The following is a 57,671-nucleotide window of genomic DNA, read 5'->3' as shown; positions in this document are numbered from 1 at the left end:
TAACTCAAAGCCTGCTCCGGAGTGACAGCTGCCACTCCTGAAGTACGCTCTATAAATATTCTGTTGCGAACAAACATTTCCTCAAACTCTGTCAGAACAGGAGGAAAGCGCTCTAAAAATTCTCTTATTTTTAAAAAGGCGACATCATTAAAATCTCTTTCAAAACCACCGATACGCCCTATGTTGGTAGTCAGTCTGGCTCCACAGATCTCCTCGAAGATCTCATATATAAATTCACGCTCCTGCATGACATACAAAAAGCCGGAAAAAGCTCCTGTATCAACACCGAGGATACCATTACATATAATATGATCTGCAATCCGAGCCAGTTCCATAACGATGACACGCATATACTGCACACGCTTAGGAATCTCTATATTCAACAGTTTTTCCACTGTCATATGCCACCCCATATTATTAATAGGTGATGAACAATAATTCAACCGGTCAGTGAGAGGTGTAATCTGATAAAATGGACGATGCTCTGCAATTTTTTCAAAAGCTCTGTGTATATAACCAATAGTAGAGACACCGCTAACGATACGTTCACCATCAATCTGCACTACATTCTGGAACACACCGTGTGTTGCCGGGTGAGTAGGACCTATATTGAGTGTTATCAGTTCATCTTGCGGATCGTTATCGGAATAAACGGGGCTATTGGGGGTTATCTTGGTTATAAAATCGCTCATCTCAAATATTTAGTTATCGGCCAAAATAAAAATCCTTCTTATCTACTCTGTTCGGATCTTCCAATGGATATTCTTTTCGCATCGGAAAGACTGTCATTTCATCCACATTCAAAATTCTTCTGAGATCAGGATGTCCTTCGAAATGGATGCCGAAGAAATCATATGTTTCGCGCTCCATCCAGTTTGCGCCGTTCCAAAGTACAGTCGCTGACGGAATCGCAGGATGCTGACCGTCAATAAAAACTTTGATCCGGATACGCACATTATGAACCAGACTATGCACATGATAAACTACAGCAAAAGCTTCTTCCTGATTAGGGTAATGTACAGCTGTAATATCCGTCAGATAGATAAACTGAAGTATAGTATCATCTTTTATAAAAGCCAGTACATCTATTATATCTGTTTTTGAAGTCTGTATGGTCAGCAGACCGTAAGACTCAGATGCATTTTTGACTTTAGTTCCAAAATGCTCTTGCAGACGCTCCCACAGTTGTATATTACTAAGTTTATCCATTATCAGTTACTATTCCGTACTTTTCTAACAATGCTTTATATTCAGGTGTATTTCTTCTGTTAAGAGATTCATTCTTTACAATCTCCTGAAGGCGCAGTACGCCATCTAAAATAGCTTCGGGTCTTGGAGGACAACCTGGCACATATACATCTACCGGGATAATCTCATCTATTCCCTGCAACACGGAGTAAGTATCAAAAATTCCCCCGCTAGAAGCACAGGCTCCGACAGCGATCACCCAACGGGGCTCTGCCATCTGTACATATACCTGCTTCAGAACGGGAGCCATCTTTTTAGCAATGGTTCCCATTACCAATAACATATCCGCTTGTCTCGGCGAAAAACTAGGTCTTTCAGCTCCGAAACGTGCCAGATCATAAGTAGATCCCATTGTCGCCATAAACTCAATACCACAGCAAGAAGTCGCAAAAGGTAATGGCCATAACGAATTAGCACGAGCCAAACCGATAGCTTTATCTAAAGTTGTCGCAAAAAATCCTGATCCTTCTACTCCCGGAGGAGCTTCAGCCAACTTGACATTACTCATAATAGTAGTTCTTATTGTTTATATTGACTCGCTTATAGTGATTACTTCCTAAAGGTACTGTAAAATATAATTTATTGTAAATCAAAAAATTATTTAGAATTATTCTAATCCCAGTCCAGAGCTCTCTTTTTAATAATGTAAATAAAGCCTAAAAGTAACAGTCCCATAAAGACAAACATTTCAATCAAACCTTGCATGCCAAACGATCTGAAATTGACCGCCCATGGGTACATAAAGATCACTTCTATATCAAAAATGACAAATAGAATTGCGACCAGAAAGTATTTAATGGAAAAAGGTTGACGGGCATTTCCTTTTACTTCAACTCCGGATTCGAAGGAAGAAAGTTTATTCTCGGTCCTTACTTTGGGACCTATCATATGGGTAATGATGATCGTTCCTACACCAAAGCTCACTGCCACAAGCAGTTGTATCAATATAGGTAAATAGTCGACGGGTGCACTGGCTAGGTTTACTGTTTCCATGTGTACATTTTTTGGTTATTTATGTTTTAAAATTAGCATTTTATACGCTAAAATCCAAGATAATAAAAAAGGTGGCCGAAAAATCGGCCACCTTTTTATGTATTGTTTAGAAGCTGAATTACAGCGCCTCCATATACGATTTAGCAAACTCATCAGCAGGATTAATAGCTAATGTAGCCTGGAAGAATTCTTTTGCTTTAGGATTGTTACCTTTTGCATAATTGAATACTCCTAAATAGTTGTTTGCATCAACTAAATAATCATTGTTTTTTGGATCTGCCGGTTTTGATTTGATCACTTCAATCAATTTTGTGAATGAAGGAACAAATAATCCTTGCATTTTCTCTGGCTCTTCTAGATTATCCAAACCTAATTGCGCAAAACCTCTGTAGTATAGAGCAGGAATTAAGTATTTGTCAACAACTTCTTGTTTAGTAGCACCGATAACAACACCGAAAGCTTTATCCGCTTTATCAAAGAATGGTTTACCATCTTCTTCAGCAGAAACTTTTTTCTGACCTAAGTTGTAGTTGATCTCTCCGATGTAGTAGTTAGCATCATAATAATACTCCGACTCAGGCATTGAACCCGGGATTTCGAAAATCTTAGCAGCAGCTACCATGTCGCGATCCTGATATCTTGCAAATGCAGTCTCAGCAATTTCAGGTAACAATTCTTCTTTATCTAATTCAACTGCTTTTTTCAGGAATTCCAATCCTTTATCTGCAGCAGCAGATGAACCACCGGTTGTATCTGCAGAAGCAACACCGATATTAGCCAAACCAGCGAACAAGTAGTCACGAGAGATTACACGCTCAGGTTTCATTTTAGTGAACAATGAATTAAGGTACTCTGCTGATTTAGCGTAATTTTTATCCTGATTGTAAGAGATATAACCTAAATAACGGTAAATTTTAGGATCGATATCCGGATTTTTAGCCAGTTCTTCAGAAACAGTTTTCAATTCTGCATACTCACGAGCATATACCAGGAAATCTGCATATCTGATTTTTGCCTCTAAAGACTTGTCACCAGTTAGTTCGATATACTTTTTATATGCATCAACACCTTGTTTATTGATCTCTTTGTATTTTGCCTCATCATCAATTTTCAGGGAAGAAAGGTGATAAGTCTCCGCCAATTCACGGTAAGTAGGAGCATAGTTAGGGAATTCCTGACTTAATGCAGTCAAAGACTCAATAGCTACATCATATGCCTGTGCTCTACGTGTGATCACAGCCTGACCAATTTTTGCACGAATCAATGCTTCATCCAGAGAAATCGCATCACGATACTGAACATAAGCCAGACTGGACTCATTCATACCTGCATAAGCATCACCCAAAGCTAAAGGTACCAATGCATCTTTTGCATTTTTAGCTTTTGCCTGAGTCAGATACTCCAATGCTTTTGCGAAATCCGGTTTAGGAGCATCGATCAAAGCACGACCTGAAAAATATAATGGTAAGTAATCCTTCTTACCTAAGTTTGAAGTTGCTGTTGTAAACTTCTGTTCAGCAGCAGAGTTATTGTTGTTTTTTAAATCAACAATACCCAGACCAACACTGTTTAACTGCGACTTAGGATCGTTAGTCAAACCATTGTTAAAGATAATAGCAGCTGAATCCACTTTATCATTTACCAGGTAAATCTGACCTAAGTAAAAGTAATTGTCTCCATCCTTTGGTTTTTTCTGAACCAAGTTCTCCAAAATACCTTTTGCCTTATCATATTGCTCGGCCTCCATTGCAGCTTGAGCATCCTTCAAGCTCTGCGCACTTGCTGTTCCTACAGCTCCTGCAAATAATAGACTTAAAAATAATTTGCTTTTTGTCATAATCTATTTGTGTTCTATTTATATTTTCTAAATAACGAATTATTCTACTTTATCCCTAATAATTATTTCTCTACCTGGCATTGTTGCAGGCACTAAATCTGCCTTTAACATAATTCGCTGACCTCTGTCTCCTGTCAGGAAAGCAGAGAAGCCTACCCCAAGTCCCATGTCCGGCTGATAGTTTAAAATATACACCGGACGACTTAATACATACAAACCCTCTGCCAAAGTTGACTGATTTGGTAGATAAAATTTATTATCTCCTTCTTTTGTTAACGAATTTTGCACGCTTAAGGTACGAATTTTATCTTTATTCTGAAAAGAACGTTTTGCATTTAGCCATTGATCATAGCTAATAATCCCTATTCCATCTGTATGTTCGGCCACATAAGAAAGGACTTCTTCTCCATTTTCCATGGCTTTCAATCCTTTTCCCGAAATTTTTTCAATTTTGCCAATATCTTTTAATTGACGTAGCGTGCTCGAATTGACATTATCCAGTATTAACGAATAATTCTGTCCGATATTTTCACCCTTTAATATTTTTACCACATTTTCAACGGTAATACTTGTATCCGCACGACCAGTATTACTAATAAAAACGACCGCATCTATAGCTATCTGAAATACTTTGGGAGATATAGATTTCTTTTTAAAATACTCTTCCTCACTTGCAGAAAGCTTTCTTGTCATTATTGCAGTCTTAGCCCGATCCTGCAACAACAGATTAATTCCTTTCACCTCCGGAGCTGAAACTAACTCGATTTTGGAGTCCTTATAAGAATTCTGAAAAACATCTACTTGCTCTTCTATAATAGGTAAAAGAGTCTCATCTACGATTACAGATAGTCTTCCATTTAAAATATCTCCATGCTTTGCCTTTTCCTCATCGGATCCATCTTTAGAACTACGACTGCTACAAGATGCAAACACAGCCAGGCTTGTAGCAACTGCCAACATAAAAATCCGAAAGCTTACCTTTTTGTTCATACAGCTATAGATTAGATAAATGCTAAAAAGATTAATTGATATGATTTTAATCCCTAAAATTATTTTGCCAAAGTCTCGCAAATCTCATGAAAGAGTAGACGATAAGCAAAATCCCGAAAAAAGTACGATAGGTAGGATTAATTTCTAACGGAAAGTTATTCCAGAAGATGATAAGAAGCCCCAGCACGAAGTAAAGGCCAAACATAAATAGTCCTAAAATGGACAGAAATCGCTTTAGAGGCGATTTCTGTCTGTAACTATTCGTACTATTGTTAAATTTGTTACTTGTCACAAATTACTGATTAATAGTGTTTAATCGAATTGGCAATGTATATGCTACACGTACCGGACGTCCGTTTTGTATACCTGGAGACCATTTTTTAGCCTTTTTCAGTAACGTTACGGCAGCCTGACCTGTACCATATTGTAAGTCACGTTGTACTTTGATGTCAGTAAGACTACCATCTTTCTCTACAACGAATGACACTTGAACCACACCATTAACACCTTGCTCTAATGCAGCTGAAGGATATTGGTAGTTATCGCCGATCCATTTCATGAAAGTTTTCATACCGCCCGGTGGCTCTGGATTCACCTCTACCGCAGTAAAGATTTCATTCGAACCTGTACCGTCAGGAGAACCTTTTTCTGTACCCGTTACAGCACCATCGACTTTCTTAGGACCAAATTCTCCTGTAGGAACGCCAGATGCACCTTTAGTACCTTTAAGCGTAATACGAGCAGGAGTTTTCTTGTCGTCTTTGAAGTCTTCCTGAGCAGCCACTTCTTCTTTCACTTGATTTTTAGGAACTACTTTAGGCTCTGGAAAACGGATAAGGTCTTCAGCAGGTGGTTCCTGAGCAATACGCTGTGGTTGTTCTTCCGCCGGAAGAGGCTCTTCTTCCTCTTTTGGCGGCTCCGGGATTTCCAAATCTTCCAGGGTCACTTCCGTGATTACTGGAGGTGGTTCTACCGGCTTATCTGGAATCAACTTGATGTTGAAAATCTTTGGAATACTCAAAAGGATAACTAACCCTATAACAGCTGCTAAACCAACGTTAGTCGCTCTTGGTGCCAGTTTACGAAGCTGGTAAGCTCCATATTCCTTATTTCTATTCGCAAAAACAACGTCTAGCCATTCCTTTTTGAATAAATCTAATTTTGAACCAAACATAATTTCTTATTTTTTTGCGTTTAAAATTTTATAAAACTAGTCGTTATACAAATTCTCACGCTTTAACACATCTATTTCTTCAGGAGTGATTTTTGAAATCATATAGCGTTTGATATCTACAATTTTCATCTCATCTAATACATCGACAAGATTACGTTGAACAGATTTCTCACTAGGTCTGATTACTACGATCAAATCCTTTCCTCCAGCAGCAGCCGGAACTCTTGCTTTCATTTCAGTAATGACTTTACGAAGACCATCCTTACCATAATCAATGGCTGTAGGAGGGGTAATCGGACTTTTTAATTGTCCGTAGTACCATAAAATCTTATTGTCAGAACCTAATAATAATGTGATAGAACGGTTATCTGCAATCTCCAGATTGTCAGTAGCGTCCATTTTATTCTTATCAGGCATTGCAACGTCCATCGCTTGAGGCTTGTTTAAAGACGTAGTTAACATGAAGAAAGTAATCAATAAGAACGCAAGATCAACCATGGCTGTCAAATCGACTTTACCACCATTTTTCTTACTTCTTACTTTGCCACCTTTCCCCTGTTTACCGGAGTCTTGATTTAATTCTGCCATTTTCTTCTATTTAATTAAAATGAGACGTTAATTATTCGTTACCTTTTAGACCTGTTACAAAACTGAATTTGTTCTGCTTTTGGTTACGAAGAGTCTCAATTACTAAATTAATTGATGGATACTTCTCGTTAGCATCTGCTTTGATTGCAATTTTCATCGGTCCCGGATCAACAAAATCCTTCTCGCTTTCTTTTTCTTTTGTAATCTCAGCTGTTGCTAATCTTGCTGACTGAACCCAATGATACAATTCGTTTGTATTATTCTCTGTACTATCAACAGGAATACCTGTTTGCACTCCCGGCTGTACACGTTGACTCACGTCAAGTGTCAAAAGCTGGCGCAAATTCTTAATCGGAACACCAAAATCCTCAGCTAATTCGAATTTTGTGTAATCCTCTTGAGAGAATTGAATATTGTACTTCGCCGACATTCTTTCTAACATCCTTTTACGAACTTCACGTTCTTTCACTCCGAAGAACACTTTTCCTTCTCCACCGATTGTGATAATACCAAGATTAGTATCCGGCAATTTATCTTTTGTGGTAGAAGCTGGTGTGTCTACAGGGAATGCTTCCGGTTGACGTGCTGTAGATGTCAATACGAAGAATGTAAGAAGCAAGAAGGATACGTCACACATGGCTGTCATGTCGATGGACGTACTCGTTCTTTTTACTTTAGCTTTTCCCATTTTTCTTTACTTCTAAAATTAATTACTCAATATACTTTGATATATGATGCATTTCGTTTTACGATTCCATAAAAGAATCGAAAAAAACATCAGATTCTTATTTGTGGTTAGCCGCGTACGTTTGTACGATTGAGAAACCAGCCTCGTCAATTGAGTAAGTTAATTTATCGATTTTTGCAGTAAGGATGTTATACATTACGATAGCGAATGTAGAAGTTGCGATACCTGTTGCTGTATTGATAAGGGCCTCAGAGATACCGTTCGCTAATTTAGCTGAATCCGGAGCACCACCTGTTGCTAATGCAGAGAAGGCCTTGATCATACCTGTTACTGTACCTAATAGACCTGTTAATGTACCGATAGAAACTAATGTTGCTATAACGTTTAAGTTTTTCTCCAACATAGGCATTTCCAATGCTGTTGTCTCTTCGATTTCTTTTTGGATAGCTAATGCTGATTTTTCTGAATCAAGACCTGGGTTAGCAGAAACGTCTTTGTATTTCAATAAACCTGCTTTGATTACGTTTGCAACAGAACCTTTTTGTTTGTCACACTCAGCGATAGCTGTGTCAATGTTACCACCGTTGATTAACGTTTGTACTTTTCTTACGAAGTTACCAACATTACCAGTACCTGAAGCTTTGTTGATAACGATCAAGCGTTCGATAGAGAAAACCCACACCATTAAGAATAAACCGATAAGGATAGGTACGATAGCACCAGCGTGGTATACCATTCCTAAGTAGTTTCCTGGAAGAGGTTGGTTTTCTGGATTATTTTCCTGGAAGTTAGAAGGTGCTCCCATTACATATTTCCATACTACGAAACCAACAATGAAACAAATGATGATTGCTAAACTTGCAAATAGGGAACCTGAATTTCCGCTCTCTTGTTTTGCAGGACTAGTTGTTTTTGGTGCGTTTGCCATTTTTACTAAATTTTAGATTTTTTACTGTTGTTTAATATAATGTTTAATTCAATTATGTGCAATCTAGATCTATATCTGTTACTCATGTGAGAAACAAATATAGCATTTTGTAATAAAAATAAAATTAATGTTGCATTAAAATACAATTTTCTAAATTTTCATTTTGATTTTCACGTTTTAAAACGAACAATACATCAGCAGAATCATTGCCCGTCATTCTTATCTTGTCAAAATCATGCTTAATGCTGTAATTTTTTACAATGAAAACCATTTTTTTTTTGATATGCAAATTAATAAATCATTAAGTGTTAAAAATAAGTAAGTGATTACTCACATGAATACTCTTGTAACTAAGTGTTTTTTAAACGTCAAATTATGAGAGTTATTGCATCAGTTCTGTTACAAAAAGTTAAGGTTCAGGTTATAAATGATGTGTAAACAACTATCCGCCAACGACTTTGACTTTATAGCTGTCCTGGTTCAACAAGTCAACTATTTTTTGTTTAAAATCGCCTTGAATCATAATTTCACCATTTTTAGATGTCCCGCCAACTCCACATTTTTGCTTCAATTTTTTTGCTAAGATTTCCAGGTCGGCATCCGAACCTATGAAACCGGTTACAATTGTAACAACTTTTCCCTTTCTCATTTTGCGGTCAATCATTACTTTCAGCAACTGCTTATTGGCTGGAAGTGTCTCTGCTTCTTCTGTAATATCGCTCTCCTGATAATCAAAATCGTCAGAAGTGGAATATACAATTCCTTCAAAACGTTGTTTTTTATGCTTATTCATAGAACTAAGTTAACAAATTATCCGAAGTGATTTTGGTAAGATTCGTATATCCAGTTTTTTGCCTAACTCAAACGGCTCCCCATCTACATGCGCTGCGCCATCCTTTTCACGTTCAATAGTGATTTCTTTGCCCGGAATGATTTCTACATACTCGGACTGATCTGCAGATTTATTAAACAGGTGAAAAACCATCATAGGCAAGGTATAAAGTGGAAACTTGTGCACAATACAAACATCCAGCACACCATCGTTAACAGATGCCTGAGGAGCGATATACGCATTATTTCCATACTGTGGAGAATTAGCGACACTGATCATGAAGGCCTCCCGCTCATACTGCACACCGTCAATGGTCAGTTTATACATGCAGGGCTTATAATTACTGAGTACATTAATAGCTGATTTGAGATACCCGATAGGACCTCTTATATTTTCATTGGCAAAGCGGTCACTTACGGATGCATCAAATCCAATACCTGCTATATTGAAAAAATTACGGTCATTGATCAGACCGGAATCTACTTCTACAGCTTCAAATCGGTTTAGCCTACGCAGTGCAGCAGCTTCATTCATCGGAATACCCAGATATAAGGCCAGCCCGTTTCCCGAACCTTCGGGAATAATCCCCAAAGGAATATCAGAGCCTACCAATGCCGAGCCCAATTCGTTGATGGTCCCGTCTCCGCCAACAGCTACAACGGCATCGTACTTTTCTTCAATTGCCAGCTTTCCAAGTTCATACGCATGATTGGGATGGTTAGTTTGTTGAAAAGTAGGATTAAATTTCTGAAGATCTAATACCTCAAGAACCTGCTTATTGAACGCAGTCTTTCGTTTTCCTCCCGAAATAGGGTTGACGACAAATAATATTCGCTTTCTCTCGGCCATAAAGGTCTTTACTTGTATTTTTTCCGGATAAAGATAGACAAAAGCCCGTATACATAATGAATGTTAATTTTAATATCATTGAATTTTCATTTTTAATTGTAGAGTATAAAATTGAATTTTATATTTCGTCAAAGAGTTGTAGCTTTGCCGAACAATTTGTGGACTGATTTGCGTTACGGGCAGAAGCTCTGTAGCAGGAGATTGCAACCACAGTAAAAAAGTGCTAAAACTATTTCATTCCGTGTTTTTCCACTTCCCTGTGTTTCTACCTTCTTATCAGCGAGCCTGTCTACATTAATTAGCAATACTTATGGCTTATTTATTTACTTCAGAATCGGTTTCGGAAGGACATCCTGACAAAGTTGCCGATCAAATTTCAGATGCATTAATAGATAATTTCCTTGCGTGGGATCAGGATGCACGTGTAGCAATCGAAACTTTAGTCACTACAGGTCAGGTTGTACTTGCCGGTGAGGTAAAATCCAAGATATATCTGGACGTACAGAAGATTGCACGTTCAGTCATTGAAAAGATTGGCTATACCAAGTCAGCTTATATGTTTGAAGCCAATTCCTGTGGCATATTATCTGCTATCCATGAACAGTCTGCCGACATCAATCAGGGTGTAGACCGTAAAACAAAACAAGAACAAGGCGCCGGTGATCAGGGAATCATGTTTGGTTATGCGACCAATGAGACAGACAATTACATGCCTTTAGCACTTGATCTTTCGCACCGTCTGCTTTACGAACTGGCAGATTTGCGTAGAGAGAATAAAGAAATCACGTATCTGCGTCCGGATGCCAAGTCTCAGGTGACTCTAGAATATGACAGCAATCACAAGCCTGTACGCATTGATACGATTGTAATCTCTACACAACATGATGATTTTGATGAAGAATCAACAATGTTGAATAAGATTACGGAAGATATTAAAGCAATCCTGATTCCTCGTGTAAAAGCTCAGCTAAAACCAGAATTACAATCCTTATTTGATGATAAGATCAAATTTCACATTAATCCGACCGGAAAATTTGTGATCGGAGGTCCTCACGGAGATACAGGATTGACAGGACGTAAAATCATTGTGGATACATACGGAGGCAAGGGTGCTCACGGCGGCGGGGCTTTCTCAGGAAAAGATCCTTCAAAAGTAGACCGTTCTGCGGCTTATGCAACACGTCACATTGCAAAAAATCTGGTAGCAGCCGGAGTTGCAGAGGAAATATTAGTACAGGTATCTTATGCTATCGGTGTTAAAGATCCGATGGGTGTATATGTAAATACTTACGGTACCAGCAAAGTAAACTTAACAGACGGACAGATTGCACAAAAGATATCGGAGTTATTTGATATGACTCCATACGGAATCGAAACCCGCCTGGGATTAAGAAACCCGATCTATTCAGAGACTGCGGCCTATGGTCACATGGGACGTACTCCAAGATCTGTAACCAAAACTTTTGAAAACAGCAATGGTGAACAAAAAACGGTAGAAGTAGATCTGTTTACCTGGGAAAAATTAGATTTTGTAGATCAGATCAAAGCTGCATTTAATATCTAACAGGCTTTGACCTTATAAAAATTTGAAAGGGCTTATCAGGATGTGATAAGCCCTTTCTGTTTTATCCGTCTATAATTATTACTATATTTAAAACGATCAAGACAAACATACTATGAAAAGAAGAAAATTTCTCCAATCTTCAGCTGCAACTATCGGAACTTCAGCATTGGCTATATCCGCTTTTGCACAGTCAAAATCCTCGTTTGCGGTTGTAGAAAACGGACAGATCATACACTCTGTATATTTTTGGCTAAAAGAAGAACTAACGGCTCAGCAGGTTAAAGATTTTACTAAGTTTTTCGAAGCCTTGAGGAAAGTGCCTAATATTAAAAGTCTACGCTATGGCCGTCCTGCAGAAACAAGTAAACGACCTGTGGTTGACAATAGCTGGACATACAATCTGATTGTTGTATTTGAAAAGATGGAATACATCAATACGTATGAGACTCATCCTATTCACCTGAAGGCAATAGAGGATTTTAGCAGTAACTGGACAAAAGTACTCGTCCATGATACGCAGTTAGATTAATCCACGGGCTTTTATTTCCAGATATTTGTTTATTGAATTGATTGTCAATTGTTCCGGCGCGGTATAAATCGTCTGTATCCCCTGCCGATTAAGTTCCTGAATAATAAGACTCTTTTCGTAAACAAATTTCTCCGCTATAATCTGATTATATATATCTATTGTATAATGAGTGTTCTCCTTTGCCATCTGTATCAATTCGGTATTCTTAAATACAACGACTACAACGATATGGGTCTTATTGATCATTTTGAGATAAGGCATCTGCCTGTTTAGGCTATCCATTGTCTCAAAATTAGTATACACAAAAATCAGAGATCTCTTATTAATATGCTTATTCGCAAATGCATATAGTTTTCCAAATTCAGACTCTTCAAACAGCGTAGTAATACTATATAATGCCTCTGACACTTTCTGCATCTGATTGTTTCTCTTCTCCGCAGGAATATGATTTGCAATCCCGTTTGAGAATGTCAGCATTCCGGCTCTGTCTTGCTTCAGTATTGCAGCATTGGACAAAACAAGTACTGAATTGATCGAATAATCCAGCAAGGTCATCTCGTTAAACGGCATGCGCATGGCACGGCCGGTATCAATAAAGGAATATATGGGCTGAGATTTCTCTTCCTGATACTGATTGACCATCAGTTTTTTATGTTTGGCAGAAGCTTTCCAGTTCATAAAGCGGTATTCATCTCCTCTCACATATTCCCGCACATGATCAAACTCTAGAGTTGAGCCGATTTTGCGGATCCGCTTGATTCCCATCTCTTTCAGTCTGTCTGTTGTCGCCATAAGCTGATATTTTCGCAACTGAATAAAGGAGGGGTAACATGGAATTTTTAAAGGTTCTTCCAAAAGAAATTTCCGTTCGAAGAAGCCCAGATTCCGAACCAGAACATGACATCTTCCGAATTCATATATACCTCTTTTAGTAGGTCTCAACTCGTACTCCACATGTTTCGGAATTAAAGACGACAGTTCTATTTCAAATTCCTTTTCACGAATCTGTAACTGCATTGGAAATTCTTCCAGGATTCTGGCTTTTACCTTCTTCGGATAGTGACTTATAAAAGCAAGCTCAAAATGATTGTCATCTCCATTGGATAATTTTTCAGGATAATGTCGCTCAATCTCCACTCTATTCTTACCAAAATGCAAAAACATAAGATCCCAAACCCAACAAATCAACAGTAGCCAGAAGACAATACCTACTACCAGAAACATTCCCTTCACAAAAAAGGAAACAGTAAACAAAAGAGCCATTCCTAATAAGGAATAGAAAAACTGATTAGTGAAATAAAGTCTTCTTATACGCCTGATCATCTTGGAATCTCTACACCGTCTACAATTTGTTTGATAATAAATTCCGTGGTGAATCCTTCCATTTCCTTTTCAGGAGTGAGTGTCACCCGGTGTCCAAGAATAGCAGGAGCAACGTACTTGACATCATCCGGCGTGATAAAATCTCGCCCAAGAAGTGCTGCAGATGCTTTTGAAGCCTCCAGAATTGCAATTGAAGCTCTCGGCGAAGCTCCTAAAGTCAGATTCGGATTAGTCCGGGTCTGTACAATAATCTGCGCTATATAGTTCAGGACATCTTCGTGCGCAAAGACCAGCTTGACCTGTGATTGAAACAATACAATCTCCTCACCAGAAACAACTTGTTGAACCAACGCTTCTTTGTTACCCGCCTTCTGTGCATGGTGTTCTTTTAATATGGTTAGCTCCTGACTGAATTCGGGATAGTTAACGACGATCTTGAACAGGAAGCGATCCAACTGTGCTTCCGGTAAGCGATATGTTCCTTCGTGCTCTATCGGATTCTGAGTTGCCAGGACAATAAAAGGGGAATCCATTGGATAGGTATTTCCATCTACTGTCACCTGACGTTCGGACATACACTCAAAAAGAGATGCCTGGGTCTTTGCAGGGGCACGGTTGATCTCATCGATGAGAATGATATTTCCAAAAATAGGGCCTCTTCTAAACTCAAATTCATTAGACTTCAGATCCAGAATAGATGAACCCGTAACATCTGAAGGCATCAGATCGGGCGTAAACTGGATACGACGAAAAGTACTGTTAATAGTTTTAGCAATCAACTTTGCAGTCAGCGTCTTGGCGACTCCGGGCAATCCTTCAATCAGGGAATGTCCGGATGAAAGAATAGACATCAATAGCATATTGATAACCTGATCCTGACCTACAATTACTTTTTTTACTTCCCTTTTCACCGACTCCATCTTATCCTGCAGCTCTGTCAGATCGAGACGGCTTTCAAAGTTGGGCATATATTTCTCTAATTCGTTCATATCATATTAGATTTAGTCTTGAATTCTTCTATTTTATTGTTTATAAACTTGAGATCGTGGGTAGACAGGTCTTTTCTATTCCTGTACCGCATTATCAAATTCATTAATTCTTCCGCTTCGGCAAGTGAAATTCCTGCTTTCAGAGACAGATTGTTGAGAAATTTTTCATCCTTCAACTGGAGCGTGTCCAGATGAAAATGATTTCTGATATCGAAAAGGAAATAATCTATTTTCTTGTCTATCATATTTCCCGGCTCACCATTTTCATAATAAAGCGTCCCTATTGTTTTAGCAAATTCTTTAGACAGATTTGGCTCAGGAGTCACTACCTCTACTGCACGTTGTTCACGTTTGCTTCGGAACAACAGAAATAGCAAAAGACCAAACAATAACAAATACCACGCTTCACGAAGTCCTTCGTAGGAAAGAATCATACGCAGAGGTGTACTTGGCTGCCCCTCCCTGTAATAGTTGTCACACCAGATGATATGCTTAGCTTTTATTAATTTCAATGCCGAAGCTGCATAATCATATTTTTGATGTTGCAGCATGTAATAATTGGTAAACATTTCCGGAGTATGATGCAAATAGAGCTTGCCTTTGCCCCAGGATACTTCCACAAAATTAGGGACAGCATGCTTGCCTGCATACGCATTACCGGCAATGGAAATATTAGTGCTATCGATAAGATCAAAGATTGATGTCTGTTCTATCTTATCGTATTTTATTCTCTTGCGACTGTTGACAAGTGAGTAGTTTATATCGCCTAATAACGAAAATCCCGAAAATTTATTCACATCCAGATAGGCTGAAGAAAGATTAAGCGTATCTAAAAGATTGCTGGAGTAATAGTTTGTCGATATGAAAACTTCTCCTCCTTCTTTTGCAAATTGCAGCAATTTCTCTGTTGCAGTGGCTCCCATAATGTCTATATAGTCACCTATAAACACAAAAGCAGTATTTTTTGCGTGCAATGAATCCTCTTCTAAGGTTTCATAAACTGACTTTTTTGTGTTTTCGATTTTGCGGTCATTCCCTAAGATATTTCCCAACTCCTGATGCAGCACATATAATCCGTAGGGTATCTTGTCCCGCTGATCAAAAGATTTTCTCCAGTCTATAGGCTTGCGACTGGTTGCATCTATTATTGCAATCAATACCAGTGCGATCAGCAACACTATAATTCCAAACTTACCCGTATTTTTCATGACCATTTAGTTTGAAATTCACGGAATAGTGTAGCGTACTGTTCATAGTTCTCCTTCGTTACCGGAAAATTACCGAACCACACATAATTAAAGACATTGGAACAAGCTTCAAACTCTTTTCTCAGTTCTGTGTTGTCCATTTCATTCATCAGTTCAATATTGGTTTTGGTATAATTCCACTTTACCAATTCTTTTTTTGCCAGCGTCTGAATATTCAGAAGATTGAGATAACGAATAGCCAGGGAATAATTCTCTTCTTTTAGTGCCTGCTCCACAAATGTATGCACATCTACCTGAAGAAGATTCCGTTCGACAAATGCCACATTCGCATCTTCGTCGTCTTCCTTTTCCTGTACAGTATAGAGTTTTTTTCCTGTAAATATTAATCTATAAAGAACATACACCAGAAGAACTACGAAAACAGCACCTATAAGTTTGTACATCCATTCCGGATTTTGAAAATAGAAATCCGGTAAAATTGAAGATAGCAGGTCATTAATCCTGTTTTTTAAGCGCTTCAAAAAATTTATGTTCTCAAGTACCTTTTCATTGTAAAGAAATTCTTCACTCTGATATTTTTTGAACATTTTATTGAATTCTGCGGAATCTACAGCCGGGATATCATGGATTCTCGGTACCTTATTATAGTATCCTTCTTCCCAATAAGGATGTTGTTTCTTCTTGGTAATAAGTTCATCCGTTGCATCTATCGGTTCATCGTAAGTAGCTGTATCAGGATCTGTATAGAGCGTGTCCTGTTCCTGAGCATAACCGAAATAACATAGTGTAATAAAGAAAATGGAAAGAATAACGGTACGAAAATTAGTGGCCATTTGCCTCCTTTCCAATATTATTTATTGTTTCGTAAATATTCTCTCCGAACCGTAATTCTTTAGCGGATTCATATATCAATCCGGAAATGAGTACAGAGAACATATAGCTGGTTATCGTTACCAGCGAGAAAATAGTTCCACCCAGCGAAACAATCAGTTTTCCGGAAAAGGTATCAAAAAAATTATCGTTGAACCCAACTGTATTATAAGCAATCAATCCCAAGATCAATGCAGGGATCAATGTCATCATCATAAGCATAACCTGAAAAATGGCGCTGACAATATAAGAGGATACACCATAATCATATACTTTTTTCTTCAGCAAATGATAGGCTTCATTAAAACAGCTGCCAAGAGAATAGTAGCCTTCTCTATACAGCATAAAAGCGCAGAAAAGCCACACACCAATCAGGGACATGAGGACTCCGGCCACTATGTTACCGACAAAAGGAATAAAAGAAGCAATAATCAGGACAAAGAAAAACGGGATGATCATGATTAACATCACCAGAATAGATGCACCGAAAAACCTAAAATACTTTCCAAAGTTTGATTTAAAATTGTTCCATACTTCCGTTGATCCGAAATCCAGATTATTCTGATTTTTCAACAGGATAAAGTATTCTATAGCTATGCCGAAAAACAGAGTAGAAAGCAACAAAAGGACACAGACTATACCGATAAAGAGACCCCATATCTGCATCATATCTCCGGCACTGAAGTCTGCATTAAAATCTACTTTAGTCGTCAGATAAAAGACCAGTAGCAACAGAATGGCAAGAGGTATAACCGCCAGCCGAAAAAGCGTTGCACAGAAATGCCGGATAACGATCTTTAGCAAATCCACAAAATCTTGCACAAATTCCCCTAATTTACGTTCCTTTTTGAACTCAAAGTTTAACTCCATTCAAATTTTCTGGCTAATTGATAAGGTCTCCAAATATAAAAATATACAATCGCAAATAAGGACGCAAAAATAATAGCCAGGCACATCGCTAAAGATGACTGATAAAAACGGGTCACAAACCCTTCTAATGTACCTGCAATAATAAAAAACGGAACGGTACTGATGAGCACCTTGCTCGCCAGCTTGGCTCCTCGTTTAAATGATTCCAGCCGTGTATATGATTTTGGGAACAGCATACTGTTTCCTAATGTGAGACCGCAGCCTCCGGCTATGATAATCACTGAAATCTCTATTGTTCCATGTATCCAAATAGCGGACATAGCCTCTTGCATCACTCCGTACTTGAAAAACATATAATGAAATGCGCCCAGCATAATTCCGTTTGAGAACAGGATATAACCGGACCCAATGCTATAGAATATCCCAAAAATAAAGGCATAAAATGCCACTCTCACATTATTAATGGTAATCGCTAATGCAGATCCGAACATACCTCCTTCATCGTAGATAGCGGCAGGATCTCCTTCTTTTATTTTTTCTGTTGTAAAGTCTACATACCCATCTCCTAATATTAGCCGGACAAACTGTTCATCGTAATGAGCAGAAAGAAAGCCAATGCCTACAGCAAGACAGAAAATCAAGAGAGAATAGAGCAGTTGTCTTCTTATTTTCCAGATCGCCTCTGGGATTTCATAATTTACAAAATGTAGAAACTGGTTATTAGATGCCCGTTGATCTTTATAAATCTTCTGATGAGCTATAAGGGACAGTTCGTTGAGATATTGCTTTGTCTTACTTTGAGGGTAAAAAGTTTGCGCATATGCCAAATCATTCGTAAGTTCGATATAATTTGAGGCTAATTCATCCGGATCAATATCAGCTTTATTTGCTAAATTGCTTTCAATAGTTGCCCATTTTTCTTTATTTCGGTCTATGAATGAAGGTTCTCGCATAATTAAAATAATCAACGCATTTACTCAAATATATGAATAAGCTCTTAATAAACACCCCTCAAAACGTAAAATTTGAATATAATTTAGCCACCTTAGGTGCCCGGATTATTGCCTTTGGGATTGATCAGCTTATTGTTATAGCTTATGTTATTCTTGCCGTCCTTATTTTAAAGTATTCCGGAGCAGGTTTTTTATCAGATTCATGGACGACAATGGGGCTCTACAGCCTGTTTATGCTTCCTGCCTTCTTCTATCCCTTTGTTATGGAAACCGTTCTTTCCGGGCAGACACTCGGAAAAAAGATAATGAAAATCAAAGTTGTCAAAATTGATGGCACAAGGGCAACTGCTTATCAGTATTTTATCCGTTGGGTATGTTCCATTGTTGACATTTTCCTTTGTATGGGGGCATTAGGCATGAGCAGTATCATATTGTCAAAAAAAGGACAACGTATCGGAGATCTGGCAGCAGATACCACGGTGATCAGCACACAGACAAATACCCAGCTCAGCCATACTTTGTTTGCAGAAATAACCGCAGAAAGAGCTATTACCTATCCACAGGTCATCAAATTGAGCGATCAGGATGCCAATACAATAAAGGATGTTTATAATAAGGGATTTAAGCGTAAAGACTATAATATTATCTGGGCCTTATCCGCCAGACTTGAACAGATATTAGGCATTCAACGGGATAGAAATCCGGAAGAGTTTATTGATATTATTATAAAAGATCATTATACGATATTCCGCAATAAATAGAAAAGTCCCATTCTTTTGAATGGGACTTTTCTATTTTATGTTATATCAATTATACTGTGGCTGCTGAAGTCGGGATCTGGCGATCTACTTTCTTCACCAATCCTTGCAACACATTGCCTGGTCCTACTTCAACAAATGCTTCTGCTCCGTCACTTAGGATATGTTGTACCGTCTGTGTCCAGCGAACAGCTCCTGTCAATTGTGCAATAAGATTTTCTTTAATGACAGCGGGGTCAGTCTGCGGATTTGCATCTACATTCTGATAGATCGGACAAACCGGACTTTTGATATCAACCGCTTCTATAGCTGCCTGAAGTTCTACACGTGCCGGTTCCATCAAAGGAGAATGAAATGCTCCTCCGACATTAAGTTTCAAAGCACGCTTCGCACCAGCTGCTAATAACAATTCACAGGCTTTATCCACTCCTGCAACCGTACCGGAGATTACGACCTGACCGGGACAGTTAAAGTTTGCTGCTACAACTGTCTCTTCTACTTGCGCACATGTTTCTTCTACAATGTTATCTTCCAGTCCCAAAATAGCAGCCATTGCTGACGGCTCGATTTCAGTGGCTTTTTGCATTGCATTAGCACGTTTTGCTACCAGTTGCAATCCGTCTTCAAAAGTCAGTGCACCTGCAGCGACCAATGCTGAAAATTCACCTAATGAGTGTCCTGCAACCATATCCGGCTTGAAATTTTCACCTAAAGCTTTTGCAAGGATTACAGAATGCAGGAAAATAGCAGGTTGTGTTACTTTGGTTTGTTTCAACTCTTCATCCGTTCCATTGAACATAATGTCGGTAATACGAAATCCTAAAATATCATTAGCCTGTTCGAACAGAGCCTTTGTTTCATCATTCAAATTATACAAATCCTGGCCCATTCCTACAAATTGAGCGCCCTGACCCGGAAACACGTAAGCTGTTTTCATATTTTATCTTGATTGTTAATGGAACAAATATACTTAAATATCCCTAATCCTCTTCCGAAGGCACAAAACTTAGAGATGTCATCTTATCCGTATCAAAGATGTCTTCTAATATTTCTTTGGCACCATCTGTTGACACCTCATCAATTTTTTGAAAAACTTCTTCCAGCGTGATTACCCGGTCATAGTCCATGATATTTTTTGCCACAGCAATAATCATACTCATTCTGTTTTCCTCTGCCAGCGCAATCTGTCCTTTAAATTTATTCTTTGCTTTTTGCAGTTGTGTAGCTGTAAGACCGTGCACTTTCAGCTTATTCAATTCTTTGAAAACAAGTGACACCGCTTTTTTTACCTTCTCCTCATCCGTTCCCAGATAAATGGAAAAAATTCCTGTATCCGAAAACATGGAATAATTTGACTCAATCGTATAAGCGATACCGTACTTTTCACGAATAGATAAATTCAGGATAGAGCTCATGCCTAATCCTCCCAACATATTATTCAATAACAATAACCCGGTTTTTCGTTCATCCCCTATACCATAGGCTTGGGTACCTAACATATAGTGCACCTGATTTATGGGCTTCTCCATCCGAATATGTTGCGGAGTATGCACCGTAACGCTGGCCCTGTCTCTCTGAATAACAGATTTCTCGATCTGCCCGAAAATACGGTTGGCCAGTTTTTCTATCTGTGTTTTTTTATAATCTCCCGTAATACCAATAACAATATCATTGGTATTATAATTTCCCTTCATAAAACGAAGGATATCATTTTTTTCCAAACCGACCAACTGATCTTCTATTCCGAGAATATTATGTCCCAGGCCGGAATCTGCAAATAAAATATCTTCAAAATCATCAATAATTGCATCTTCCGGGCTATCCAGATAGGATGCCATTTCATCTACAATTACGCTTTTTTCCTTTTCCATCTCGAGATCAGGAAAAGTAGAGTGAAATATGATGTCTTCAAACAGGTCGAGCGCCCGGTCCAGATACGGATTTAAAATAGAGGCGTGAATACAGGTATACTCTTTCGTTGTATATGCATTTAAGTCTCCACCTACGGTCTCCAGTCTGTTTAAAATCTGATTTGTATTTCTTCGTTCCGTCTGCTTAAAGAGCAGATGCTCTATAAAGTGTGCTACGCCGAATTTCCCGTTTTCTTCATCACGGGATCCGGCATTGATAAGAAGACAGGTATGTGTAATCGGAGTTTGCTGGGGATATAAAACTATCCTAATGCCATTCGATAATCGAATAATCTCATATTCCATTGTAGTCATCTAAAAATATTATGGGTGTTCAATATACTTCGTATTCCAATACCTACGATGTACGGGACTGTGCAAAACTACATAATTATAAAACAAAAACGGCTGCAGTCTTTCAGAACTACAACCGTTTGTCGATTTCACAGGTATAAAATTACATTCTGGGTGGACGTCCTCCTCCTGGAAATCTATTCTCTTCCTGTGGACCTACACCTCCTGCAAACTTGGAGAATTTGTAGGTAAACATCAGCATGAAGTAACGACCGAGTCTGTTGGTCCGGCTGTCAGAGATCTGAATATCTGAAAACGTTCTTGAAATATTCGTCTGCTCATTCAGCAGGTCAAATGCCTGTAAACGCAGCGTACCTCTGTTTTGCTTCATAAATTTTTTCTCTACATATGTATTTATAACAAATGGGTTTTCATTATAGGCATTTCCCTGATAGAATGTTTTGGACAGATCTGCTCCAAAAATAACCGAGGGCGAAATATTAACAGATCCGATCAAAGTCGGTGCATAAGACTGCATTACGACTGTAGTATTATTAAGCGTATTGTTAGTATGATTCCACGAGTACCTGAAACCCGGATTTATTTCCAGATTTTCGGAAGGGTTATATCTAAACATCACTCCTTGGTTCAGCGCCCAGTTTTTTGCAAGATTCAACTGTCCGTCTGTGTAAGATGGATTATTGTTATAGGTCAATCCTCCCATAAAGTTTATACTATAAGTCTTGCTTTTGAATGATCGTCCGTAATGATAGAAACCATTCAAACTAAATGCTCCGTCCTCATTCAGATAATTAACTTCCTGTATTATACCCAATCCCGGATCAGTTCTTCTGAAATTGTTGGATACGATTTTATCCTGAGTCAATGTTCCGTTCAGCATCACAAAGAACGTTTTTCCTTTTTGAAAATCAGATGAATTAAACCGGAATCTCAGATTGTGTCTGAATTCAGCTGCCAGATCCGGATTACCTGTTACAACGTTTGTCGGATTAGAATTATCTGTAAATGGCTGTATCTGTGTGATAGATGGCTCATTGGAATTCCCGGAATAGTTAATCTGCAAATTCTTCTGACGATTGAATTTATACTCAAATCTGGCAATTGGCACAAAATTAAACCCATTGCGGTGAATATTGATTTTGTTCCCGTCCACTATAGCATCACCATCTAATATGGAAGGCTGTACCGAAGCCCCGATCGCATATTTGATTTTATCATTATTGTAGCTGTAGTTGGCTCCTACACGATGTGTACTAAAGGAATAATCATACATCCGCTCAAAATTAAAGTCATCGTCATCCAGAACTGACCCGTCAAGATTGTAAGCTTTCTGATTGCGGTTATTATCATAGGTATTGACATTGTAGTCATACGAAACTTCCAATTTACCAAACTCACTCAATGGTTCTATATAGGATACACTTGCACCTCCGTTCCAGCTTTTATTGTCAAGCTCAGCCAGCGTTCTCCTGTAAATACTATCCATCGTAATAGTGCTGTTGTTGGGATCGCCGACTAAGGTCTCAATAATACGGTCCTGATCTTGTTTGGTTCCCGAAGAATTGATGTTCATATTGAAAAAAATATTTCTACCCTTGTCATTCAGACGTCTGTTATACAAAGCACTAATGCCCACATTCGGACTCCTCGAAGAACTGTACGAGTTGTTGGTCTCAGTATTATACAGCACTCCGTTTAAGAGATTTTCATTATGACTGTAAGTATCCGTTGTTGTTTTTCCATAGCCAAGCTGAGGGGAGATTTTAATAAAATCCTTTGGAGAAGGTTTCCACTCCAGGTTTGCTTCAAATCTATGGGTATTACCTATTGTATTTGTAGTGGACTCGGTATTCTTGTCTAATGTAGAATCGGGGTATAAAAATTTGTTAAGGCTGGATGAAATAACATCATTATCATCGTGACCATAGCTATAGCTACCATATACAGTTACCTTATCATTATAATCCTGTCTGTAGTTTAGTCCAAATGATCCGGTATTGGTAATTCCATTGGCACCACCAAACATACCGCCTCCTCCCCGGCCACCACCGCCTCCCTGACGTCTTCTTGCTCCACCACCTTGTGTATTAAAATCAAATAGCGGGGCATTGATGTTATTCAGGTTTCCTAAGGCTGAGATTTGCATACCCTCTTTCATAGCCAGGATCATACCTGTCGCCTGATACCGGTCTTCAGTACCGTAGCCAAGTCTTAATGTCGTTGTATATCCTTTATTTTTTGCAGGGTCTATCTGTATATTCAGAATCTTTTCAGCATCACCTGTTTTATTACCTGTCAGATTCGCCACATCTCCATAATCATCAATAATCTGAATCTTCTCAATAATATCTGCAGGCAGATTTTGTGTTGCAGTCTTCACATCTCCTCCAAAAAAGTCTTTGCCATTGATACGGATACGCTTTATCTGCTCTCCCTGTGCTGTCACTGTTCCATTTTTGTCAACTTCTACACCTTCCAGTTTTTTTAAGGCATCTTCTACCAGTGCTCCGTCCCGTAATTTCAGATCGCGTGTAGTATATTCCAGTGTATCACTTTTCACCACCACAGTCGGAACACCGTCGACTACGACTTCCTCCAGCATCGTACTGGTAGGCATCAGCTCAAAACTCGGAATGGACAGACTGTTCTGTCCTGTCTGGAAGGCAAATTCTTTCTCGAAAGTTTCATAACCTATACTACTTACTTTGATTTTAAACTTTTCTCCCTTTACATTACTGAAAGAATACATACCACTCATTGATGAGCTGGTACCCACCGAATCTTTATCTGAAATCAGAGTGACTGATGCTCCTGCCACCACACGGGATTTGCTGTCCCGCAGAAAACCCTGTACGCTTTTACCCGTTTGCGCTAATGCGCTGGTAGCCGCTATACAGAAGACGATAAAAAAAGCAGCATACTTTTGAAGTATTTTCATATGTATATAATTATTAATTCTGTTCCAGTATGGTCAATATCCACACCTCTGTTTGTACTTTACTTTGATTTTTAGGCATTTGCGGTGTAGCGTATGCTCTTCCGCCGGCAACGGCCCTTCCCTTGTTAGCCTTGGCCGATCTGGCCATAGCTGACCACATCGTATTTAACTGTAACTGAATTCCGACAGGACCTTTATCCTTATCTATGGGTAGTCTTGAAACCGGCAAAACAGCCTCATAGCACAGATTATCGTGTTCGTCGATCCGTATTTGCGCCTGAATTCCATAATTATTTGAGAAAGAAAGATTTCCATTCACTAATGACTGAAAGCCGGAAATCTGATATCCCCGTGCTGTATTAAGCAACACCTGTCTGATATCCTGTCCTTTATAATCATCAGATTGTGCAAGCTCCCGTACATCTTCACGGTCAGCAACCGGATATATCAATTCTGCCCCATCCTTTTTCTTTACATTGCCATGTACTCCCAACGTTATACCCCAACGCACTACATCCTTTTGCAATTCTTTATCTTTAATTTTCACTGCCGCATACAGATAGTCTCCGTTTCGGGCAACAGAATAGCTCCAGGAAGAATCCTGACCAACAGAAATAAGCTTTCCTGACCATTCCTTTAATTGTCCGTCTATCACTACATTATCAATTGCAGGAAGAGTAACAACAGGTTGTTTTGATTTCTTCTGCCCATAGCCAGACATTGAAATCAGGAAACATATACATATGATGAGAATTTTCTTCATAAACCGGTAATCGTGATAAACAAGAGATTGGACATAAAGAATTGCCAAAGGTTTGTTCATCATTCGTTTTCGTTACAAAAGAACTGATAAGAAGTGTTAATTACTGTAAAAGCAGGTTAATCACAGAGAAGTTACATTTTCATCCCGGCTTAAGAAATATTACTTTTGAAGTTTAATTGAATACCATGCTATTATCCACATTTCAGATAGAACGTATAGAAGCCGGCTGTGATGAAGCTGGAAGAGGCTGTCTTGCAGGACCTGTCTTTGCCGCTGCTGTTATTTTTCCAAAAGACTATCATCATGATCTACTTAATGATTCCAAAAAACTAAGTGAGAAAAAACGGATGGCATTGCGCCCCATTATTGAGCAGGAAGCTCTTGCCTTTGCCGTAGCCAGTGTTTCCGCTGAAGAAATTGACAAAATCAATATTCACAATGCATCCTATCTGGCCATGCATCGTGCATTGGATCAGCTAAGAGTGAAGGCTGAATACATTATAGTAGACGGAAATCGTTTTATCCCTTATCCGGAAGTTTCACATACCTGTATTATCAAAGGGGACGGGAAGTATCTTTCTATTGCAGCGGCATCCATACTGGCAAAGACCTACCGCGACGAATATATGGAAAGCATAGCCTGTGATTTTCCGGCCTATGACTGGCTACAGAATAAGGGTTATCCCACTGTCAAACACAGAAACGCTGTCCTTGCATACGGCCTAACACCACATCACAGAAAAACCTTCAGAATAACCGATCCGCAGCTCAAATTATTCTAAAGGTTTTTAAATATTATTTAAGAGAAACTTAATTGGTCCGTTTCGGTTTTTCCGGTTCCGGACCTTTTTTCTTGTCTTGACGTACGCCATACCAGACCGCACCTGCCAACCCAAGCACCAGAATAACTGACGCTATTCCAGAAAGAAGGTTCGTAGTTTTGACAGATTCCGGAGCAAAGATAAATTCAATCTTATGGTTTCCTCCAGGCACCTGCAATGCTCTCAAAATATAGTCTGCACGAATAATCTGTGTTTCTTTACCGTCGATATATGCTTTCCATCCCTTATCATAAAATACTTCAGAAAATACAGCGAATGCATCATTTGGTGCTGTATATTCATATTTCAACGTATCAGGATGATAAGATGTCAGTGTAATAGAGGAATTGACAGGCAAACCTAAGCGCCCGGCATCAATCTTATCCTTGAATTCCTGATTGACAAAAGCTTCTTTCTTTGGATCAAAACTGCCTATAGCCTGCATCTCTTGTGCATTGTCTTTCACAAACGTCACTTTATCTACAAACCATGCATTACCAGGAGCAGAACTTCTCCTTACTACTTTCTGAGCTCCGTTTGAAGGATCTGCTGTAATCAGGTAACGAACATTGAACATGTCCAGTACGTCTTCATTTAAAGCTCCGTTAAACTGATGTTCAAGGATCTCCTGAAAACGCATCATTTTGGCAGCATGATATCCTCCCAGGTTTTTATGGAAGTAAGATGCTGTAGCATCTGAGAACGCATTTGTTGTAAGATCCAGCACACGATAACTTGGATCCTGATCCAGGCGGATCAGCTGATCAACCTCTCGCTCTGGAATCCGGGTCGAAGAAGGGTTTGCAAAAGAATCATCATTCAGGTAGCGTTTATCCACAGACCACAGATCTGCAAGGAAGATCACTCCCAAAGCAACAACTAATACAGTATAATTTAATTTCTTTTTCAGGTAAAACCAGATCAGACCAAATGTCAATGCAACAATGAACAATGAACGCCAGGCATCTTTACTTGCAAGCGAAGCACGGTCCTTCACCAATGCTGTCACGGTTTCATTTGCAACAGTACGATCTCCGATCTGCTGCGTAAATACTTCCACAAGATCCTGATGCTTAGAGTTACGAAGGCTCAGGAACATATCCGGAACTAACGCAATCAAAAGACACAAACCTCCTACACCTATAAAAGTGTAAAGTACTTTCTTATCCAGATTTTTGATTTCAGAAGAACGGTTAATCAACTCATTGATACATAATATCGCCAATATAGGGATCAGCAATGCTGCAATGACCAATATGGATTCTACAGCTCTGAACTTATTATACATCGGGAAGTAGTCAAAAAACAAATCCGAAATAAAAGGAAGATGACGGCCAAATGAAAGGAAGATGATAAGTGCTGTAGCTCCCAGGATCCACCACTTAATGCGACCTCTAACTATGAATAGTCCCAGGACAAAAAGAAATAATATACTTGCGCCAAAATACCAGGGACCTGCAGTGAATTGTTTTTCACCCCAGTAGGATGGCATCTGTTTTGCGATTTGTGCGGCCTGCATTGCAGAAGCACCTTTCGATTCATAAAGTTTGGCAACATGTGAATTTTCATCCAGAACTCCTTGCGAGCGACCTCCGTAAGCATTAGGGATCAAAAATGTAATGGTCTCCCCCACACCCTGACTCCAGTCGTATGCATACTGCTTATCCAGCCCTTTTTGTTCATTTGCCTCATCGACTTTGATGATATTGGCCTTACCACGGGTAGAATATTTACTGTATTCATAAGTAGGATACAATACAGATGCGTTGACCAGTACAGCAAGAATAACAGCTGTTAACTGAACGCCAGTCGCCTGTACGAACCCCTTGATTCTCTTTTCTTTGATAGCATGGTACAGTTCGATACCGACCAGTACTAACAAAGCAATAAACAGGTAATAGGTAACCTGAATATGATTGACACGGATTTCTAAAGCCATCGACAAAGCCAGAATAGCTCCGCCCAAGAGAAATTTGCCCCGATAGCACAGAATAACAGACCCGATAATCGGTGCCATATAGGCAATAGCATAAGCCTTATTCACGTGTCCGGCTTCTATATAAATAAAATTATAGGATGTAAATGCGACAGCTATTGCACCTACTGCGGCTAGCCACGGTCTTACCTTCAGGACACAGAACAAAAAATACGCTCCTAAAAGATACAGCAATACAACATCTATCGGCGTCGGAAAAACTGTTTTTAAACCTCTGGATATATAGGTGCCGACATTACTGCTATGCTCTGCCCAGATCTGATAGGTAGGCATACCTCCAAACATAGAATTTGTCCAGTTAGGCGCATGTCCGTCCTTGGCTTTATAATCAAATAATTCTTTCTGACTTGCCTCTGCCTGTAGCACATCGTGTTGTGCTAAAGTCTTACCCTGCCATATAGGTGTAAAATAAAAAAACACCATGACGATGAAGATTCCGACAATCGCAAAGTGTACTGCATTTTCCTTAAACCAATTTTTCATGTACTCTAAATAGGTTGTATGTAATGATTAAGCTCCAAAAATATACAAATCATTTTAAAATTCGTCAGAATAACAAAAAAGGATTTCAGTGTTTTAAAACATGAAATCCTTTTCCTGGCATTACATTCCTGAAAGTTGTCAGCTATTCGCCCTTTTGAATCAGTTTTTTAATATTCGAAAGTTCTCCGAATAAAACGAGTAAATCCTCTTCCCGGAGCATGGTATCAGATTTTGCAATCCCTGTTGCTTCTTTTATTTTCACATTTTTACCTTTTTCCAGTACATCCCGCTGATTGACAGTCGTGAGTACGATCACCCCGTAACTATTAGTCAGATTTGCCTGCTCCAAGGTCATCCCAATATATTTTGCAGGTACTTTAGTCTCTACAATACTGTATTTATCCGAGATCTTGAAGGAATCTACGATGTCAATATTATCCAGACGCATCGCCAGCCTTTCCGCAGCCTCTTCCTCCGGCATAATGTATTCGTCAATCTCCATTGCTTCCATAACAGTCTTCTGCAAATCAGATACTACACGGCCAATGATACGTTTCACGTGAAGCTGCTTTAATAAGGCCGTAGTAAGCATCGAAGCGCCTTCGTCTTCACCAATAGCCACAATAACAGCATGACTGTCTCTTAGTGGCAGAGCGCTCACGGAATCACGATCTGTAGTATCCATACATACCGTATGAGTCACCCGATCCTTCAGTTGTTCTACAATCGTAAGATTTTTATCGGCACCGATTACCTCATGTCCCAATTCGGTGAGATGTATCGCTAACGATTTCCCAAAATGTCCTAATCCTAATACGATATATTTCATGCTGATAAATTAGAATAATATTTTTTCACTCGGATAGACATAATTTCTATTCCGCATATTTTTGATAAATGCAACAAGCAGCGTTAACGTACCTACACGTCCTACAAACATCGTAAAGATAATGATAATCTTACTTGAAGGACTCAGGGAGGGAGTGACACCCAAAGAGAGCCCGCAGGTCGTATAAGCGGATACCGTTTCAAAAAGAAGTTCTTTCATTCCTTTGCCGGGATCGGAAAGATTGAGCAGGACAAAAGAAATTCCAATCGTAACTCCTGAAAGCAATATAATAGCAAATGCTTTATTAACAGATTCGGGAATGATCCTTCTTTTGAAAATATCTATAGAATCCTTACCTCTTGCCAGAGATAAAATATTCAATAACGCAATAGCTACGGTTGTCACTTTCACACCTCCGCCGGTAGATCCCGGAGAGGCCCCGATCCACATTAAAGAGGTCACCATAATTACGGTAGGACCACTCAGAAAATTAAGATTTACACTATTGAAACCCGCAGAGCGGGAAGCATTGGTCATAAAAAAAGCCGATACTATTTTTCCATACCAAGTCTCATCCTGCTGGAGCGTATTGTTATATTCAAACAGAAAATATGAACTGGTTGCTAACACGACGAGGATAAGGTTACATATCAGTATAAATTTAGAATTAAAGCTGAAGGGCCATGGCCTGTGAACATAACTGCGTTTTAAAATCAGCTTACAAAACAGGGCCTGAATCTTTGTCTTTGCATAGGTATAGAAATTGTAAACCGTTCCAAAGCCCAGTCCTCCGAAAACAAATATCATAGCGAGCGCTAACTGAAAGTTGTAGTTATACCGATAATCTGCATGTTGTATCCCATCCGGAAGAATAGAAAACCCGGCATTACAAAACGACGAGACAGCATGAAAAATAGAGAAGAAGACCTGATCACCAATAGAATTAAACAGGGTTGGATCCAGCGTAAAATAAATGGAAACAGCACCTATAAGTTCAAATAGCAGTGTAATGAAAATAATGGTTAGCAAAGTGCTTATTACCGAATTAAGTTTATTCTCTTCCAGTATTTCTCCGAACATAAGCTGATTTTTAAAAGAAAATCCACCGGAAAAGAAGTACCCGAAAAATCCTGTAAATGTCATAATACCCAGTCCTCCGATCTGGATAAGAACCAGAATCACAGTCTGTCCGAACATTGAAAAATTTGAAGAAATATCCGTTACAGAAAGACCGGTAATACATACAGCACTCGTCGCCATAAATAAGGCATCAATAAAAGTCAAAGGAGCGACTAAAGTAGTGCGGGGTAACATCAGAATCAAGGTGCCGATCAGGATCAGCACTAAAAAACTGATGACAAAAAGAATCGTAGGATTAAAGTAGAAATTATCAAAAAACAGACTGTTTTTTGATAATGCAGATAAAAATATCAGATAGATTCCAAGATATATCCACTCTTCTTTATTAAAAAAGGAAAGCGATTCAAGGCCTGAGAGCCTGGCAAGGGTGATAAAACAAAAATAACCAATGATTACGAGGCCCGAAATATTAGATACCCCGACTCTTTTTTGAACATATATCGACGATAACGTACGAAACCCTTCTAAAAGGAACAACCCAAAGAACATTCCGTGTATAACAACTTCGAATACCTTCGCAATCTTAGGATCTGTTATATATCCCACATGCAAAATAACAGCAAATGCACAGATCATGCTCACATAGAACATGCAAATGTCTATTATCTTGTTTTTGTATTTAAAAATAAACTTTAAGAAACCTAACATCCTCTTATCTGCTGCAACTGTAAGGTAACAAAGATAGCCACCTCTTTCCGTTTATTTCTTTTCCTTTTTATCTTCTTCTTTCTTATCCTTCTTTTTGAAGATAGAATTGAAGAATTTCTTGGTCTTACTGATTGTTTCCGTTGCAGTTTCGGCTTTACCCATAAGCTTTGCCTCCCGCTCTGGAGTCATACCGACACATTGTTTGATCCCTGCAAGCAAACTTTGCCATAACGTTTTGAAAAAAGGATATTGAGGAACCCGCTTGTAATTAACATTTCCTACATGATAGATTTCATTTGCATCAGGATTACTGTCATTCAGTATAAAACTATTGACCAAAAAAGAAATAGCACGCTTGGACACCTTCTCTTCGCCCTTGCCCTGTTCATTCAGGATATTAATTTTTAAATGATTGTAATCGAATTTGAAGGTCCCCCAATTACGGTAATCATTAGCTTTATAATCAAAATTGATTCTTTTGATATTTCCCGATGCAATCTCTACATTTAACAGTGGCCGCAGAATCCTGTTGAATGCTGTAGCATTCATCGCTCCCACTGAACCTTTATACGTGTGTTCGCCCTGCTTGCTGAGCATATCGAATCCAAATTCAACTTTTAATAATCCGGACCCCATTATATTACTGCTCAGATTTGCCCTCATCCACTTATCTTTCTTCAGTGCTAAGGAGTCATTGGTTACATTCGTCAGGTAACCCCGGGTATGATCAAAGGAAATAGAGCCTTCTTTCAGGTATTTATTACTAAATTCTGAATAAGTTACATCCACATTTTCAACCAGCACTGTATCTAACCGAAGCAATCCTTTTAATTGAAGCAGCTTCTGGTGCGGAGACTGCCCAATCTTGTTTTCAGAAGGACTATGATAGCGCTTATCTGATGAGATCACTACCGATCCATTTCTGATCTGAGCACGTCTGGCTGTCAGTTGCTTATTCCGCATCAGATTTTTGAAATCCAGGTTTTCAAAACGAACAGTATCAAACCGAAGTGAAGCAATGGAACCTCCCGAACCTTTTTTCTTATAGAAAGCATCCTTCTTTAACTGTGGTAAATAAGAAACCTTAGTCAGTAAGATGTTCTGCTCTTCTGTATTGATTTTTAATTTTTCAAATCCGACCTTATATAGTCCATTAGGCAGAGGGTATTCGAATTTCGGCACCTCCAGTTCGATCATTTTTGTATGGTAGAAGCGAAGAGAATCTGAGATTGATGTTGAATCAATCAGCACATCTCTCACCCTGAGATTAACCTTTTCAATCTCCATATGTGATGACCTGCCTTTGTCGAGCTGGGTATATTTAAAGGAAATATCCTCAACTTTTATACCTCCGATCTGAATGGTATTTAAAAACTTTTTGACACTTTCATACAGCGTCTTTTGTGGTTTGGTAGAAACAGTATCATTGTAGGCATGATATTCATTCATCAAATGAATCTTGGGACTTTCAAATTCGATAGATTCGATCTTAAGCTTCTTTTTCTTTAAAATATCAATAAGATTGAAGCTCACTATTTTAAGTTTGGAAACTTTGATATGAACCCTGTTATTCGGAGCTTCTTTGCGCTCGTCCATTTGTTTATAGACATTGGAATCCGGAATAAGTTCCACATTCTTGACCACCACGTTTCCCAACCCTGGATTGATGTCCAGATCATCATATTTTAAGGTATAAAGACTATCGCTGGCATCTTTAATTGCTTCCTTTAACTGATCCTCCACAATTGGTTTCCAATGTATACTTAGATACCAACTGGCACTTACTACCACAATGATAAGAAATGCAACGACCCCGATTACCCATTTCCAAACTGGCTTCATCCTTTAAATTTATAATGATCTTTATTTAATTAACAATCCGTGATAAAACAACTACGTATGCTATTATGTTTTACGACTATGTATTATTTTGGCTTCACTCATATAAATATCTTACTTTTACACTAAATGATTTATAAAAACATACACCTGTATTTTTACCTCTGCATCCTGCTGCTACTGATAACTGTGAGTTGTCAGAATCCTCAAAAAGAGGTTTCATTTTACTATTGGAAAACAACATACGCATCCGACTCGATTATTCAAAACAGTCTGAACCAGCTTCATACTAACAAACTGTATGTAAGGATTATGGATATAGACATGCAGGAAAACGGACGTGAACCGATCCCCATTTCGCCTATTACTTTCAAAGATACTCTTCCGGCAGATATGCAGATCGTTCCGGTAGTTTTTATCAACACCCGGATCTTTCAGTCCATGGACAGCCTTACAATAAGAGGTCTAGCCCACAAAATCGTGCCATTTGTAATAGAAAAGGTAAAACAAAGCGGCAATACCACATTTGGAGAGTTACAAATGGACTGTGACTGGACAGCTTCATCCCGCGACAAATTCTTTTATCTGATCGAGTTTATGAAGACTTTTCCGGAGCTGGCAAATGTAGAACTCACCTCAACGCTTAGACTCCACCAGATCAAAAATATCAAGACCAGCGGTATACCTCCGGTTTCGAGAGCCATTCTTATGTGCTATAACATGGGGAATCTCCGGAAATTCGGAACCCAAAATTCCATATTGAACCAGGAGGATCTTAACCTTTACCTCAAAGATCATTTAGGCAATTATCCGCTCAAGCTCGATATAGCACTACCACTCTTCGAATGGTTCGTTGTATTCCGCAATCAGGAGTATGCAGGGATTTCAAAAAAAATTGACAAACAAGAGCTGGACAATACTACCCTATTTATCCGCAATCCGAATACAAATCTGTATGTATTGAAACAGGATCTTCCGGAAAAAGGGCTGATGAAAAATGATATCATCAGATATGAGTTTGTTTCTGAGGAAGACCTCTCAAAAACGGCTTCATTTTTGAAGGGAGAATTAAAGAAAGAAGATCGAAACATTGTGTTCTATCATCTGGACAAAACAATACTATCAACATATCCGAATGAAACTTTACAAAAAATCATTAATCGTCTCTAGTCTGTTTCTAGCGGCATATTTTGGTGAAATTGCAGTGAATATTGCCTGTGGCCCGGAAATGGATCCTTATGATAATCAAACTTCCTATTTCCTGCCGAATATAGAAGCCGGAAGTTATTCGGCTTTTCAATATATACCTTATAGATTCCTTTACTCAGAAGAAGAACCACAGAGTGAAGCCGTGATCAATATTCGCGAATGGACAGCTTACTTGGGAAAAAGTGTAAAACCAGAAGATGTACAGGCATTGATGTATAAAGCAGACAGTGCCACTGTAGTTTCATTCCTGGCGGCTACAGAACAGAAACAATTACCAGACTCCTTATCAGGAAACACATTTGCGGTCAAACTATTAGAGTCCAAATCAGCACCCGCAAAAGAATATTTCAGCCTGACAAAGGAGGCTGAAAATTTAACTTTCGTGCCTTATAATTATTGGGATCCTGCTCCGGTAGATTATTCCTCTATACTGGATATTGCTGAAAAAGCTGAAGAAAAAATCGAAACATTCCCCGCGAATAGCTTCCTGAGATTAAGATATTCCTATCAGGCAGCCCGATTGTATCTGTATGCCAAGGAATACGATAAATCTATCCTGATATATGAAAAGTATATCGCTCCTGTCAAATCTAAAAGTGCACTGATGGGTTGGGCATTATCCAACTATGCCGGTGCAAAAAGATGGAGCGGAGAAAAAGCAGAAGCTGCATTTTTATATGCTAAAGTATTCTATTCCAACCCGGAGAGAAGAGTCTTAGCGTATAAAAATTTTCACTATATAGATATTCCTGATGAGGAAATCACCGCCTTATCAAAGACAAAACAAGATCAGATCAGTCTCGCTGCATTGCTGGGTTTCTCTGCATCGGACATGACAATGGAATATTTGAGAACGTGCTATACATTGGATCATAACAATGAAGTCGTGGGCATGTTGCTAACCCGCGAAGTGAACAAGCTGGAATCTGCTCTGATCACTCCGTATTCCTTAAACTGGACATACTACAATCCTTTCGGCAGTCCTGAAGAACAAGAAAAATCACAGAAACATGCTCACGAACTTCGTGATTTCGCACTCCAGCTATCCGGAAAACAAAAGAGTCTGGGGCTTCTCACCGCCGCTTATACCAGCTGGTTGATTAACGAAAATGACGCTGCTCAGGGATATTTGAAAAAAATAAATGTTAAAAAACTTCCGGAACCAATTCTCAACCAATTCCGTATTACCAATATGCTGACCCAACTCACCGATTGGAAAAAAGGTACTAACGTAAATGAAGAAGAAATGGTCTCCACGCTCAATTGGCTTTCTGAAAAGTCTAAGGGAGAGCAACATAAAGAAAATGATCAGTATTATTACGGCTATGAAGGAAGTCCCTACAGCCTTATAGGCAAAAACATCTTAAGCAATATTCTGGTACCCCAGTATTTGGCAAAAGGTGACACTGCCTTAGCGAGTCTGGCAGCTTTAAAAGCAGATATATTCAGCAACAATAACTATGTACAGGATACGCTTGAAAAGAACTTTAATTATTCTACAGACATATTCTGGAAGAAATACCTGACCTCTTCCTCTATAATAGAAATACAGAATTATCTTCAAAATCCGGAGCAGCAGAAAGGTATAGTAAAATACCTGCTTCAGGGAATCAGCAATACCGATCAGATGGCGATCACGGAGCTTTTAGGAACAACTTATCTGCGTACACATGATTACGAAAATGCTGTCAAAACTTTAGAAAAGCTTCCGAATACGTACACCTATCAATCCTATAGCGACTGGTATTCAGATCAGTCCGTATATGCCAATCCATTCATTACAATGAATAACGATTATCCAAAAGAGAGAGGCAGTGATGTATTCGACAAGCTGGATTTTGCCAGACAGATGCTACAGTTAGAGAAAAAACTCAAAACGGAAAAGGATCCTCAAAAACAGGCGAATATCTATTTTATGATGGCAAACGGAGTGTACCAAACCTCAACTTTCGGAAATGCATGGATGCTGGTAAGCTACAATTGGAGCAGCTATGATCCGTACACTTCGCCTGAAGTAGATTGGGAATACGACTATTTGCAGGGAAGACAGGCAAAGCGTTGGTATGAAAAAGCTCGTACATTAAGCAAAGACAACGAATTCAAAGCACGTTGTACGTTCATGCTTGCAAAATGCCAGCAAAAAGAATTTCAATATTCAAATGACGAGCGATGGAAATATTATGAATTCTTCTCACAGTCTCCGTTCTATCTGTACAGCTTTAACAATCCATACTTTAAAGAACTAAAAAACAACTATTCCAAGACACAATATTACCAGATTGCGGTTAATGAGTGTTCTTATTTACGGGATTTTATTAATTAATTGCGGGTATTCTCGTTATGGTAGATACTCAGGTAGCTATCATAACGGGAAGCCTCAATAGTTCCGTTTTCTACGGCCTCCATAACCGCACAACCCGGCTCATTCACATGACGGCAATTGTTAAAGCGGCATTTATTGAGCAAAGCCCTCATTTCAGGAAAAAAGTGGGATAGTTCCTGCGGTTGTATATCTACAATCCCGAGTTCACGTATACCAGGTGTATCGATGAGCTTACCTCCAAATGGCAGATCCATCATCTCCGCAAAAGTAGTTGTATGCTTTCCTTTATCTGACCAGTCAGATATTCTTCCTGTTTTCAGCCCGGCATCCGGAATCAAAGCATTGATTAATGTCGACTTGCCAACACCGGAATGCCCTGACACGAGCGTCACTTTATCTTTTAGCAACCCCTTTAGTTCTTCCACATTGATGCCTTCCAGAGCGGAAACTTCATAGCAAGGATAACCGATAGACTCATAAATGTGTTCATATTCCTTCAGAATATCCAGACCTTCTTCGCTGAACAGGTCCAGTTTATTAAAAACTAACACCGCAGGCACACTGTAAGCTTCGGCAGTAACCAAAAAGCGATCTATAAATCCCAGTGATGTCGGAGGAGAAGCCAGTGTAACTACCAGAATAGCCTGATCCAGATTAGCACCTATGATCTGTGTTTGTTTAGAAAGGTTGACCGATCTCCGGATAATGTAATTGCGACGGGGCTCCAGATGTTTAATTACACCACTATCCTGATCCGGCTCCAGATCAAACTCAACCCAGTCACCGACAGCCACAGGATTAGTACTTTTGATACCATGGGTACGAAACTTACCTTTGATCCGGCATTCATAACGTTGGCCGTCATCTCCCAGCACCAGATACCAACTTCCTGTAGATTTTGTCACCAGCCCTCTCATACCCTATCAAAAATGATTACAGCCATTTGCTCCATGTGACAAAAGTCGTAAAAATTTATTAATCTTCGGAAGTATTGAATTTATTACCTTTGTGAATACACCGTTAAATAAGATTTTGTGAAAAAACTATTTCTTCTAGATGGAATGGCGCTCATTTACAGAGCCTACTTTGCATTAAACAAAACACCGAGACTCACGTCAAATGGCTTGAATACCGGAGCAATAATGGGATTTACAAACACCTTACTGGAAGTTTTGAAAAATCAAAAACCCACTCATATTGCCGTCGTATTTGATACAGATGCCCCTACAAACAGACACATAGAGTTTGAGTCATACAAAGCGCATCGGGAAAAAATGCCTGAAGATCTGTCTGCCTCTATTCCATATATCTTCCGATTGATCGAAGGATTCAATATCCCGATCATTACAAAAGATGGTTATGAAGCAGATGATATTATCGGTACTTTGGCCAAAGAAGGAGAGCAAAAAGGATTTACGGTATATTGCATGACGCCCGACAAAGACTTTGGTCAGTTGGTATCTGACAATATCTTTATCTATAAACCTGCCCGAATGGGAAATGGCGCAGAAACACAAGGGGTGCCTGAAATACTGGCTAAGTGGGAAATTTCGGACGTGTCTCAGGTCATCGATATTCTCGGACTATGGGGTGATGCCGTAGACAATATCCCCGGAATACCAGGGATCGGCGAGAAAACAGCAAAAAAATTAGTCCAGGACTTTGGTTCTGTCGAAGGAATTATTGCCAATTCGGATAAGCTAAAAGGCAAAATGAAAGAGAACGTCGAAACTTTTGCCGAACAAGGGCTCCTTTCTAAACGTTTAGCAACGATACAATTAGATGTTCCAATCGAATTTGATGAAAAATCGCTGCTTCTTGAAGATCCGAATAAGGAAGTACTGGAACCTTTATTTGCTGAACTGGAGTTCAGAACATTAGGAAAGCGCGTGTTTGGTGAAGATTTTTCTGTTGCTGATGCCACAGGGAAAAACACTTCCGGTCAGATGGACCTTTTCAGTACGGCGATGAATGATACTACTCCGCTACAGGAAGAGCTTCCTCCTGTAGCAAGCAACAATATAGACAATACAGCTCACGAATATATCCTCGTTGATACCAGCGAAGCACAGCAAAAACTGGCAAAAGAACTTGCAGCACAAAAAAGCTTCTGTTTTGACACGGAAACCACGGGGCTTGATGCCCTAGTCGCAGACATTGTTGGTCTATCCTTTGCATTTGAAAAAGGCAAAGCATACTATATCCCGACTCCTGCTTCACGTGATCAGGCACTGGAAATTGTAAACATATTCAAACCTGTTCTCGAAGATCCAACCATTCAGAAAATCGGTCAGAATATTAAGTACGATATCTTACTACTTTCCCGTTATGACGTAAAAGTTAAAGGAGCCTTGTTTGATACGATGCTTGCCCATTACCTGATCGATCCGGATACCCGTCACGGCATGGATGTATTGGCAGAAAACTATTTAGGCTATATTCCGGTTTCCATTACCAAACTCATCGGAGAAAAAGGTAAAAAACAAGGGAATATGCGGGATGTAGAAATTGAACTAATCAAGGAATATGCATCTGAAGATGCAGACATCACCCTACAGCTGAAAGAAAAATTCGAACCTTTACTGGAAGAAACAGCTACTCTCAAATTAGCAGAGGAAGTCGAGTTTCCGCTTGTTTATGTTTTATCTGAAATTGAAAAAAATGGTGTTAAAATAGATGTAGATGTCCTTTCTGTATTTTCCAAAACAATAGAAGAAGATGTCCGCAATCTGGAAACCAGTATTTATGAAAAAGCTGGAGTCAAATTCAACATTGCCTCACCTAAACAGTTAGGAGAGGTATTATTTGATAAATTGCAGCTCGATCCAAAAGCCAAAAAAACAAAAACCGGACAATACAAAACAGGGGAGGATGTATTACTGACACTCGCTGGTAAATCCGATATTGTACAGGATATACTGGATTTCAGACAGCTCCAAAAATTGAAGTCAACGTATGTGGATGCACTACCAAGCCTGATTAATCCAATTACAGGTCTGATACACACCAGCTATAATCAGGCTGTCGCTGCAACAGGCCGGCTTAGCTCCACGAATCCTAATCTTCAAAATATTCCGATTCGTACAGAAAGAGGTCGTGAGGTTCGAAAAGCATTTATACCAAGATCCGAAAATAACGTGATTCTATCTGCCGATTATTCTCAGATCGAATTACGATTAATGGCAGAGTTGAGTCAGGATGCAAATATGCTCGAAGCTTTTCAAAAAGGATATGACATTCACCGCGCGACAGCTGCCAAAGTATATGGACTGGAACTTGACGAAGTCTCCTCCGATCAGCGAAGAAATGCTAAAGCAGTTAATTTTGGGATCATTTATGGTCAGTCAGCATTTGGCCTGTCACAAAGTTTAGGGATACCCCGTCGTGAAGCCGCAGATATTATAGACCAATATTTTCAACAATATTCAGGTATCCGCGACTATATGTCTAAAGCAATAGCGTCCGCAAAAGAAAACGGATTTGTAGAAACAATACTCAAAAGAAGACGTTATCTGAGAGATATCAATTCAGCAAATATGACTGTTCGCGGTTTTGCAGAGCGAAATGCCATTAATGCACCCATACAGGGCTCCGCTGCTGATATGATAAAAGTAGCCATGTTGCGCATTCAGGAAGATATTGAAGACCAACAACTGACCGGTAAAATGATCATGCAGGTACATGATGAATTGGTGTTTGATGTTCCTTTAGAAGAAGTTGAACAATTTAAAACACTTATTCAAAATAGAATGAAAACAGCGATTCCCATGCAAGTACCTATAGAAGTGGAGATCGGACAGGGAAAAAATTGGTTAGAAGCGCATTAAACATATTGTGTAATGATTAATCTCAAAAAAATCTGTTTGTTAAGTGTATTGGCACTCCTGTTCTTTTCATCGAAGGCACAGGAATCCAAATCAGTATACTTTGAAAAAGTAACGGATAGCCTGATGCGTTTTTACTTTGACAATTACTATTATCTGGCAGAAAAAAATTGTCCGTTTAAATCCATAGAACGAGTAACCGGATTTAATAAAGAGACCAATACTTTTGAAGGAAATTTTAAAGATTTCGGACCCTCCGGACACGTCATTTTAACGGGAAGTCATATCAATGGTGTAAAAACAGGTCCCTTTATCGCTTATCATCCTAATGGTAAGATCAAGTGGGAAGCGACTTTTGCAGATGGACAGCCGGTTAATGACTGGAAATTCTATTATCCGGATGGCCGGCCGATGATGGTATTAAATTATGAGCAAGGAGTCCGCATCATATCGTTATGGGATAGAAAAGGGAAACAGACCATTACAGAGGGTGAGGGCCTGTACGATTTCACTATTCCTTTTGAAGGATATTCTGAATATGGCTATCCTATGCTTCGAAGAAGAGGAAGAGTAAAAAGTGGTGTACCTGCTGATAGATGGGAAGTCTATTTCGTAGATGAAAAGAAAAACAGCGTCCTTGCGGCAGATGAATACTTTTCAGGTGGAGCTTTCAAAAGAGGAGATAACTATTTCACAGAGGATAGCTATACACAGTCTGATTTTCCGGTGTTGCCGGTAGAATACTTCGTTCGAGCAGAATACTTAGTGTTCAAAAAGTGCAACTTTGATGATTACAGTAACTTCACAAATTATCTGAGTGAAAAAATTGAAAAATCATTTGATGTTGTAAAGCTGACATTTAAAATAGTACCCGGAAATTTTGAATACACCGCTAAATTATCTGAAGCAGGCAAACCCTCTAAAGTAACATTTACAAAAATGATAGAAGACGCTAAAACACAAAACATATTAGCGGCTATTATAGAGGTAATTCCGTATTATTTCCCTTCGCTGAAAAACAACCTTCCCGTCAATGATACGATCGTAGTTTCCGGTCGGTTGGAGGTGAATGAGGCAGGAGAGATAGATGTACATTCCATATCCATTAAACGTCCTGCAGAAGAATAGTTCTCCTTTTTGAAGATTATACTATATTTGCACAATATTTTTGAAAATGAAATTTCACAAAGAAGGTTATACGAGTTTGGCAATTGTCGTTTTGATTATTTTCATTGCGAATGCCCTTGCTGATTATTATGACGCCCCTACTGCTGTCAAGTGGATCATTTATATAGTTTCAGCATTTCTGTTTATTACGATTGTACAGTTTTTCAGAAGCCCGATCCGCAAAATAACAATTGATGAGGGTGTGATTCTTTGTCCTGCAGACGGCAAAGTAGTCGTTATTGAAGAAACGGAAGAAACGGAATATTTTAACGACAGACGTATTCAGGTATCTGTATTTATGTCGCCTGTCAACGTGCATTCTAATCGTAATCCAATCAGTGGTATTGTAAAATATTTCAAATATCATCCCGGAAAATTTTTGGTTGCATGGCACCCGAAATCCTCTACAGATAATGAACGTACCACAGTTGTAGTACAGTCTAAGTCCGGTCAGGAAGTACTTTTCCGACAGATTGCTGGAGCATTAGCTCGTCGTATCGTATGGTATGTAAAGGAAAATGATACTGTGACACAGGGAAATGAATTTGGATTCATCAAATTCGGCTCGCGTGTAGACTTATTCCTTCCTCTTGGAACCAAGATCGATGTCAAACTGGAAGACAAGGTTGTAGGTGGAAAAACCATAATCGGAAGATTTTAACATAGATTTAATAAAGCATTACTTATCTTAGGCTTCGAAAGTATTTCGAAGCTTTTTTTATGAATTTTAAACTGTTAGTACTGATTAATGCCGCAGCTGTGGGATTATCCATTTCTATTGTCAGCTTTTATTATCAGCACGATATTAAAGCTGCTTTCATCATTTTTGGTATTTCCCTGATTGTGAGTTTTGTGGTGTTTTATTTTCTCTTTGAAAAATATATCTATCGCCGTATCAATACCATCTATAAGCTAATACACAATCTCAAATTAGGAAAGGACCTCAAAGATGCATTGGGTGAATATGTCAGCGATGACCCTATCACAGATGCTGAACGTGAGGTACGAGACTGGGCCAAAGAGAAAAAATCAGAAATAGATAAGCTTAGAAGTCAGGAAAAATTCCGCAGAGAGTTTCTTTCCAATATATCTCATGAATTCAAGACACCCTTATTCGCTATTCAGGGATACATTGAAACTTTACAGGATGGACTTATAGAAGAAGATCCCGAAATGGCAAAAGGATTTCTGGATAAAGCTTCCAAAAATCTGGATCGTCTCAGCTATCTGATTCATGATCTGGATGAAATCTCTAAACTCGAATCCGGAAGAATCTCGCTGAATATTGAAAAATTTGATCTCTCCGAACTGATAAAAGAAACGATAGAAAATCTGGACGATAAAGCCAAATCAGAAAAAATTGATATTGTATTCAAACAAAAGTATCAAAATGTGACTTTTGTAAAAGCAGACCGAAAGAAAATCCAGCAAGTGCTAACCAATTTGATCGACAACTCTATTAAATACGGAAAAACAGGAGGAAGCACAGATATTCGCATATTCCCATTATTCGAACAGGTTCTTGTAGAAGTAACCGACGATGGCCAGGGTATTGAAGAAAAAAATCTGCCGAGGGTATTTGAACGGTTCTATAGAACGGATAAAAGCCGTTCCCGGGGAATAGGAGGATCGGGGCTGGGATTAGCTATTGTAAAACATATTGTAGAAGCACACCAGCAGAATGTAAATGTAAGAAGTACGGAGGGAATAGGAACAACATTTGGATTTACGTTAGAAAAATCAAAAAACTAGTCCATCTCATTGACAATGAACATCAGTCAATATTAAGTAAGGTCAAAATTAACACTAACTTAACATTGGCTTTATATCTTTGCATAAATTATATATTAACATATGTCGTTAAATAGTATTTTCAGTTATTTTGTTCCAAAGGACAAAAAATTTTTCCCGCTATTCGAACAAGCAGGAAGCAATCTGATCGAGATGGCCAAATTGTTGAAAGAAAATGTCAACTCCACAAATCTTGAAACCCGTAAAGAGATCACCAAAAAAATTGAGGATTTGGAACACAAGGGTGATAGCATCACGCATCAGATCCATTTAGAACTGGGTAAAAATTTTATCACACCTTTCGATAGAGAAGATATCCACGCATTAGCAAGCTCACTTGACGATGTTGCAGACTTTATTCACGGAGCATCTAACCGTATGGAATTATACAAAGTTCTGGAACCAAGTCAGCCTATGATCGAGATCACTGAATTGATTCTGGAAGCAACAGAACACGTTGCAAAAGCAATATATGAACTAAGAGATCTGAAAAACATTCGCAATATCACAGATTCATGTGTAAGAATAAACAGTGTTGAAAACAAGGCAGATTATATTTTTGATAAAGCGGTAGCTGATCTTTTTGAATATGAGAAAGACGCAATCACGCTTATCAAATATAAAGAAGTACTATCTGCAATGGAAGATGCTACAGATAAATGCGAAGATGTCGCAAATGTATTAGAAAGTATTTTAGTTAAGAATGCGTAAAATCCAATTTAGGATTTAAGTTTTAACAATTTCACAATGATTTCAACCTTATTAGTTGTTGTTATTATTTTAGCAATTGCTTTTGACTATATCAATGGTTTCCATGATGCAGCCAACTCTATTGCTACAGTAGTTTCGACAAAAGTATTAACGCCATTTATGGCTGTATTATGGGCAGCAATATTCAATTTTGCAGCCTACTTTTATTTTACTGACCATAAAGTAGCCAATACCGTAGCCAAAACAGTTATTGAAGAATACATTACACTGGAAGTAATATTCGCCGGCCTGGTGGCTGCTATCGGATGGAATTTATTCACCTGGTATTATGGTATCCCTTCAAGCTCTTCGCATACGCTTATAGGCGGGTTTGCAGGATCGGGAATGGCTTATGCCTATATTATGGGAGGTGATCCCATCCACGCCATCAACATTGATGCGACATTAAAAATTATTTCATTCATTGTACTCGCTCCAGTCATAGGGATGATAATATCTGTCATCATTACCCTGATCATTATCAATCTGGCTAAGAAAAGTAGGCCAAGCGTAGCAGAAAAATGGTTTAAGTTTTTACAACTGATCTCTTCGGCGGCGCTTAGTTTTGCTCATGGAGGTAATGATGCACAAAAAGTAATGGGTATTATCCTTGTTGCGATGGTAGCAGGAGGTTATATTGAGAACACCAGTCATATGCCCGAATGGATACCATTGACCTGTTATGCTGCTATTTCTGCCGGAACAATGAGTGGCGGATGGAAAATCGTAAAAACAATGGGAACCAAGATCACTAAGGTAACTCCTCTGGAAGGTGTAAGTGCCGAAACAGCCGGAGCAGTAACGTTGGGTATCACAGAACATTTCGGAATTCCAGCTTCTACTACACATACCATAACGGGATCTATTATCGGTGTCGGAATTGTAAAAAGAGTTTCTGCAGTAAGATGGGGCGTTACGATCAGCCTACTTTGGGCCTGGATTCTGACAATACCAGTCTCAGCACTATTGGGTGGTATAACGCTGGCAATCATCCATTATATTTTATAATCGTAGTTAAAAGGCTACAATTATGTCCGTTTTATTGTAATTCGATGAATTCAATATTAAAAAATTTGTGTATAAAGTTCAAAATAGGTACATTTACACGCTAAATTGAAAATCTGAAGGCAATCAGGTAATGAAGATTTAAATCTTTTAAAGCATTTTAAATTTTTGGTACAGTTATTGTTTAGATTGTTAGTGTTAAATTAAGTTAAAGAAAACAATTAAAATTTTAATAACCTTAAAAACAAGAGTATGAACTATTCTACAATTAAAAAAACAGCTATCGCTGCTTCATTAGTAGCCGCTCTAGGTTACGCTGAAGTTGCTCAAGCGCAACAACCAACAGTATTTGGCGGAAGATCACAATACAGAACTTGGTCTATCGGTGTACAAGGTGGTATCACTGCTCCTAACGTACTTGTAGGTGGATCTAATGCATTCGGTCAAAAAGTAGGTCTTTTCCAAAATAAAGTTGGTGAGTACTACGGATTAACTGTTCGTAAACAATTCTCTCACCTGTTCGGTTTAGAATTAGAAGGTAACAGAGGTAAGATCAAAACTTACAACCACGATGTATCTGGTCCTGTTGCTGAAACTGCAAACGGAGCAAGATCTGCACAAGTTGATGTAAACTGGGCTGCTAGCTTAAACGGTGTATTCCAATTGGGTACTATCGATTTCTTGAGAAGAGAAAATGCAGTTAACTTCTACGCTAAAGTAGGTTTAGGAGTAATGGCTTCAAACCCTATCCAGTACGCTAATAACGATTTCACTGGTGCTGAAGTTTATAACAACAAAGGTAAATGGGGTGAAGAAATCTTTGGTGACAGAGAAAAAGTTGGTGACAGAGATAACAAATTAGGCGCTTTCGTACCAGTTGGTGTTGGTGTTAAATTCAAATTATCTGAAGTTGTTGCCTTGAACTTAGGTTACACAATGAACTTCACTGATGACAACTTGTTATACGGTCCAGGTAGAGTTGACTACAAAGGTAAATTCTCTAACGTATACGGTGGTTTAGAATTTACTTTAGGTTCAAGAGACAAACAAAACTTGACTTTTGCTAACCCAGTTGCTACATTATACGATGAGTTGAAAGATCCTTCATTGAAAAACGAAGTTGAAGCTTTGAAACAACGTGTATCTACTTTAGAAGGAACTGTTGATCAGTTAGGTAAAGATTCTGACGGTGACGGTGTATCTGATAAATTTGACAAATGCCCTAACACTCCTGCTGGAACAGTAGTTGATGGTTCAGGATGTCCAATCAAATTCCCAGAGCCAGTTGTTAACAACATCACTGCTTCTACAGGTCAGTACGGTAGCATCCAATTCGAATTCGATAGCTCTGTATTGAAAACTGAATCTTACTCTACTTTAGATAGATTAGCTAAAGAATTGCGTGATAACAATTCATCAGTAACTTTAGATGGTTATGCATCTGCAGAAGGTACTGAAGCTTACAACATGACTCTTTCTAAAGACCGTGCTAACGCAGTTAAACAATACTTAGTAAACGCTGGTGTTACTGCTGCTAAAGTTACAGCTAACGGTTACGGAGAAGCTAACCCAGTAGCATCTAATGCAACTGAAGAAGGTCGTATCCAAAACCGTCGTGTTGAGATCAAAAAATAATTATTCTTAATACGAATAATTTACCATACAAAGCCTTCCCGAAATTCGGGAAGGCTTTTGTGTTTTAAACACATTTACTTTATTTATTGTACCTTTGTACTATTATTTCCATAAAATGTGGAAAACATATACATCATATATTCAACAAAAAGTCTTATTTTTCTTTTAAGATTAGTGAACGGGATTATGATTTCTAAATAGAAAGGAATACGATGGAAGAAGAATTCGAATTTGGTTCTCCTGAAGAACAGAAGTTTTCGGTTGACCGCTATGAAGAAATGATCAGAAATGAAGATCAATATTTCTTTGACACGAAAGCTTTTGAGGGCATCATCGACTATTATATGGATAAGAATGATCCTATAAAAGCCCTACAGGTTGTCGACTATGCAATCAACCAGCACCCCTTTGAAACCAATTTCTTTTTGAAACAAGCACAGCTGTTCGCTGCAACAAACCAGTTTCACAATGCATTGGCTTCACTGGATAAAGCAGAACTTCTGGAGCCTTCAGAAGGAGATATTTACCTCATAAAGGGTAGTATACTCGGATCGCTTAATAACTTTGATGAGGCGCATCAAAACTTACAGAAAGCACTTGAACTTACCGATAGTAAGGATGAAGTATTTTATCAGATAAGCGGACTATATCAGGCACAGGGAGACTATGAGAAAGCAGTATATTACCTGCGGAAATCTTTGGAACTGAATATGGAAAATCAGGATGCACTGTATGAACTGGCATTCTGTTATGATGTACTGGACAAACAGGAAGAAAGTGTTGCGTTTTATCTACAGTATATTGATAACGATCCATATTCTTATGCTGCATGGTACAATCTGGGTAATGCTTACCATAAGCTAAGTCAGTATAGAGAAGCTATAGACGCCTATGACTATGCCATTTTAATAAAAGAGAACTTCTCTTCGGCCTATTTCAATAAAGGGAATGCATTGGTCAATCTGGATTGTTTTAAGGAAGCAATTGAGGTCTATAAACATACTTTCGAGTATGAACCGCCGAGTGCTGAAACATATTGTGCTATTGGAGAATGTTACGAGAAGCTGGAACAGATGGATGAAGCCCGCCAGTATTACAAAAAAGCAGTGAAGCTGGATAGCAATATGGGTGATGCATGGTTTGGAATCGGAGTAACATTAGATTTTGAAGAGCGCTATTTCGAATCGCTTCATTTTTACAAAAAAGCATTGGATATAGATGGACAAAATCCGGATTACTGGTTCGCCATTGCGGATGCTCGCTACAAGTTAAAACAACTGGATGAAGCAGAAAAAGCATACGCAAAGGTCGTTGAACTTAATCCGACTGATGTGGAAGCGTGGCTTGATTTTTCATCTATCTACTTTGAGCAAAGCAAATTTGTAGAAGCAATAGACACCATAGCTGATGCAATTAACAACAATCCGGAAGCAGCAGAGTTGTACTATCGAATGGTTGCCTATTTATTTGCAAACGGTCAGTATAATGAAGCCTTAAACTTTCTGGAATTAGGACTCGCAACAGATCCGCAGAAGCACTATATTATTTTTGAATACCTCCCTCAATTGCAGGGAAACAAAATCATTGTTGATATCATAAAAAAATACGCTTTATAACGAACATGAAAAAATTAGGGCTCATTGGATTTCCGTTAGGTCACTCCTTTTCCAAAAAGTACTATTTAGAAAAATTTGAAAAAGAACATATCCGGGGCATTGATTACAACTTATATCCGTTAGAAGACATCCATCAGTTTCCTGATCTTTATCAGGAAACTGATGGTCTTTATGGCGTAAATGTCACCATACCTTATAAACAAACGATTATTCCTTTTCTGGATGAATTATCACCAGAAGCACAGCAAATGAATGCTGTAAATTGTATCCAGATCAAAAAAAAGGATGAAGGGTATCATTTGAAAGGATTTAATACAGATGCATTCGGTTTCGAGGAATCACTGAAGCCACTCCTCAAACCGCATCATAACAAAGCACTCATTTTGGGTAATGGAGGTGCTGCACAGGCAGTAGTCTTCTCTCTTCAAAAATTAGGCATTACCTATACATTTGTCAGCCGTACAAAAACAGATACCAATCTTACCTATTCGGATCTGAATGACACCATTATAAAAGAAAATACCCTTATTATCAACTGTTCGCCGCTGGGAACCTATCCCAATGTAGATACTTGCCCGGATATCCCTTATGAAAGTATATCTGAAGAGCATCTGCTTTATGATCTCGTGTACAATCCTGAAGTCACTTTGTTTCTGAAAATGGGACTTGAAAAAGGTGCCGCAATCAAAAATGGATATGACATGCTATTACTTCAGGCCGAAAGGAACTGGATTATATGGAACGAAGCATAATGAGGACATTTCTTTTATTTTCAGTAGTTATCTTCTCTTTCTGTACTATTATTACAGCCTGCCAGGAAGACTATTCTCCTAAGCCAAGAGGTTATTTTAGAATTGAATTTCCGGAAAAAAAATACAAAATGACGCAGACAGGCTGTCCGTTCGATTTCGAAATTCCAGCTTATGCGACATTGGAGAAAGATCATGAAAAGGATGCCAGGCCATGCTGGCTGAATCTCGATTTTCCGCAATTTAATGCACGCCTTCATCTCAGCTATTTTGACATTAATAAAAATGTCTCCTTCCAGCAATTAAGTGAAGACGCCCGAACATTTGCGTTCAATCACACGGTAAAAGCCACCGCAATTGAACAGAAAAGAATCAATAAAAAAGATCGCCGGGTATTTGGTGTACAATATCTGATCCGGGGAAATACAGCCTCAAATGACCAGTTTTTTGTATCCGATAGTACACAGCATTATCTAAGAGGAGCGCTGTATTTCAATGAAAAACCACACCTCGATTCCATACAACCGGTTCTAGACTTTATTAATGCCGATATTGAACACATCATCCAAACAATACATTGGAAATAAATCGTATTTTTGAAGACTATGGTTCATTTAAAGCAATTTGTCTGCAATCCTTATCAGGAAAACACATATGTACTTTACGATGATAAAGGCTACTGTGCAATTATTGATCCGGGAATGTACGGAAAAGCAGAAGAAGATCTTTTCTTATCATTTATGGAAGAGCATAAACTAAATCCTGTTTTACTGCTGAACACCCATTGTCATATTGATCACGTATTGGGTAATAAATTCATTCATGAGCAATATGGTCTTTTACCTCAGTTTCATGAAGGAGAACTTCCCTTATTGATAGAAGTACAGAATTATGCCCCTCAGATGGGAATACGTTACGATATCTCTCCTATCGGTGAATATTTTTTACCTGAAGAAGGAACTGTCAGTTTTGGAGACAATGTTTTGAAACTAATATTTGTGCCAGGTCATTCACCCGCGCACTTATGCTTCTATCATGAATCCCAAAAATTTGTGATAGGAGGAGATGCACTATTTAGAGGTAGTATCGGAAGAACGGATTTACCGGGAGGCAATCACAATCAATTGCTAAAAAGTATAAAGGAAAAACTTTATACCTTACCGGAAGATGTAATTGTATATCCGGGGCATGGTCCATCAACCACTATCGGAGAGGAAAAAAGAACCAATCCTTTTGTACGCGCATAAAAGAAAGTCCATATTATGAATCTGTCCTACTTTTTTGCCAAACGATACTTATTCTCTAAAAAATCGGTTAATGCTATTAACATTATTTCGATGATTAGTGTAATTGGTGTGTTGGTCAGTAGTGCAGCACTCGTCATTGTATTATCTTTTTATAATGGAATGGAAAAGCTTATTCTCTCGATGTTCAGCACATTTTCTCCGGAACTTCGTATTGAACCGGTAGAAGGGAAGCTTTTTTCTACGAAAAATCAGCTTTTTGAGGAACTGCGTAAAAGTAAGGATATCAAAAGCTACAGTGAAGTTCTTGAAGAGAAAGCTCTTTTGCAATTCGGCAATCATCAATTCATTGGCAAACTAAAAGGTATTGAACCAAATAGCCTCTATCAACATGCTTCAGACAGCATGTTGTATGCAGGAGAATTCGAGATTTTCAAAGAGGATGTCAGCTATGCCATTATTGGTGCGAATGTACAGGCAAATTTACAAATACCTATCGTTGGCCTGAGAAATACAATGCTGATCAACTCTCCCAAAAAAGGATCGACTAACGCAGTCAATCCGGCAGATGATATTATACAAAGGGGGATTAGTCCGAGAGGAGTACTCAAATACCAGCAAGGGTTTGACGATCTGGTCATCACCCCTATTGACTTTGCCAGGGATGCACTTGGTGAGTATGACAAGGTATCTGCGATAGAAATGTATACCCGGCAACCGGAAAAGATTGAAGAAATCGAACAACAGATTCAGAATAAATTAGGCAAAGAGTTTAAAGTCTTAAACCGTGAAGAACAAAACCCTACACTCTATAAAACTGTTAGTACAGAAAAATGGGCGGTATTCTTTATTCTTACTTTTATAGGTATTATTGCGATATTCAATATTATCGGCTCTATGACAATGCTGGTCATTGACAAACGTCAGGATATGATTGTTTTAAAAAGTCTGGGTGCTGAAAATTCCTTAATACAACGTATTTTTTATAACGAAGGGATGCTGATTGCGCTTATTGGAAGTGTCAGCGGTATTATTATAGGATACGTATTTTGCTTTTTGCAGGATACTTTCGGATTCATTCGTACCGGTGAAGGTAATAATAGTATAATTGATGCTTATCCGGTAGATATACGATTGAGTGACTTCCTGTTAGTCTTCTTAACTGTATTATTAGCTTCCGTCCTTATTTCCTATCTGTCTTCGCTGTTAAGTGTCAAAGCAATAGGAGATCTGAAAGCGGAAAACAACGAGTAATAACAGACTTAAGTTGTAAATAGGAGCTTTTGTAGGGGTTCTGGTGTATGTGTGTTTTATAGAAAAACAAATACCACGAAAATATTAAAGTGAACAGAGTGGATTAATTCTATATGCTTTCTCTGGAAGTAAGATGCCTGATTAATACTTTAACTTCTTCCGGCTATCGTCACCCTTGAAAATATCATTGATCAAACTTCCCCATGCAAATGGATTAAGCAATGGGTTTGCATATTTTTGATTTATAGCTTTATTTGTCAATCCGATATGTCTTTGTGTAGAATTATAATTCTGGATTTCTTCTGCACTTCTTGGCGTTATGCGGGCTAATGCTGCCAGTGCTTCAGGTGAAACACTTCTTCGTGCAGTGGTTATGGCGTCATCTCCAACATTCAGCGCCATAAAGGCCATATTAAACTCTTCTATACTTGCCCAGGGAAATGGTGTAACCATAGGTAATTCTTTGACAAGACTCTTCATCTGAATTGCAGCAGTATATTTATCCTCAGAAGTATTGGGAACAACAAATTCTGTAGGATCATATCCTATTGAAGAAAATCGTACTGTATCCCCTACATGTGCAACAAAAGAAAAAAAACCTTCATGGTTGGCAACAAAAACCTGATCCTGTCGATCACCATTCCGGATAGTCACAAAGGGTACTGGAAGTTCAGAACCTATTGCATGAATAATCCCGCTAAACTGGACAATTTTCTTTTCCTGAGCAAAGGAAAAAACTGAAGAACAGATAAGCAAGATTGTAAAAACAATATGTTTTGGGTTTATTACCATACTCACAAAACTACACATTTACGCGCTACACGGCTGTTAAAATGTGTTAATAGTTAAAAGCCAGCAGTTTGCTATAAAACCTTTGGAGAAGGAGTAGTTGCATTCGGGTCATCTGCACTTGTAATATTCAGAGCTTCAACCGAAGTGATCTCAGGAACTGCCTTTTTGATCGCTTGCTCTAGCCCTGCCTTGAATGTCATAATACTCATAGAACAAGATGCACAAGCTCCTGTCAACCTAAGTTTCACAACATTCTCAGGTGTGATTTCCTCTAAACTTACATTACCTCCATCTGTCTCTAAATAAGGTCTAATTGTATCTAAGGCCTGTTCAACTCTCTCGTGTAACGTCATTTTTAATTAGTTAAATCTTTATGATTTGTAAATATAGTGAATTATTCAGAATTCTATCGTACCTTACCAAGGTAACATTAATTTTTCAACAACAGCATGACAAAATATAGTTATTCTACGTCGCCAGTAACTCTCGTTAAAGTTTGTTAAATTCAAGGATAGAATTGTTCAAAACTTATCTTTCCCTTATATTGCACATCAAAATTTAATTGACTATTATATCAAATTCCCTTATCTTTGTAAAATGTTTTTAAATAGGCGTTTAGTGGCAGTTGTTGCCGGATTATTGCTCATTGTATTTATTAGTGGCTGTAAGAGCAAGTTTGAGAAGTTGCGGGCCAGCAATAATTTGGCTTTAAAGTACCAGGAGGCTGTCAAATTTTACGAAAAAAAGAAATATACGAAAGCCTTAGCCCTATTTGACGACTTAATGCAACGTTACAGAGGACAGGCCGAAGCGGAAGATTTATATTACTACACAGCATATACAAACTACCGACTAAAAGACTATACTTCTGCTCGTTATCATTTTAAACAGTTTGCACAGACTTTTCCAAACAGTGCAAAAGCTGAAGAATGTAGGTTTATGACAGCTTATTGTTTTTACCTGGATTCTCCAAGATCTTCACTGGATCAGGAAAATACACGTAAGGCTATTGATGAGCTGCAGTTGTTTGTAAACCTTTATCCGGAATCAGAGAAAGCAAAAGAAGCGTCAGATCTGATTCAGCAATTAAGGGACAAGCTGGAGAAAAAAGCATTTTCAAATGCAAAACTATATTACGATATGGGGCTTAATGATGATTACAAAGCTGCCGTTATCGCATTGGAGAATGTACTTAAAGACTATCCGGATACGAAGTATGCTGAAGAGATCAATTATCTGATTATCAAAGCACAATTCAGATATGCAGAAAAAAGCACGCCTCGCAGACAGGAAGAACGTTACAGCAAGGTGATTGATTATTATCAGGACTTTATAGATGATTATCCCGAAAGTAAGCACCGTAAAGAAGTGGATGACATCAGAAAAGATTCAGAAACGAATATGGCCGTAGCTATCAAAAGATGGAACGAGATCAAAAAATCTATTGAAGAACAAGAAAGAGAGTTGGGTGTTAACCAACAACGTGAAAGTACTGAAGAAGTAAAGAAATAAATAAGAAATAAGTAATACCCATTTGATATGAGTCAAACAAATAATAACAGTCTTCCAAATTCAACGGTTACACGTGATTTGAGACAATTGGATAAAGGTACTGATAACCTGTACGAGTCTATCGTTGTCATTTCCAAAAGAGCTAATCAGGTTGCTGTTGACATGAAAGAAGAGTTAAACGGTAAACTTGCTGAATTTGCCAGTAACAACGATAATCTGGAAGAAGTCTTCGAAAACCGCGAACAGATTGAAATTTCTAAGCACTATGAGCGTATGCCTAAGCCTACACTTGTAGCTATCGATGAATTCCTTCACGATAAAGTTTACTTCAGAAATCCTTCTAAAGAACAAGAATAATCTTATTCTGATGTCTTTGCAAGGCAAAAATATTGTAATTGGTGTATGCGGCAGTATTGCCGCATACAAAATTGCGACTCTCGTAAGATTCCTTGTAAAAGAAAAAGCGTCCGTACAAGTCATTATGACTCCGGATGCGGTCGAATTTATTACCCCACTTACACTTTCTACTCTATCCGGCAAACCTGTACTGGTTGATTATTTCGACAAAAAAACCGGTTCCTGGAATAATCATGTTCACCTCGGACTGGAAGCGGATCTTCTACTGATCGCTCCTGCCACGGCTAATACATTAGCAAAAATGGCGATCGGACAATCTGACAACCTCCTTACAGCAGTTTATTTATCAGCAAAATGCCCTGTTTTCGTTGCCCCGGCAATGGATCTGGATATGTGGAAACATCCAGCAACACAACGCAACGTTGCAATGTTAGAGAGTTACAACAACACCATCATACATCCTGGTAACGGAGAACTGGCCAGCGGTCTGACAGGTGAAGGCCGTCTTGCCGAACCAGAAGAGATTTTAGCCCGTGTAAGAGAATATTTCACACACGACCTACCCTTATCAGGTAAAAAAGCTTTAGTCACGGCAGGTCCTACATATGAAGCAATTGACCCTGTTCGTTTCATCGGCAATCATTCCAGTGGAAAAATGGGATACGCAATTGCTGAAGAATTGAAAAATCTGGGCGCTCAGGTCACATTAGTATCCGGGCCTACTCACTTAAATGCTCCAAGTGATATAAACAGGATTTCCGTTATCTCAGCCAGTCAAATGCTGGAGGCTGCAAACGCATATTTTGATACAGCAGACATTATTGTCATGAGTGCAGCCGTAGCAGATTATACTCCTGAAACAGTCGCAGATCAGAAGATCAAGAAGAAAGAAGATACCTTTGCTATTCCTCTCAAAAAGACGACTGATATACTGGCAACCTTAGGGAAGAGAAAGACAGGCAAACAAGTGCTTATCGGCTTTGCACTGGAGACAAATAATGAACTCGAAAATGCAAAAGGTAAGCTCCAAAAGAAGAACCTGGATTATATTGTCCTTAATTCTATGCAAGATAAAGGAGCCGGTTTTTCTACAGATACGAATAAAGTAACAATTATTGCTAAAGACGGTACTATAAAAGAGTTTTCCCTAAAAACGAAACAGGAGGTAGCAAAAGATATCTGTAATATTATCCTTCAGCATTCGTTCCCTTCAAATTAAGCTTATAAATAAGCTATTCTACTCTCTTTCGGATAATAGTTATTGATTCGGTTTGCGAGAATCTTTATCCAGCCCAATCTTATATTTTTATAGGTAACCAACGTCCAGCCATTCTTCAAGTTGTGCTCCGGATTGATATTCTCTTTACGGAGGTAATCCTGTGCTTCCTCTAATGTGAGCTCAAGTGTTGGTATATTAGTCTTTATCGCTATGCTGAGAGCAAGTCCATGTGCCGGAATAAGCTCTTTCCCAGCTAGTTTACCAATATTTGTTCCTGCATTCTTCAGATAAAGTACATTCTGCAGGATCTTCAGATCTAATTCATAGTCTTTGGGAAAGATATGGATATTCTCGTGATGAAGAAAGGTCATGTGTGTTGCAGCATTATTTAACCAATGTTCAATAATTCCATTCGGGACATCCGATTTTTCAGGTTTTATTTTTCTTCTGTTAAATGTTTCCTGAAACTCTGTTTTTACAAATGCAGTAATAAAAAAACCTTCACCTTTAACTTTATGCGGATAGAATCTGTATCCATAAGATGCCGTAACATCAGATTTTGTTTCTTCTATTCCCCACTCTTCAGCTATGGGAATCTGAATAGATTTTAGTCCGTACTCCTTTATCAACCAATCAGCTATATCTTCATTTTCCTCCTGCGAATAAGAACAGGTTGAGTATAAAAGAATACCATCTGTTTTAAGGCAATCCATCGCTTCGGCCAGAATGCGTTGTTGACGTTCACTGCAAAGCTTTACATTAGCTTCTGACCACTCATCTATAGCTCCGCTATCTTTACGAAACATTCCGGAGCCAGAGCAGGGTGCATCAATCATTACCAAATCAAAATAACCGGGCAATCTTTTAAAAGCACTGGGATCATTATTCGTAATTACGACGTTGGAATTTCCCCAACGAATCATGTTCTCCATCAGAATAGGCACCCGAGTTTTTATAATTTCGTTTGCCACTAACAGACTCTGCGGATGGAGATAACTATTCAAAAGAGTCGTTTTCCCACCGGGTGCAGCACATAGATCCAGCGCTTTAAGCGGTTTATCATCAAGCTTCAGATATTGAATAATATGCGCAATAAACATAGATGATGCATCCTGAGAATAATAGCACCCCGCATGATATAACGGATCTAAAGTAAAAGAAGGTCTTTCTTCAAGATAAAACCCACGATCACACCATGGAATCGGTTCTGAATGAGCAAACGGAGCTTCTGTTATTTTTCTTTCATTTATCCGGATGGAACTCTGCCTTTCTCCTTTCTCGTGAACATCGATGAAAGCTTGCTCATCAAACAATGGATTCGCTCCTAATTTGCGGATTAAGGAATTGGGCAGAATATTACTCATCTTGATTATCTTATATAAGCAGTAAAGTTAATCATTCTCAAAAAAAGTCCAGAACATAATTACAAAAGTGACATCAGTAATAAATCATTACCTTTGCAATAGAAATAATGATATGAAAGATTTTAAAAAATATTTTATAATACCCGCAAGTCCTGATGAAGTATATCTGGCACTTACGACAGAGATTACCGCACGATTATGGACAGGCGACGAAGCATCCATAGATCCTGTAGAAGGTGGAGAATTTTCTATGTGGGATGGAGCAATCGTTGGAAAATTTATCAGTTTAGAGCCTGGTAAAAAGATTGTACAGCAATGGTACTTTGGCGAGCAGGAAGAACCTTCTATTGTTACCCTAAAACTACATGAACATAAAAAAGGGACATCACTGGAAGTTAATCACATCCATATTCCTGACGAGGCATTTGACGATATTGCAGATGGCTGGAGTAATCCGTATATGGCTTCATTAATCGAATTTTACGAAGAAGATTAATATAACCATAATGCAACAAAAAAGCCCGTTGAAATGTATATTTTCAACGGGCTTTTTTATTTTACTGTTTCATAGTAGTCCTTACTCCCGGTAAACCGGGATCTCTCCTTGGAAAGGAGAGAAGGATAGTTCGGGCAAACCGTTGTCACTAACTCTGGCGCAAGCATAAGCGTAGCGCTGCTTGTGCCTGTATTACATTGGTACGAGCGGCACGCTCGCAACAGCGTTTTACTTTTTTATGCGTCTGTTGGTGTCCCCACCAACAGTATAGCTCTTTAGCAGTTAATAAGGTGTAGAAGTATGCTGTTGGAATAGAGAAGGATAGTTCGGACAAACCGTTTTCACTAATTCTGGCGCAAGCATGAGCGTAGTGCTGCTTGTGCCTGTATTATCTTGGTACGAGCGGCACGCTCGCACCAGCTTTTGTATTTGATGTGGAGTGTTTTGCTGTTCGGCTTTGTCAGCAGCTATTACCATTACCTACCGTTTGA

At 38.7% G+C, this 57,671-nt stretch carries 52 protein-coding genes (1 of these 52 running past the window's edge); 22 read left to right on the top strand and 30 right to left on the bottom strand.

What is annotated here, in order from left to right:
* From B4B65_RS05605 to B4B65_RS05550, 12 genes are all read right to left on the bottom strand, one after another.
* A protein-coding gene (locus B4B65_RS05605; protein ID WP_201680933.1) for an NADH-quinone oxidoreductase subunit D crosses the window boundary here: on the bottom strand, positions 1 to 692 show its 5' portion. 544 nt of this gene lie to the left of the window's left edge; only the first 692 of its 1,236 coding nucleotides appear in the window; the start codon lies at positions 690 to 692; its stop codon lies off the left edge, out of view.
* A 13-nt stretch (positions 693 to 705) separates the two neighbouring features.
* A complete protein-coding gene (locus B4B65_RS05600; protein WP_293914174.1) occupies positions 706 to 1,209 on the bottom strand; it encodes an NADH-quinone oxidoreductase subunit C in 504 nt (167 codons plus the stop codon).
* On the bottom strand, positions 1,202 to 1,756 hold the full coding sequence (locus B4B65_RS05595) for an NADH-quinone oxidoreductase subunit B (protein ID WP_003013014.1): 555 nt from the start codon (positions 1,754 to 1,756) through the stop codon (positions 1,202 to 1,204). Before B4B65_RS05595 ends, B4B65_RS05600 begins: the two co-directional genes overlap by 8 nt.
* A gap of 104 nt (positions 1,757 to 1,860) precedes the next feature.
* Positions 1,861 to 2,241: an NADH-quinone oxidoreductase subunit A gene (locus B4B65_RS05590; protein WP_201680935.1), complete on the bottom strand. Its 381-nt coding sequence runs from the start codon at positions 2,239 to 2,241 to the stop codon at positions 1,861 to 1,863.
* A gap of 118 nt (positions 2,242 to 2,359) precedes the next feature.
* Entirely contained in the window at positions 2,360 to 4,078 is a 1,719-nt protein-coding gene (locus tag B4B65_RS05585; protein WP_293914171.1) for a tetratricopeptide repeat protein, read from the bottom strand.
* A gap of 39 nt (positions 4,079 to 4,117) precedes the next feature.
* A complete protein-coding gene (locus B4B65_RS05580; RefSeq protein ID WP_293914169.1) occupies positions 4,118 to 5,068 on the bottom strand; it encodes a PstS family phosphate ABC transporter substrate-binding protein in 951 nt (316 codons plus the stop codon).
* A gap of 295 nt (positions 5,069 to 5,363) precedes the next feature.
* Positions 5,364 to 6,242, bottom strand: a complete 879-nt coding sequence (locus tag B4B65_RS05575) for an energy transducer TonB (protein ID WP_003000219.1) — start codon at positions 6,240 to 6,242, stop codon at positions 5,364 to 5,366.
* A gap of 36 nt (positions 6,243 to 6,278) precedes the next feature.
* Entirely contained in the window at positions 6,279 to 6,830 is a 552-nt protein-coding gene (locus B4B65_RS05570) for an ExbD/TolR family protein (protein ID WP_003000221.1), read from the bottom strand.
* Between the two features lie 31 nt (positions 6,831 to 6,861).
* On the bottom strand, positions 6,862 to 7,518 hold the full coding sequence (locus B4B65_RS05565; protein ID WP_201680937.1) for an ExbD/TolR family protein: 657 nt from the start codon (positions 7,516 to 7,518) through the stop codon (positions 6,862 to 6,864).
* Between the two features lie 97 nt (positions 7,519 to 7,615).
* Positions 7,616 to 8,446 (bottom strand): MotA/TolQ/ExbB proton channel family protein, encoded by an 831-nt coding sequence (locus tag B4B65_RS05560; protein WP_003013025.1) that lies wholly within the window; start codon positions 8,444 to 8,446, stop codon positions 7,616 to 7,618.
* Between the two features lie 442 nt (positions 8,447 to 8,888).
* Positions 8,889 to 9,239 carry a translation initiation factor gene (locus tag B4B65_RS05555; RefSeq protein WP_293914163.1) on the bottom strand — a complete coding sequence of 117 codons (351 nt, stop codon included), beginning with the start codon at positions 9,237 to 9,239 and terminating at the stop codon, positions 8,889 to 8,891.
* Between the two features lie 9 nt (positions 9,240 to 9,248).
* Positions 9,249 to 10,127 carry a diacylglycerol/lipid kinase family protein gene (locus B4B65_RS05550; RefSeq protein ID WP_201680939.1) on the bottom strand — a complete coding sequence of 293 codons (879 nt, stop codon included), beginning with the start codon at positions 10,125 to 10,127 and terminating at the stop codon, positions 9,249 to 9,251.
* Between the two features lie 310 nt (positions 10,128 to 10,437).
* On the opposite strand from B4B65_RS05550, the gene metK reads away from it, so the two are divergent.
* Together metK and B4B65_RS05540 are read left to right on the top strand one after the other, a co-directional pair.
* Positions 10,438 to 11,691 (top strand): methionine adenosyltransferase, encoded by a 1,254-nt coding sequence (gene metK / locus B4B65_RS05545; protein ID WP_201680940.1) that lies wholly within the window; start codon positions 10,438 to 10,440, stop codon positions 11,689 to 11,691.
* Between the two features lie 112 nt (positions 11,692 to 11,803).
* A complete protein-coding gene (locus B4B65_RS05540) occupies positions 11,804 to 12,220 on the top strand; it encodes a Dabb family protein (RefSeq protein ID WP_293914160.1) in 417 nt (138 codons plus the stop codon).
* Here B4B65_RS05540 and B4B65_RS05535 read toward each other — a convergent pair.
* Genes B4B65_RS05535 through B4B65_RS05510 form a run of 6 tightly spaced genes read right to left on the bottom strand, consistent with a single transcriptional unit; the run spans position 12,212 to position 18,433 of the window.
* A complete protein-coding gene (locus B4B65_RS05535; RefSeq protein WP_293914158.1) occupies positions 12,212 to 13,543 on the bottom strand; it encodes a DUF58 domain-containing protein in 1,332 nt (443 codons plus the stop codon). The two genes, B4B65_RS05540 and B4B65_RS05535, sit on opposite strands and share 9 nt — an antisense overlap.
* Positions 13,540 to 14,532, bottom strand: coding sequence for an AAA family ATPase (locus B4B65_RS05530; protein WP_236582324.1), 993 nt, complete (start codon positions 14,530 to 14,532; stop codon positions 13,540 to 13,542). The genes B4B65_RS05535 and B4B65_RS05530 overlap by 4 nt, the downstream gene beginning before the upstream one ends.
* Positions 14,529 to 15,740 carry a DUF4350 domain-containing protein gene (locus B4B65_RS05525; RefSeq protein ID WP_293914155.1) on the bottom strand — a complete coding sequence of 404 codons (1,212 nt, stop codon included), beginning with the start codon at positions 15,738 to 15,740 and terminating at the stop codon, positions 14,529 to 14,531. Before B4B65_RS05525 ends, B4B65_RS05530 begins: the two co-directional genes overlap by 4 nt.
* Positions 15,737 to 16,573, bottom strand: a complete 837-nt coding sequence (locus tag B4B65_RS05520) for a hypothetical protein (RefSeq protein WP_293914153.1) — start codon at positions 16,571 to 16,573, stop codon at positions 15,737 to 15,739. The genes B4B65_RS05525 and B4B65_RS05520 overlap by 4 nt, the downstream gene beginning before the upstream one ends.
* Positions 16,563 to 17,480 carry an ABC transporter permease gene (locus B4B65_RS05515; RefSeq protein ID WP_201680944.1) on the bottom strand — a complete coding sequence of 306 codons (918 nt, stop codon included), beginning with the start codon at positions 17,478 to 17,480 and terminating at the stop codon, positions 16,563 to 16,565. Before B4B65_RS05515 ends, B4B65_RS05520 begins: the two co-directional genes overlap by 11 nt.
* A complete protein-coding gene (locus B4B65_RS05510) occupies positions 17,471 to 18,433 on the bottom strand; it encodes a stage II sporulation protein M (protein ID WP_201680945.1) in 963 nt (320 codons plus the stop codon). The genes B4B65_RS05515 and B4B65_RS05510 overlap by 10 nt, the downstream gene beginning before the upstream one ends.
* A gap of 32 nt (positions 18,434 to 18,465) precedes the next feature.
* Between B4B65_RS05510 and B4B65_RS05505 the strand changes: the two genes are divergently transcribed.
* Positions 18,466 to 19,194 (top strand): RDD family protein, encoded by a 729-nt coding sequence (locus B4B65_RS05505; protein ID WP_201680946.1) that lies wholly within the window; start codon positions 18,466 to 18,468, stop codon positions 19,192 to 19,194.
* A 49-nt stretch (positions 19,195 to 19,243) separates the two neighbouring features.
* Here B4B65_RS05505 and fabD read toward each other — a convergent pair whose 3' ends face one another.
* The 4 genes from fabD to B4B65_RS05485 form a co-directional block, all read right to left on the bottom strand.
* Positions 19,244 to 20,128, bottom strand: a complete 885-nt coding sequence (fabD, locus tag B4B65_RS05500) for an ACP S-malonyltransferase (RefSeq protein WP_201680947.1) — start codon at positions 20,126 to 20,128, stop codon at positions 19,244 to 19,246.
* A 43-nt stretch (positions 20,129 to 20,171) separates the two neighbouring features.
* A complete protein-coding gene (locus B4B65_RS05495; RefSeq protein WP_293914149.1) occupies positions 20,172 to 21,416 on the bottom strand; it encodes a M16 family metallopeptidase in 1,245 nt (414 codons plus the stop codon).
* Between the two features lie 142 nt (positions 21,417 to 21,558).
* Positions 21,559 to 24,354, bottom strand: a complete 2,796-nt coding sequence (locus B4B65_RS05490) for an outer membrane beta-barrel protein (RefSeq protein WP_293914147.1) — start codon at positions 24,352 to 24,354, stop codon at positions 21,559 to 21,561.
* Between the two features lie 13 nt (positions 24,355 to 24,367).
* Positions 24,368 to 25,117 carry a hypothetical protein gene (locus B4B65_RS05485; protein WP_293914145.1) on the bottom strand — a complete coding sequence of 250 codons (750 nt, stop codon included), beginning with the start codon at positions 25,115 to 25,117 and terminating at the stop codon, positions 24,368 to 24,370.
* 185 nt (positions 25,118 to 25,302) lie between these two features.
* Between B4B65_RS05485 and B4B65_RS05480 the strand changes: the two genes are divergently transcribed.
* Positions 25,303 to 25,899 (top strand): ribonuclease HII, encoded by a 597-nt coding sequence (locus B4B65_RS05480; protein WP_201680951.1) that lies wholly within the window; start codon positions 25,303 to 25,305, stop codon positions 25,897 to 25,899.
* 28 nt (positions 25,900 to 25,927) lie between these two features.
* On the opposite strand, the gene B4B65_RS05475 is transcribed toward B4B65_RS05480, so the two are convergent.
* From B4B65_RS05475 to B4B65_RS05460, 4 genes are all read right to left on the bottom strand, one after another.
* Positions 25,928 to 28,417, bottom strand: coding sequence for a YfhO family protein (locus B4B65_RS05475; RefSeq protein WP_293914141.1), 2,490 nt, complete (start codon positions 28,415 to 28,417; stop codon positions 25,928 to 25,930).
* Positions 28,418 to 28,559: 142 nt separating this feature from the next.
* Entirely contained in the window at positions 28,560 to 29,246 is a 687-nt protein-coding gene (locus B4B65_RS05470; RefSeq protein WP_003000278.1) for a potassium channel family protein, read from the bottom strand.
* Positions 29,247 to 29,255: 9 nt separating this feature from the next.
* Positions 29,256 to 30,932: a TrkH family potassium uptake protein gene (locus B4B65_RS05465; RefSeq protein WP_293914139.1), complete on the bottom strand. Its 1,677-nt coding sequence runs from the start codon at positions 30,930 to 30,932 to the stop codon at positions 29,256 to 29,258.
* 153 nt (positions 30,933 to 31,085) lie between these two features.
* Complete coding sequence (locus tag B4B65_RS05460; protein WP_293914137.1) at positions 31,086 to 32,876, bottom strand: hypothetical protein; 1,791 nt, start codon at positions 32,874 to 32,876, stop codon at positions 31,086 to 31,088.
* Between the two features lie 186 nt (positions 32,877 to 33,062).
* Between B4B65_RS05460 and B4B65_RS05455 the strand changes: the two genes are divergently transcribed.
* Positions 33,063 to 34,043, top strand: coding sequence for a hypothetical protein (locus B4B65_RS05455; protein ID WP_293914135.1), 981 nt, complete (start codon positions 33,063 to 33,065; stop codon positions 34,041 to 34,043).
* On the top strand, positions 34,009 to 36,405 hold the full coding sequence (locus B4B65_RS05450) for a hypothetical protein (RefSeq protein WP_293914133.1): 2,397 nt from the start codon (positions 34,009 to 34,011) through the stop codon (positions 36,403 to 36,405). The genes B4B65_RS05455 and B4B65_RS05450 overlap by 35 nt, the downstream gene beginning before the upstream one ends.
* Here B4B65_RS05450 and rsgA read toward each other — a convergent pair.
* Positions 36,402 to 37,322, bottom strand: coding sequence for a ribosome small subunit-dependent GTPase A (gene rsgA / locus B4B65_RS05445; protein WP_293914131.1), 921 nt, complete (start codon positions 37,320 to 37,322; stop codon positions 36,402 to 36,404). The two genes, B4B65_RS05450 and rsgA, sit on opposite strands and share 4 nt — an antisense overlap.
* Positions 37,323 to 37,439: 117 nt before the next feature.
* Here rsgA and polA point away from each other — a divergent pair, with 117 nt between their 5' ends.
* The 12 genes from polA to B4B65_RS05385 all read left to right on the top strand — a co-directional run bounded on the left by polA (position 37,440) and on the right by B4B65_RS05385 (position 51,440).
* Positions 37,440 to 40,232, top strand: a complete 2,793-nt coding sequence (gene polA / locus B4B65_RS05440) for a DNA polymerase I (RefSeq protein ID WP_293914129.1) — start codon at positions 37,440 to 37,442, stop codon at positions 40,230 to 40,232.
* 12 nt (positions 40,233 to 40,244) lie between these two features.
* Positions 40,245 to 41,357, top strand: a complete 1,113-nt coding sequence (locus tag B4B65_RS05435) for a toxin-antitoxin system YwqK family antitoxin (RefSeq protein WP_201680959.1) — start codon at positions 40,245 to 40,247, stop codon at positions 41,355 to 41,357.
* 46 nt (positions 41,358 to 41,403) lie between these two features.
* Positions 41,404 to 42,057: a phosphatidylserine decarboxylase family protein gene (locus B4B65_RS05430; protein ID WP_293914126.1), complete on the top strand. Its 654-nt coding sequence runs from the start codon at positions 41,404 to 41,406 to the stop codon at positions 42,055 to 42,057.
* A 59-nt stretch (positions 42,058 to 42,116) separates the two neighbouring features.
* A complete protein-coding gene (locus tag B4B65_RS05425; protein WP_201680961.1) occupies positions 42,117 to 43,148 on the top strand; it encodes a sensor histidine kinase in 1,032 nt (343 codons plus the stop codon).
* Positions 43,149 to 43,250: 102 nt separating this feature from the next.
* Positions 43,251 to 43,898 carry a DUF47 domain-containing protein gene (locus B4B65_RS05420; protein WP_003013112.1) on the top strand — a complete coding sequence of 216 codons (648 nt, stop codon included), beginning with the start codon at positions 43,251 to 43,253 and terminating at the stop codon, positions 43,896 to 43,898.
* Between the two features lie 36 nt (positions 43,899 to 43,934).
* The gene (locus B4B65_RS05415; RefSeq protein ID WP_003013114.1) at positions 43,935 to 44,945 is read left to right on the top strand and encodes an inorganic phosphate transporter; all 1,011 of its coding nucleotides are present in this window, start codon (positions 43,935 to 43,937) and stop codon (positions 44,943 to 44,945) included.
* A 249-nt stretch (positions 44,946 to 45,194) separates the two neighbouring features.
* Entirely contained in the window at positions 45,195 to 46,577 is a 1,383-nt protein-coding gene (locus tag B4B65_RS05410; protein WP_201680962.1) for an OmpA family protein, read from the top strand.
* A 212-nt stretch (positions 46,578 to 46,789) separates the two neighbouring features.
* Positions 46,790 to 48,193: a tetratricopeptide repeat protein gene (locus B4B65_RS05405; RefSeq protein ID WP_201680963.1), complete on the top strand. Its 1,404-nt coding sequence runs from the start codon at positions 46,790 to 46,792 to the stop codon at positions 48,191 to 48,193.
* A gap of 5 nt (positions 48,194 to 48,198) precedes the next feature.
* Positions 48,199 to 48,945 carry a shikimate dehydrogenase family protein gene (locus tag B4B65_RS05400; RefSeq protein WP_293914118.1) on the top strand — a complete coding sequence of 249 codons (747 nt, stop codon included), beginning with the start codon at positions 48,199 to 48,201 and terminating at the stop codon, positions 48,943 to 48,945.
* Positions 48,930 to 49,529: a gliding motility lipoprotein GldD gene (locus B4B65_RS05395; protein ID WP_409590544.1), complete on the top strand. Its 600-nt coding sequence runs from the start codon at positions 48,930 to 48,932 to the stop codon at positions 49,527 to 49,529. The genes B4B65_RS05400 and B4B65_RS05395 overlap by 16 nt, the downstream gene beginning before the upstream one ends.
* 18 nt (positions 49,530 to 49,547) lie before the next feature.
* Positions 49,548 to 50,189 carry an MBL fold metallo-hydrolase gene (locus B4B65_RS05390; protein WP_201680966.1) on the top strand — a complete coding sequence of 214 codons (642 nt, stop codon included), beginning with the start codon at positions 49,548 to 49,550 and terminating at the stop codon, positions 50,187 to 50,189.
* A gap of 15 nt (positions 50,190 to 50,204) precedes the next feature.
* Positions 50,205 to 51,440 carry an FtsX-like permease family protein gene (locus B4B65_RS05385; RefSeq protein WP_293914115.1) on the top strand — a complete coding sequence of 412 codons (1,236 nt, stop codon included), beginning with the start codon at positions 50,205 to 50,207 and terminating at the stop codon, positions 51,438 to 51,440.
* A gap of 141 nt (positions 51,441 to 51,581) precedes the next feature.
* On the opposite strand, the gene B4B65_RS05380 is transcribed toward B4B65_RS05385, so the two are convergent.
* Both B4B65_RS05380 and B4B65_RS05375 read right to left on the bottom strand, forming a co-directional pair.
* The gene (locus B4B65_RS05380) at positions 51,582 to 52,232 is read right to left on the bottom strand and encodes a hypothetical protein (RefSeq protein ID WP_293914113.1); all 651 of its coding nucleotides are present in this window, start codon (positions 52,230 to 52,232) and stop codon (positions 51,582 to 51,584) included.
* Between the two features lie 71 nt (positions 52,233 to 52,303).
* On the bottom strand, positions 52,304 to 52,585 hold the full coding sequence (locus B4B65_RS05375; protein ID WP_201680969.1) for a NifU family protein: 282 nt from the start codon (positions 52,583 to 52,585) through the stop codon (positions 52,304 to 52,306).
* 244 nt (positions 52,586 to 52,829) lie between these two features.
* Between B4B65_RS05375 and B4B65_RS05370 the strand changes: the two genes are divergently transcribed.
* From B4B65_RS05370 to coaBC, 3 genes are read left to right on the top strand one after another with little or no spacing between them, the layout of a single operon-like run.
* Positions 52,830 to 53,744 (top strand): outer membrane protein assembly factor BamD, encoded by a 915-nt coding sequence (locus tag B4B65_RS05370; protein ID WP_201680970.1) that lies wholly within the window; start codon positions 52,830 to 52,832, stop codon positions 53,742 to 53,744.
* A 27-nt stretch (positions 53,745 to 53,771) separates the two neighbouring features.
* On the top strand, positions 53,772 to 54,101 hold the full coding sequence (locus B4B65_RS05365) for a DNA-directed RNA polymerase subunit omega (RefSeq protein ID WP_003000319.1): 330 nt from the start codon (positions 53,772 to 53,774) through the stop codon (positions 54,099 to 54,101).
* A gap of 10 nt (positions 54,102 to 54,111) precedes the next feature.
* Positions 54,112 to 55,320 carry a bifunctional phosphopantothenoylcysteine decarboxylase/phosphopantothenate--cysteine ligase CoaBC gene (gene coaBC, locus B4B65_RS05360; protein WP_293914106.1) on the top strand — a complete coding sequence of 403 codons (1,209 nt, stop codon included), beginning with the start codon at positions 54,112 to 54,114 and terminating at the stop codon, positions 55,318 to 55,320.
* Positions 55,321 to 55,322: 2 nt separating this feature from the next.
* On the opposite strand, the gene B4B65_RS05355 is transcribed toward coaBC, so the two are convergent.
* Positions 55,323 to 56,684, bottom strand: coding sequence for a methyltransferase RsmF C-terminal domain-like protein (locus tag B4B65_RS05355; RefSeq protein ID WP_293914105.1), 1,362 nt, complete (start codon positions 56,682 to 56,684; stop codon positions 55,323 to 55,325).
* 112 nt (positions 56,685 to 56,796) lie between these two features.
* Between B4B65_RS05355 and B4B65_RS05350 the strand changes: the two genes are divergently transcribed.
* Positions 56,797 to 57,180 carry an SRPBCC domain-containing protein gene (locus B4B65_RS05350; RefSeq protein WP_201680973.1) on the top strand — a complete coding sequence of 128 codons (384 nt, stop codon included), beginning with the start codon at positions 56,797 to 56,799 and terminating at the stop codon, positions 57,178 to 57,180.
* Positions 57,181 to 57,671 lie beyond the last annotated feature (491 nt).

The organism is Sphingobacterium sp. UBA5789, from assembly GCF_002418355.1.
GTDB lineage: Bacteria > Bacteroidota > Bacteroidia > Sphingobacteriales > Sphingobacteriaceae > Sphingobacterium.
Note: the sequence above shows the minus strand (reverse complement) of the source record. Positions and strands in the feature narration are given on the sequence as shown.

Excerpts from the sequence above, each read along its gene's own strand:
- B4B65_RS05600 (WP_293914174.1), bottom strand. The coding sequence starts at position 1,209 with ATGGATAAACTTAGTAATATACAACTGTGGGAGCGTCTGCAAGAGCAT.
- B4B65_RS05595 (WP_003013014.1), bottom strand. The coding sequence starts at position 1,756 with ATGAGTAATGTCAAGTTGGCTGAAGCTCCTCCGGGAGTAGAAGGATCA.
- B4B65_RS05590 (WP_201680935.1), bottom strand. The coding sequence starts at position 2,241 with ATGGAAACAGTAAACCTAGCCAGTGCACCCGTCGACTATTTACCTATA.
- B4B65_RS05585 (WP_293914171.1), bottom strand. The coding sequence starts at position 4,078 with ATGACAAAAAGCAAATTATTTTTAAGTCTATTATTTGCAGGAGCTGTA.
- B4B65_RS05580 (WP_293914169.1), bottom strand. The coding sequence starts at position 5,068 with ATGAACAAAAAGGTAAGCTTTCGGATTTTTATGTTGGCAGTTGCTACA.
- B4B65_RS05575 (WP_003000219.1), bottom strand. The coding sequence starts at position 6,242 with ATGTTTGGTTCAAAATTAGATTTATTCAAAAAGGAATGGCTAGACGTT.
- B4B65_RS05570 (WP_003000221.1), bottom strand. The coding sequence starts at position 6,830 with ATGGCAGAATTAAATCAAGACTCCGGTAAACAGGGGAAAGGTGGCAAA.
- B4B65_RS05565 (WP_201680937.1), bottom strand. The coding sequence starts at position 7,518 with ATGGGAAAAGCTAAAGTAAAAAGAACGAGTACGTCCATCGACATGACA.
- B4B65_RS05560 (WP_003013025.1), bottom strand. The coding sequence starts at position 8,446 with ATGGCAAACGCACCAAAAACAACTAGTCCTGCAAAACAAGAGAGCGGA.
- B4B65_RS05555 (WP_293914163.1), bottom strand. The coding sequence starts at position 9,239 with ATGAATAAGCATAAAAAACAACGTTTTGAAGGAATTGTATATTCCACT.
- B4B65_RS05550 (WP_201680939.1), bottom strand. The coding sequence starts at position 10,127 with ATGGCCGAGAGAAAGCGAATATTATTTGTCGTCAACCCTATTTCGGGA.
- metK (WP_201680940.1), top strand. The coding sequence starts at position 10,438 with ATGGCTTATTTATTTACTTCAGAATCGGTTTCGGAAGGACATCCTGAC.
- B4B65_RS05540 (WP_293914160.1), top strand. The coding sequence starts at position 11,804 with ATGAAAAGAAGAAAATTTCTCCAATCTTCAGCTGCAACTATCGGAACT.
- B4B65_RS05535 (WP_293914158.1), bottom strand. The coding sequence starts at position 13,543 with ATGATCAGGCGTATAAGAAGACTTTATTTCACTAATCAGTTTTTCTAT.
- B4B65_RS05530 (WP_236582324.1), bottom strand. The coding sequence starts at position 14,532 with ATGAACGAATTAGAGAAATATATGCCCAACTTTGAAAGCCGTCTCGAT.
- B4B65_RS05525 (WP_293914155.1), bottom strand. The coding sequence starts at position 15,740 with ATGAAAAATACGGGTAAGTTTGGAATTATAGTGTTGCTGATCGCACTG.
- B4B65_RS05520 (WP_293914153.1), bottom strand. The coding sequence starts at position 16,573 with ATGGCCACTAATTTTCGTACCGTTATTCTTTCCATTTTCTTTATTACA.
- B4B65_RS05515 (WP_201680944.1), bottom strand. The coding sequence starts at position 17,480 with ATGGAGTTAAACTTTGAGTTCAAAAAGGAACGTAAATTAGGGGAATTT.
- B4B65_RS05510 (WP_201680945.1), bottom strand. The coding sequence starts at position 18,433 with ATGCGAGAACCTTCATTCATAGACCGAAATAAAGAAAAATGGGCAACT.
- B4B65_RS05505 (WP_201680946.1), top strand. The coding sequence starts at position 18,466 with ATGAATAAGCTCTTAATAAACACCCCTCAAAACGTAAAATTTGAATAT.
- fabD (WP_201680947.1), bottom strand. The coding sequence starts at position 20,128 with ATGAAAACAGCTTACGTGTTTCCGGGTCAGGGCGCTCAATTTGTAGGA.
- B4B65_RS05495 (WP_293914149.1), bottom strand. The coding sequence starts at position 21,416 with ATGACTACAATGGAATATGAGATTATTCGATTATCGAATGGCATTAGG.
- B4B65_RS05490 (WP_293914147.1), bottom strand. The coding sequence starts at position 24,354 with ATGAAAATACTTCAAAAGTATGCTGCTTTTTTTATCGTCTTCTGTATA.
- B4B65_RS05485 (WP_293914145.1), bottom strand. The coding sequence starts at position 25,117 with ATGAAGAAAATTCTCATCATATGTATATGTTTCCTGATTTCAATGTCT.
- B4B65_RS05480 (WP_201680951.1), top strand. The coding sequence starts at position 25,303 with ATGCTATTATCCACATTTCAGATAGAACGTATAGAAGCCGGCTGTGAT.
- B4B65_RS05475 (WP_293914141.1), bottom strand. The coding sequence starts at position 28,417 with ATGAAAAATTGGTTTAAGGAAAATGCAGTACACTTTGCGATTGTCGGA.
- B4B65_RS05470 (WP_003000278.1), bottom strand. The coding sequence starts at position 29,246 with ATGAAATATATCGTATTAGGATTAGGACATTTTGGGAAATCGTTAGCG.
- B4B65_RS05460 (WP_293914137.1), bottom strand. The coding sequence starts at position 32,876 with ATGAAGCCAGTTTGGAAATGGGTAATCGGGGTCGTTGCATTTCTTATC.
- B4B65_RS05450 (WP_293914133.1), top strand. The coding sequence starts at position 34,009 with ATGAAACTTTACAAAAAATCATTAATCGTCTCTAGTCTGTTTCTAGCG.
- rsgA (WP_293914131.1), bottom strand. The coding sequence starts at position 37,322 with ATGAGAGGGCTGGTGACAAAATCTACAGGAAGTTGGTATCTGGTGCTG.
- B4B65_RS05435 (WP_201680959.1), top strand. The coding sequence starts at position 40,245 with ATGATTAATCTCAAAAAAATCTGTTTGTTAAGTGTATTGGCACTCCTG.
- B4B65_RS05430 (WP_293914126.1), top strand. The coding sequence starts at position 41,404 with ATGAAATTTCACAAAGAAGGTTATACGAGTTTGGCAATTGTCGTTTTG.
- B4B65_RS05425 (WP_201680961.1), top strand. The coding sequence starts at position 42,117 with ATGAATTTTAAACTGTTAGTACTGATTAATGCCGCAGCTGTGGGATTA.
- B4B65_RS05420 (WP_003013112.1), top strand. The coding sequence starts at position 43,251 with ATGTCGTTAAATAGTATTTTCAGTTATTTTGTTCCAAAGGACAAAAAA.
- B4B65_RS05415 (WP_003013114.1), top strand. The coding sequence starts at position 43,935 with ATGATTTCAACCTTATTAGTTGTTGTTATTATTTTAGCAATTGCTTTT.
- B4B65_RS05410 (WP_201680962.1), top strand. The coding sequence starts at position 45,195 with ATGAACTATTCTACAATTAAAAAAACAGCTATCGCTGCTTCATTAGTA.
- B4B65_RS05405 (WP_201680963.1), top strand. The coding sequence starts at position 46,790 with ATGGAAGAAGAATTCGAATTTGGTTCTCCTGAAGAACAGAAGTTTTCG.
- B4B65_RS05400 (WP_293914118.1), top strand. The coding sequence starts at position 48,199 with ATGAAAAAATTAGGGCTCATTGGATTTCCGTTAGGTCACTCCTTTTCC.
- B4B65_RS05395 (WP_409590544.1), top strand. The coding sequence starts at position 48,930 with ATGGAACGAAGCATAATGAGGACATTTCTTTTATTTTCAGTAGTTATC.
- B4B65_RS05390 (WP_201680966.1), top strand. The coding sequence starts at position 49,548 with ATGGTTCATTTAAAGCAATTTGTCTGCAATCCTTATCAGGAAAACACA.
- B4B65_RS05385 (WP_293914115.1), top strand. The coding sequence starts at position 50,205 with ATGAATCTGTCCTACTTTTTTGCCAAACGATACTTATTCTCTAAAAAA.
- B4B65_RS05380 (WP_293914113.1), bottom strand. The coding sequence starts at position 52,232 with ATGGTAATAAACCCAAAACATATTGTTTTTACAATCTTGCTTATCTGT.
- B4B65_RS05375 (WP_201680969.1), bottom strand. The coding sequence starts at position 52,585 with ATGACGTTACACGAGAGAGTTGAACAGGCCTTAGATACAATTAGACCT.
- B4B65_RS05370 (WP_201680970.1), top strand. The coding sequence starts at position 52,830 with ATGTTTTTAAATAGGCGTTTAGTGGCAGTTGTTGCCGGATTATTGCTC.
- B4B65_RS05365 (WP_003000319.1), top strand. The coding sequence starts at position 53,772 with ATGAGTCAAACAAATAATAACAGTCTTCCAAATTCAACGGTTACACGT.
- coaBC (WP_293914106.1), top strand. The coding sequence starts at position 54,112 with ATGTCTTTGCAAGGCAAAAATATTGTAATTGGTGTATGCGGCAGTATT.
- B4B65_RS05355 (WP_293914105.1), bottom strand. The coding sequence starts at position 56,684 with ATGAGTAATATTCTGCCCAATTCCTTAATCCGCAAATTAGGAGCGAAT.
- B4B65_RS05350 (WP_201680973.1), top strand. The coding sequence starts at position 56,797 with ATGAAAGATTTTAAAAAATATTTTATAATACCCGCAAGTCCTGATGAA.